59 protein-coding genes and 3 pseudogenes (2 of these 62 cut by a window edge) are annotated in these 57,671 nt (G+C 30.1%); 4 read left to right on the top strand and 58 right to left on the bottom strand.

Annotation, left to right across the window (positions count from 1 at the left end):
• A protein-coding gene (locus B8978_RS07590; protein WP_084115033.1) for a hypothetical protein crosses the window boundary here: on the bottom strand, positions 1–1,060 show its 5' portion. It extends 437 nt beyond the left edge of the window; only the first 1,060 of its 1,497 coding nucleotides appear in the window; the start codon lies at positions 1,058–1,060; the stop codon falls past the left edge of the window.
• A gap of 45 nt (positions 1,061–1,105) precedes the next feature.
• Complete coding sequence (locus tag B8978_RS07585; protein WP_084115032.1) at positions 1,106–1,723, bottom strand: HAD family hydrolase; 618 nt, start codon at positions 1,721–1,723, stop codon at positions 1,106–1,108.
• A 160-nt stretch (positions 1,724–1,883) separates the two neighbouring features.
• Here B8978_RS07585 and fabG point away from each other — a divergent pair, with 160 nt between their 5' ends.
• Both fabG and B8978_RS07575 read left to right on the top strand, forming a co-directional pair.
• Complete coding sequence (gene fabG, locus B8978_RS07580) at positions 1,884–2,639, top strand: 3-oxoacyl-[acyl-carrier-protein] reductase (protein ID WP_084115031.1); 756 nt, start codon at positions 1,884–1,886, stop codon at positions 2,637–2,639.
• Positions 2,640–2,741: 102 nt separating this feature from the next.
• Entirely contained in the window at positions 2,742–3,200 is a 459-nt protein-coding gene (locus tag B8978_RS07575; RefSeq protein ID WP_084115030.1) for a GNAT family N-acetyltransferase, read from the top strand.
• Between the two features lie 18 nt (positions 3,201–3,218).
• On the opposite strand, the gene B8978_RS07570 is transcribed toward B8978_RS07575, so the two are convergent.
• From B8978_RS07570 to B8978_RS07455, 24 genes and pseudogenes are all read right to left on the bottom strand, one after another.
• Positions 3,219–3,923 (bottom strand): 4Fe-4S double cluster binding domain-containing protein, encoded by a 705-nt coding sequence (locus B8978_RS07570; protein WP_084115029.1) that lies wholly within the window; start codon positions 3,921–3,923, stop codon positions 3,219–3,221.
• Positions 3,924–4,089: 166 nt separating this feature from the next.
• Positions 4,090–4,839, bottom strand: a complete 750-nt coding sequence (locus tag B8978_RS07565) for an MBL fold metallo-hydrolase (RefSeq protein WP_084115028.1) — start codon at positions 4,837–4,839, stop codon at positions 4,090–4,092.
• A gap of 104 nt (positions 4,840–4,943) precedes the next feature.
• Positions 4,944–6,026: a HAMP domain-containing sensor histidine kinase gene (locus B8978_RS07560; protein ID WP_084115027.1), complete on the bottom strand. Its 1,083-nt coding sequence runs from the start codon at positions 6,024–6,026 to the stop codon at positions 4,944–4,946.
• A 13-nt stretch (positions 6,027–6,039) separates the two neighbouring features.
• Complete coding sequence (locus B8978_RS07555; protein ID WP_084115026.1) at positions 6,040–6,708, bottom strand: response regulator transcription factor; 669 nt, start codon at positions 6,706–6,708, stop codon at positions 6,040–6,042.
• A 1-nt stretch (position 6,709) separates the two neighbouring features.
• Positions 6,710–7,405 (bottom strand): ABC transporter ATP-binding protein, encoded by a 696-nt coding sequence (locus tag B8978_RS07550; protein ID WP_084115025.1) that lies wholly within the window; start codon positions 7,403–7,405, stop codon positions 6,710–6,712.
• A 1-nt stretch (position 7,406) separates the two neighbouring features.
• Positions 7,407–8,495 carry an ABC transporter permease gene (locus B8978_RS07545; RefSeq protein WP_084115024.1) on the bottom strand — a complete coding sequence of 363 codons (1,089 nt, stop codon included), beginning with the start codon at positions 8,493–8,495 and terminating at the stop codon, positions 7,407–7,409.
• A 130-nt stretch (positions 8,496–8,625) separates the two neighbouring features.
• Complete coding sequence (locus tag B8978_RS07540) at positions 8,626–9,672, bottom strand: serine hydrolase domain-containing protein (RefSeq protein ID WP_341435454.1); 1,047 nt, start codon at positions 9,670–9,672, stop codon at positions 8,626–8,628.
• A 2-nt stretch (positions 9,673–9,674) separates the two neighbouring features.
• A complete protein-coding gene (locus B8978_RS07535; protein ID WP_084115022.1) occupies positions 9,675–9,884 on the bottom strand; it encodes a hypothetical protein in 210 nt (69 codons plus the stop codon).
• A gap of 75 nt (positions 9,885–9,959) precedes the next feature.
• The gene (locus tag B8978_RS07530) at positions 9,960–10,382 is read right to left on the bottom strand and encodes a MarR family winged helix-turn-helix transcriptional regulator (RefSeq protein WP_084115021.1); all 423 of its coding nucleotides are present in this window, start codon (positions 10,380–10,382) and stop codon (positions 9,960–9,962) included.
• Positions 10,383–10,518: 136 nt separating this feature from the next.
• Positions 10,519–11,313 (bottom strand): amidohydrolase family protein, encoded by a 795-nt coding sequence (locus B8978_RS07525; RefSeq protein WP_084115020.1) that lies wholly within the window; start codon positions 11,311–11,313, stop codon positions 10,519–10,521.
• A gap of 150 nt (positions 11,314–11,463) precedes the next feature.
• Positions 11,464–12,522, bottom strand: coding sequence for an ABC transporter permease (locus B8978_RS07520; RefSeq protein WP_084115019.1), 1,059 nt, complete (start codon positions 12,520–12,522; stop codon positions 11,464–11,466).
• Positions 12,522–13,268 carry an ABC transporter permease gene (locus B8978_RS07515; RefSeq protein WP_242950506.1) on the bottom strand — a complete coding sequence of 249 codons (747 nt, stop codon included), beginning with the start codon at positions 13,266–13,268 and terminating at the stop codon, positions 12,522–12,524. Before B8978_RS07515 ends, B8978_RS07520 begins: the two co-directional genes overlap by 1 nt.
• A gap of 80 nt (positions 13,269–13,348) precedes the next feature.
• Positions 13,349–14,017, bottom strand: a pseudogene (locus tag B8978_RS07510) (ABC transporter ATP-binding protein); the annotation flags it as partial.
• Between the two features lie 83 nt (positions 14,018–14,100).
• Entirely contained in the window at positions 14,101–14,817 is a 717-nt protein-coding gene (locus B8978_RS07505; RefSeq protein ID WP_084115017.1) for a PadR family transcriptional regulator, read from the bottom strand.
• A 123-nt stretch (positions 14,818–14,940) separates the two neighbouring features.
• Positions 14,941–15,843, bottom strand: a complete 903-nt coding sequence (locus B8978_RS07500; protein WP_084115016.1) for a 3'-5' exoribonuclease YhaM family protein — start codon at positions 15,841–15,843, stop codon at positions 14,941–14,943.
• Between the two features lie 95 nt (positions 15,844–15,938).
• Positions 15,939–16,949 (bottom strand): hypothetical protein, encoded by a 1,011-nt coding sequence (locus B8978_RS07495; RefSeq protein WP_084115015.1) that lies wholly within the window; start codon positions 16,947–16,949, stop codon positions 15,939–15,941.
• A 107-nt stretch (positions 16,950–17,056) separates the two neighbouring features.
• Entirely contained in the window at positions 17,057–17,248 is a 192-nt protein-coding gene (locus B8978_RS07490; protein ID WP_084115014.1) for a helix-turn-helix transcriptional regulator, read from the bottom strand.
• A complete protein-coding gene (locus B8978_RS07485) occupies positions 17,248–17,466 on the bottom strand; it encodes a hypothetical protein (protein ID WP_084115013.1) in 219 nt (72 codons plus the stop codon). Before B8978_RS07485 ends, B8978_RS07490 begins: the two co-directional genes overlap by 1 nt.
• 155 nt (positions 17,467–17,621) lie before the next feature.
• Complete coding sequence (locus tag B8978_RS07480) at positions 17,622–18,425, bottom strand: Cof-type HAD-IIB family hydrolase (RefSeq protein WP_084115012.1); 804 nt, start codon at positions 18,423–18,425, stop codon at positions 17,622–17,624.
• A 22-nt stretch (positions 18,426–18,447) separates the two neighbouring features.
• Positions 18,448–19,200 carry a DeoR/GlpR family DNA-binding transcription regulator gene (locus tag B8978_RS07475; protein WP_084115011.1) on the bottom strand — a complete coding sequence of 251 codons (753 nt, stop codon included), beginning with the start codon at positions 19,198–19,200 and terminating at the stop codon, positions 18,448–18,450.
• 111 nt (positions 19,201–19,311) lie between these two features.
• Positions 19,312–20,571: a siderophore synthetase gene (locus B8978_RS07470; protein WP_084115010.1), complete on the bottom strand. Its 1,260-nt coding sequence runs from the start codon at positions 20,569–20,571 to the stop codon at positions 19,312–19,314.
• An 18-nt stretch (positions 20,572–20,589) separates the two neighbouring features.
• Positions 20,590–23,013: a histidine kinase N-terminal 7TM domain-containing protein gene (locus tag B8978_RS07465; protein WP_242950505.1), complete on the bottom strand. Its 2,424-nt coding sequence runs from the start codon at positions 23,011–23,013 to the stop codon at positions 20,590–20,592.
• Positions 23,014–23,111: 98 nt separating this feature from the next.
• Complete coding sequence (locus B8978_RS07460) at positions 23,112–25,991, bottom strand: EAL domain-containing protein (protein WP_084115114.1); 2,880 nt, start codon at positions 25,989–25,991, stop codon at positions 23,112–23,114.
• Positions 25,992–26,200: 209 nt separating this feature from the next.
• Positions 26,201–27,106 carry an AraC family transcriptional regulator gene (locus tag B8978_RS07455; protein ID WP_084115009.1) on the bottom strand — a complete coding sequence of 302 codons (906 nt, stop codon included), beginning with the start codon at positions 27,104–27,106 and terminating at the stop codon, positions 26,201–26,203.
• A gap of 182 nt (positions 27,107–27,288) precedes the next feature.
• On the opposite strand from B8978_RS07455, the gene B8978_RS07450 reads away from it, so the two are divergent.
• A complete protein-coding gene (locus B8978_RS07450) occupies positions 27,289–28,029 on the top strand; it encodes an SDR family oxidoreductase (protein WP_084115008.1) in 741 nt (246 codons plus the stop codon).
• 100 nt (positions 28,030–28,129) lie between these two features.
• On the opposite strand, the gene B8978_RS07445 is transcribed toward B8978_RS07450, so the two are convergent.
• From B8978_RS07445 to B8978_RS07390, 12 genes and pseudogenes are all read right to left on the bottom strand, one after another.
• Positions 28,130–28,738, bottom strand: a complete 609-nt coding sequence (locus B8978_RS07445) for a serine O-acetyltransferase (RefSeq protein WP_084115007.1) — start codon at positions 28,736–28,738, stop codon at positions 28,130–28,132.
• Positions 28,739–28,941: 203 nt separating this feature from the next.
• Positions 28,942–29,040, bottom strand: a pseudogene (locus B8978_RS20500) (helix-turn-helix transcriptional regulator); the annotation flags it as partial.
• Between the two features lie 166 nt (positions 29,041–29,206).
• Positions 29,207–31,821, bottom strand: a pseudogene (gene ppsA / locus B8978_RS07440) (phosphoenolpyruvate synthase).
• Positions 31,822–31,978: 157 nt separating this feature from the next.
• On the bottom strand, positions 31,979–32,188 hold the full coding sequence (locus tag B8978_RS07435) for a helix-turn-helix transcriptional regulator (protein ID WP_084115006.1): 210 nt from the start codon (positions 32,186–32,188) through the stop codon (positions 31,979–31,981).
• A 4-nt stretch (positions 32,189–32,192) separates the two neighbouring features.
• Positions 32,193–32,498 (bottom strand): DUF6442 family protein, encoded by a 306-nt coding sequence (locus tag B8978_RS07430; protein ID WP_084115005.1) that lies wholly within the window; start codon positions 32,496–32,498, stop codon positions 32,193–32,195.
• 263 nt (positions 32,499–32,761) lie between these two features.
• On the bottom strand, positions 32,762–33,760 hold the full coding sequence (locus B8978_RS07425) for an NADH:flavin oxidoreductase (RefSeq protein ID WP_084115004.1): 999 nt from the start codon (positions 33,758–33,760) through the stop codon (positions 32,762–32,764).
• A 652-nt stretch (positions 33,761–34,412) separates the two neighbouring features.
• Positions 34,413–35,069 (bottom strand): class I SAM-dependent methyltransferase, encoded by a 657-nt coding sequence (locus B8978_RS07415; protein ID WP_084115002.1) that lies wholly within the window; start codon positions 35,067–35,069, stop codon positions 34,413–34,415.
• Between the two features lie 377 nt (positions 35,070–35,446).
• On the bottom strand, positions 35,447–36,010 hold the full coding sequence (locus B8978_RS07410) for a GNAT family N-acetyltransferase (RefSeq protein WP_084115001.1): 564 nt from the start codon (positions 36,008–36,010) through the stop codon (positions 35,447–35,449).
• 67 nt (positions 36,011–36,077) lie between these two features.
• Positions 36,078–36,917: a class I SAM-dependent methyltransferase gene (locus B8978_RS07405; RefSeq protein ID WP_084115000.1), complete on the bottom strand. Its 840-nt coding sequence runs from the start codon at positions 36,915–36,917 to the stop codon at positions 36,078–36,080.
• A 220-nt stretch (positions 36,918–37,137) separates the two neighbouring features.
• Positions 37,138–39,174, bottom strand: coding sequence for a glycoside hydrolase family 52 protein (locus B8978_RS07400; protein WP_084114999.1), 2,037 nt, complete (start codon positions 39,172–39,174; stop codon positions 37,138–37,140).
• 55 nt (positions 39,175–39,229) lie between these two features.
• On the bottom strand, positions 39,230–40,108 hold the full coding sequence (locus B8978_RS07395; RefSeq protein ID WP_084114998.1) for a carbohydrate ABC transporter permease: 879 nt from the start codon (positions 40,106–40,108) through the stop codon (positions 39,230–39,232).
• Positions 40,109–40,127: 19 nt separating this feature from the next.
• Entirely contained in the window at positions 40,128–41,009 is an 882-nt protein-coding gene (locus B8978_RS07390) for a carbohydrate ABC transporter permease (RefSeq protein ID WP_084114997.1), read from the bottom strand.
• A gap of 258 nt (positions 41,010–41,267) precedes the next feature.
• Here B8978_RS07390 and B8978_RS07385 point away from each other — a divergent pair, with 258 nt between their 5' ends.
• Positions 41,268–42,566 carry an extracellular solute-binding protein gene (locus tag B8978_RS07385; protein WP_084114996.1) on the top strand — a complete coding sequence of 433 codons (1,299 nt, stop codon included), beginning with the start codon at positions 41,268–41,270 and terminating at the stop codon, positions 42,564–42,566.
• A 76-nt stretch (positions 42,567–42,642) separates the two neighbouring features.
• Here B8978_RS07385 and B8978_RS07380 read toward each other — a convergent pair whose 3' ends face one another.
• The 20 genes from B8978_RS07380 to B8978_RS07290 all read right to left on the bottom strand — a co-directional run.
• Entirely contained in the window at positions 42,643–43,935 is a 1,293-nt protein-coding gene (locus B8978_RS07380) for a response regulator (protein ID WP_084114995.1), read from the bottom strand.
• 2 nt (positions 43,936–43,937) lie between these two features.
• Positions 43,938–45,647 (bottom strand): sensor histidine kinase, encoded by a 1,710-nt coding sequence (locus B8978_RS07375; RefSeq protein WP_207651875.1) that lies wholly within the window; start codon positions 45,645–45,647, stop codon positions 43,938–43,940.
• A 5-nt stretch (positions 45,648–45,652) separates the two neighbouring features.
• A complete protein-coding gene (locus B8978_RS07370; protein WP_084114993.1) occupies positions 45,653–46,369 on the bottom strand; it encodes a DUF624 domain-containing protein in 717 nt (238 codons plus the stop codon).
• A 256-nt stretch (positions 46,370–46,625) separates the two neighbouring features.
• The gene (locus B8978_RS07365; protein WP_084114992.1) at positions 46,626–47,255 is read right to left on the bottom strand and encodes an ABC transporter permease family protein; all 630 of its coding nucleotides are present in this window, start codon (positions 47,253–47,255) and stop codon (positions 46,626–46,628) included.
• A gap of 485 nt (positions 47,256–47,740) precedes the next feature.
• Positions 47,741–48,349: a serine O-acetyltransferase gene (locus tag B8978_RS07360; RefSeq protein WP_084114991.1), complete on the bottom strand. Its 609-nt coding sequence runs from the start codon at positions 48,347–48,349 to the stop codon at positions 47,741–47,743.
• Positions 48,350–48,562: 213 nt separating this feature from the next.
• The gene (locus B8978_RS07355; protein WP_084114990.1) at positions 48,563–49,039 is read right to left on the bottom strand and encodes a hypothetical protein; all 477 of its coding nucleotides are present in this window, start codon (positions 49,037–49,039) and stop codon (positions 48,563–48,565) included.
• A gap of 13 nt (positions 49,040–49,052) precedes the next feature.
• Positions 49,053–49,208, bottom strand: coding sequence for a hypothetical protein (locus B8978_RS19785; protein WP_176212636.1), 156 nt, complete (start codon positions 49,206–49,208; stop codon positions 49,053–49,055).
• 80 nt (positions 49,209–49,288) lie between these two features.
• Complete coding sequence (locus tag B8978_RS07350; protein WP_084114989.1) at positions 49,289–49,507, bottom strand: hypothetical protein; 219 nt, start codon at positions 49,505–49,507, stop codon at positions 49,289–49,291.
• A 535-nt stretch (positions 49,508–50,042) separates the two neighbouring features.
• Positions 50,043–50,297 (bottom strand): hypothetical protein, encoded by a 255-nt coding sequence (locus tag B8978_RS07345; RefSeq protein WP_084114988.1) that lies wholly within the window; start codon positions 50,295–50,297, stop codon positions 50,043–50,045.
• Between the two features lie 20 nt (positions 50,298–50,317).
• Entirely contained in the window at positions 50,318–50,674 is a 357-nt protein-coding gene (locus B8978_RS07340; protein ID WP_176212635.1) for a hypothetical protein, read from the bottom strand.
• Positions 50,625–50,849 carry a hypothetical protein gene (locus tag B8978_RS19485; protein ID WP_139795995.1) on the bottom strand — a complete coding sequence of 75 codons (225 nt, stop codon included), beginning with the start codon at positions 50,847–50,849 and terminating at the stop codon, positions 50,625–50,627. Before B8978_RS19485 ends, B8978_RS07340 begins: the two co-directional genes overlap by 50 nt.
• A 63-nt stretch (positions 50,850–50,912) precedes the next feature.
• Positions 50,913–51,422 (bottom strand): glycohydrolase toxin TNT-related protein, encoded by a 510-nt coding sequence (locus B8978_RS07335; protein WP_084114986.1) that lies wholly within the window; start codon positions 51,420–51,422, stop codon positions 50,913–50,915.
• Positions 51,423–51,763: 341 nt separating this feature from the next.
• Positions 51,764–52,111 (bottom strand): hypothetical protein, encoded by a 348-nt coding sequence (locus tag B8978_RS07330; RefSeq protein WP_084114985.1) that lies wholly within the window; start codon positions 52,109–52,111, stop codon positions 51,764–51,766.
• Entirely contained in the window at positions 52,098–54,089 is a 1,992-nt protein-coding gene (locus tag B8978_RS20190; protein ID WP_242950504.1) for a hypothetical protein, read from the bottom strand. Before B8978_RS20190 ends, B8978_RS07330 begins: the two co-directional genes overlap by 14 nt.
• Before the next feature lie 270 nt (positions 54,090–54,359).
• A complete protein-coding gene (locus B8978_RS07320; protein WP_084114984.1) occupies positions 54,360–54,581 on the bottom strand; it encodes a YwbE family protein in 222 nt (73 codons plus the stop codon).
• A gap of 372 nt (positions 54,582–54,953) precedes the next feature.
• Positions 54,954–55,700, bottom strand: coding sequence for a nitroreductase family protein (locus B8978_RS07310; RefSeq protein ID WP_084114982.1), 747 nt, complete (start codon positions 55,698–55,700; stop codon positions 54,954–54,956).
• Between the two features lie 19 nt (positions 55,701–55,719).
• Complete coding sequence (locus B8978_RS07305; protein ID WP_084114981.1) at positions 55,720–56,007, bottom strand: putative quinol monooxygenase; 288 nt, start codon at positions 56,005–56,007, stop codon at positions 55,720–55,722.
• A gap of 40 nt (positions 56,008–56,047) precedes the next feature.
• Positions 56,048–56,641, bottom strand: a complete 594-nt coding sequence (locus B8978_RS07300; RefSeq protein WP_423236708.1) for a TetR/AcrR family transcriptional regulator — start codon at positions 56,639–56,641, stop codon at positions 56,048–56,050.
• 35 nt (positions 56,642–56,676) lie between these two features.
• Entirely contained in the window at positions 56,677–57,195 is a 519-nt protein-coding gene (locus tag B8978_RS07295) for an HD domain-containing protein (RefSeq protein ID WP_084114980.1), read from the bottom strand.
• A protein-coding gene (locus B8978_RS07290) for a putative ABC transporter permease (RefSeq protein WP_084114979.1) crosses the window boundary here: on the bottom strand, positions 57,140–57,671 show its 3' portion. 197 nt of this gene lie beyond the right edge of the window; 532 of the gene's 729 nt are visible here — the last part of the coding sequence; its start codon lies off the right edge, out of view; the stop codon is at positions 57,140–57,142. The genes B8978_RS07295 and B8978_RS07290 overlap by 56 nt, the downstream gene beginning before the upstream one ends.

The following is a 57,671-nucleotide window of genomic DNA, read 5'->3' as shown; positions in this document are numbered from 1 at the left end:
TTTCTAAGCGATACCCAACTTGCTTTGATAAATAAAATTTATTTGAAGTATTATAGGATTGATCAAAAATGTTTTTATTTTCTGTTGATGGCTCTGGTGTTTTAATATTATTTAAATTACTTACTAAATTATATCTAACAGGCGGATATTGATTTTCTTTACCTGGTACATATACAGAAACGATGTATCCTACTATTTCAGAATAAGCATTAGTGGGTGAATTTACCTTCCCCTTTGAATCAATATAAACAATACCTTGTGTGTTGTATCCAAAGCTTCGTTTTCCATAATAAAGAATACCATACTGCTTTTCATTCCAACTGCTTACTGTTTTCTTAAGTGGAATTACCTTCACCGTCTTAATTAATGGTTCTAAAAGCTTATCATTACTATAATTTGCATTTACATAGCCATTTAAAATTATAGTTATATTTTTTGAATTATTACTGTTATAACTTATTAAATAACTTTCCAATTTACCTTTATCGTTTTTCCCGTAAACATATGTATCAAAAGTTGTAATCTTCCCATTGGAATCAAAAGTAAGACTAAAATTACTTGCAACATATAATTTTTCAGGCATATTGATTTTTTTATTAATATCCGTAAGTATCCCTTCTATGCCAGTTTCATATATATTATTATGTTCAAGTTCTACACTTTTTTTATTTTTTAAATCACGTAAGACCCATGACAACTTTCCATTGTAATTTATTGAACTATTATATATTTTCACTCCATAAAAACATGTTATAATCACTATACTTATTACCACTGCACAAATCCGTATTATTTTTGAGCGAGAATGTTCCTCCCATCTATCTTCACCTTGTTGCTCTTTAATCTCTTTCATTTTTATAACTCTAATTATTAGGATTATAAAAAATGCCAAAAAAAACACCATACAACCTAATAATATTGTTACATTATGTTTAACTCTTCCGAATTTACATAAAGTATATAGTTCATAAAATGAAATCCAATATACTAATACAAATACAAAGCAAGTTATTATTGATAAAACTAATCCTTTTGTTGTGTTTTTGTTATGTTTTTCCATCTTCTCCTCCGTCATTCATATTGATTTTATATCCTTGCAATTATATTAAATTTCTTCAATTGATAAATTCTTAAGTTCTTGAATAAGTCTTTCATAATTTCTTTTTTCATGATCAAAATAAATAACATTCATTCCCATACTTTTAGGAATAATAAGATTTTTTTCTTGATTATCAATGAATACGCACTCATCAGGAGTTACATTAAAGCACTTCACAATTTTCTCAAAAATCTCATTACAATCTTTTCCTGATCCAACATCCGCCGAAATAGTGATTGCATCAAATGTTTTATTCCAATCATAATATTTAACAATGTCATCTATGCGATCCTTCTTGTTGTCAGTAACCATGCCAATTTTATAGCTCTGCTTTTTCAGTTTATCTATAAGTGCTATCATTTGACTATCTATAGGAGTATTTATAAAGGATTTATATAATATACTTATATCGATTTTTGTATTTAGTCCTTTACACAATGTTTCCCAAATATTTTCATGATTGATTTTTCCGTACAAAAGGTCATCATTGTATTTACAATACTCTTTCTTAAATACTTCTGTATCTAAGCCAGTTTCCTTACAAATGTAATTACATATCGACTGTGACCCAGTTGAATCAGTCGTTAATACACCATCAAAATCAAATAATATTGCTTTAATCATATTAATTCACTTCCCATTATGTTCATTATGCCATATTTCTTAGCATTTCATCTAGTACCACTATTCTACAAATAGACTTAATTTCCTTTAAATTATACAGAATTTAATGTTATAATTAAACAATACCAAATTGTATTATACATATCAAGGGAGGTAAAATATGTCTGATTTAGGTTTAAGTAATAAAATAGCTTTAATAACTGGAGGTACTCGGGGGCTAGGCAGGGCTATTGCCGAAAAATTAGGGGAAGAGAAGGTTACAGTAGTTATAACTGGTACTAATGAAGATAGAGCAAACCAAGTAGCAAATGAAATATCATTAGCTTATAATATTGAAACTTTAGGATTAAAACATGATGTAAGCTCAGAAGAATCAACAAAAGAAGTTGTAAAATGTATAATTGATAAATTTAAGAGAATAGATATTTTAGTAAACAATGCAGGTATTACAAGTGATGGTATAATGATGACGATGAAAAAAGAAAACTGGGATAAGGTGCTTAATATAAATCTTACAGGAGCATTTAATTGTACTAAATTCGTATCTAAACATATGTTAAAACAAAAATCAGGTAATATAGTAAATATAGCAAGTGTAGTAGGCCTAACAGGTAATGTTGGGCAAGCAAATTACTCTGCCTCTAAAGCTGGACTTATTGGTTTTACAAAAACAGTTGCTAGAGAATTAGCAGACCGAGGCATAACTGTAAATGCCATTGCGCCTGGATATATTTCTACTGATATGACATCTAAACTTTCTGATAAAATAAGTCAAGAAATATTGTCTAAAATTCCAATGAAAACATATGGTAGTTCTGAATCTGTAGCAAATGCAGTTTTGTTTCTAGTTTCAAATATGTCTGAATATATTACAGGTCAAGTTATAAATGTTGACGGTGGAATGGTAATGCATTAGATATAGATATAATCAATTGCCCATTAATATCTAAATTTTTAGTTATTAATGGGCAGTGTATAAATTTTTTAATTTATTCTATACAATTGGGGGAATTTTAATATGAAAATTATAGAAAAAAGTCCAGAAGATTTGGATGCTCTAAAATTAATGGATGAATTGTCACAGACTTTAAAAGTTATAACAGGTGACAGTGGAAAAAATTCCTTTAATACAAATGATGTCTGTGTTCCTCGTGCCACATTTATAATAGCTTACGCTGAAAATGGTGAGGCTATTGGTTGTGGTGCTATACGTCCTATTAGTGATAATATTGCTGAAATGAAGAGAGTTTATTCAAAAGTCAAAGGCATGGGAATTGGAACTAAAATATTAAGTTATTTAGAAGCAAAAGCTAGAATATTAGGGTATTCTTCTATTTGGCTTGAGACAAGATTAATAAATGAAAGAGCAGTTGATTTTTATGAGGGTAGTGGTTATCACCGTATAAATAACTATGGTAAATATGCTAATAACGCTGCTGCCGTTTGTTTTGAAAAGAAATTATATAAAAACCCGTAAACAATGAAATTTTATTAATCACTTTTTACCAAATGGGCAAGCATATTGGCACATACCACATATCTGGAGCTTGCCTTCTTCCTTAATTTTGATAAAATATTCTTCACATTTTTTTACATCAAACCTTACTTCACGTGGTTCATGCTCTACATAATTTCTACCAAGTATTGCTTGAGCAGGACATATTTTAGTACACCTATCGCAATTACCACATCTACTTTCTAATATTTCTTTATTTTCTTCAAATGGAGCATCAGTTAATATCGAAGTCCACCTTATTCTAGGGCCATACTTAGGATTAATTAAAAGACAGTTTTTCCCTATCCATCCAAAACCAGCTAATCTAGCGGTAAGTTTATGTGATATTGAAGCACAAACTCTATTACTATCTATACGCTCTGCTGCTGGCAATGGCATTACTTTATAACCATTACGTTGTATTACAGAACTAACAATGGAAGCAAAATTATCTAGTCGACTATTTATTACATCATAAGCATGTATTTTATATTGAAGTACATTTTCATATGTATCTCTATCTTTTAGAAGATTCACAATACTATCTTGCAATACTATTCCAATAGATAGTGCTCTTGGAAAATCAGATATCAACTGACCACTAATTTGCTTAATTTCATTTTGAACTTGACTGATTCCCGCTACGCCAATAAAATCAATACCGTGAATATCACCTAATTCTTGTATTCTCTCTAAAAGACTCATGTTTCTTCCCTCTCAATCTTATATGTTTTAACATTTCCTATAGTTCAATTATTCTACAAATAGACTTAATTTCCTTTTAATTATATAGAATTTAAAGATGTAGTTCATACTACTATAAAAATAACCTGTAAAGTTAACAATAAAATGTTTACCTTACAGGTTATTTTTACAGACTCATTATTTTAGTTTCTTCTAAATTTACAAGTGCTTTTGGGGTATGAGTAGAAAGATAAACCGTTGGATTATTTTTTATGAACTTTCTAACCTTTTCAAGAGTAACTTTTGCAGCCTCTTTATCTTCAAATACAATAGACAATTTATTTTCTAAAAGTGCTTCATCTGTATAAGTTACATCTCCATGTATCATATAAAATATATCTTCTTTTTCAACTATTACAATACTGTTTCCAGTAGTATGTCCTGGAGCCGGGATTAAGTATATTCCATTTGAAATCTTCTCGCTGCTTTCAAAGTTGTGATACGCACCATCTTTAAAGTTAACTCTTACAATATTTTCTCCATTTAAATTTAATGCATCTGCTTCTGCTGCAGAAAGATAAATCTTAGCATTTGGAAAACTTCTTAATTCACCTGAATGATCTGGATGCTTGTGAGTTAATAGTATTTTTGTTACCTGTTCCTTTTTATATCCAAGTGAATTTAAGGCAGATACATAATCTTCAATCTTATGCCCTTGATAAATCTTTTGATTTTCTTTAGGTTCAGTGTCTGGTACCTCTGCTGGAACACCTGTGTCTACCAAAATAACTTCCTTACCCGTATCAATAAGATAATTTTGAAGGCTGGATGGATAAGTCTTTTTTGAATCTAATTCAGCTTTATCTGAGCTTCCTCCAAAAGCAAAATCCTGTGTCATAAATCCACCTTCATACAATTTAACTGCTTTAATTTCCATAAATAATTACTCCTCTCTAAATGCATTTTATTGGCTTACAATTAAATTGTATACAATTTAATTGAGTGTGTCAATACATTTCTAACTAAAATATTAAAATTTAATTATACTGGGATTCTTACCTCCATATTAGTACCCTTGCCTTCTTCACTTGTGCACGCGATAATTCCACCTAGAAGTTCCACAATCTTTTTCACAATGGCAAGTCCTAACCCATTTCCAGTCTTTTTATGTGACTCATCACCCTGATAAAACTTTCCAAAGATTTTAGGCTGTTTTTTAGGACTTATTCCAAAGCCTTCATCTCTTATGTTAACAATTAAAACGCCATCTTCTATTTTTCCGCTAATCCATATTGTTGTATTTTCAGCTGAGTATTTAATTGCATTATCTATTAGATTTGACCATATTTGCATTAAAAGATCTGCATCGCTCTGTACTGTAAGTTCATCAAAATCAAGCTCATAATTTCTATTTTTATCACTCCACTTTTCAGAAAGCATTATTATACACTTACGAAGTTGTTCATCCACGCGTATCCTATCTTTTTTCACAACAATGCTCTGGTTATCAAGTCTAGACATATTCATCATATTTTTACAAAGCCTGGAAAGTCTTAACGATTCGTTATTCACCAGGGAAAGATACTCCTGCTCTTCTTCTTTAGTAAGTCCACCTGTAAGTAATATTTCTGTAAAACCAGAAATAGCTGCAAGTGGCGTCTGCACTTCATGAGCCACATTACTTACGAAGTCCTTTTTCATGTAGTCCATTCCATTAAGCTCTGATGCCATTTTATTGAAGTTAACTGCAAGTTCATCTATTTCATTTGAAAATTCATACTTACCGCGATACTTCTCGTTTCTTTTTATATAAGCTTTAAAGTCACCTTGTGCTACTTTTTTAACTTCCTTACTCATTACCCCAATAGGCTTTGTAAGATGCTGTGAGCCTTTCCACATCACAAGACTTCCGATTATCATGTTAAGTACACATATTATTAGACATACAATGAATACAACATCCATATTAATTGCTCCATGATAAAGCAGCTTCATTCCAGCAAAAACAAAAATGAAGGAAAAAATACAAACTGTGCTCAATATCATGCTAAAAATCATGGAGAAATATATCCTTAAGGACATTCTGTATTTTCTATTTTCAGTTTTATCAGCTTGCTTTTGCATAATTTTTTCCCTCCTATAAACTTGCCTTGTAGCCTAAGCCCCTTACTGTAGTAATTTTAAAGTCAGAGTAATTTTCAAACTTACGTCTTAATTTCTTTATGTGAGAATCTATAGTGCGGTCATCTACCTCCGAATCCATTCCCCATATTTCATCTAAAAGCTCAAGCCTAGTAAATATTTTATTTGGATTGCTAAGCAATTTAAATAGCAAATAAAATTCCTTAGGCGGAAGCTCAAAGCTTTCCTCGCCTATTTTAACAGTTAGTGCATCGTAGTCTAAAACACCACTTCCCACTACAAGCTTTTTTTCACTTGCAATCTGTGCTCGACGAAGAAGTGCATTAACTCTTAGTACAAGCTCTTTCATATTAATTGGCTTTACCATGTAATCATCTGTTCCAACCTTAAAACCCTTTTCTAGGTCTTCCATCTGACCCTTTGCCGTTACCATTAAAATAGGGATTGTCTTATAAGCCTCTCTAAGCTCACTCGTAAGCTCATACCCATCCATATTAGGCATCATAATATCACATATGACTAAGTCTATATGCTCTTTTTCCATCTCTATGAGTGCCTCTTCACCATCAAAAGCAGAAACAACTTTAAATTGTTCCTGCCTTAACTTTGCCTTCATCATTTTATTTAGTACTTCATCATCTTCTACAATAAGTATTGTAAACACTTTACACCACTGCTTTCATTTCTTGTTTTGTAAGTTTTCCATTTTCAAGACGATATATAGTATCAACAAGGTCTAATATACGCTCATCATGAGTAACCATAATAGCCGCGGTATTTTTCTTTTTAACCTCTTGTCTAATCATCTGTGCAATCTGTCTTCCTCTAGCGCCATCAAGACTTGCAGTAGGTTCATCTGCCAAAATAATATCTGGCTTATTCATAAATGCCCTTGCAATTGCAACTCTCTGCTTTTGGCCTCCTGACATCTGCTTTGGATATTTTTTTCTGCAATCATCTATTCCTAGATCCTTAAGAAATTCCTCTATTTCCTCATTGACATTTACCTTTGAAGAAGTCATGTTTGCAACTAGCTTTAACTGTTCCTCTGTAGTAAGATAAGGTAGCAGCTGATGGTTTTGAAAAATAAAGCCTATGCGTTCTCTCCTTATTTTTGTCCACTCTTTTTGGTTCTTATTCGTCATATTATCGCCATCTATAATTATATCACCTTTATTTTGAGAAAGAAGCATGCCTGCTATTGCAAGCAGAGTGCTTTTTCCAGAACCTGATGGACCTAGTATAGCAACAAACTCTCCTTTTTTTATTTTAACACATATATCGCTTAAAATAGTATTTACTGAATCACCATCTTTATATGATTTTGAAATATTTTTTAATTCTATAGCATATTCACTCATTTTAATTCCCTCCAATTATCGTAATAGGATCAACCTTTGCAATTTCTCTAATTGATACTAGGCTACATACTATTGATATTAATATAAAGGCACCTGAAATTTCTGCTGCACTAGAGGTTTTTAAATAAAATGGCATACTGCTTGGAAGAACTGATGCCATTCCAAATCCAAGTGCATTTCCAATTATTACTCCAAAAATTGCAAGGATTAAAATCTGAGACATTTGAATGCCTGCAATTTCTAGCATATTCATTCCAATAGCCTTTGTAACACCAAACTCCTTATGCTTTTGAAGCGTCATAATGTAGAAAAATACACCTAACACCACTGCTGATACAAAAACAAGTACCCATAAAATCATATTAATAGTCATCTGCTCTGCTGTGTATCCAGGAATATTTTTTATGATTGTTTTTCTGTCAACTACTTCAAGTCCGGTAACCTTTATATTTTTTATGTCCTTTCCATTAATTGCAAGGGCATTATATTTTTGTTCCACTAAAGACATTGGATTTGCTGATTTTTTAAGTTCTGCATAGGTATCTAAACTTATAAAACCTATAGGTGCATGTCCATACATCTGGTTTTTTGCAAAGCCAACCACTGTAAACTGTGTGCCAATTGACGAATCTTTAACTACATCTCCTACTTTGATTCCAGAATCCTTAAGAGATGAGTCAAGAACTATGGTATCCTTTTTATCTGAAAGTTTTTGTCCCTCTACTGCCTTTGGATTTAAAAAATCCTCTGGATTTATTGCAAAATACGTTACACTTATTTTTTTCGAATCACCTTTTTTATTGATGTTAGTCATCTGAAGATCAAGTGGTGTTACCTTGTCACCTGTAACTTCCCTTACCTTGTCTAAATCGGTATTATTAACACTTGAAACCGAAATCAAATCCTGTGCATCTGTACTTAGGACGTAATTTTGTGCAGGTGCATTATCAATTCCAGCACTAACTGCTCTTGCAAGACCATTTGCAAGTCCTGATAAAAATATTACCATGAACATCATCATTATAAGTATAAGTTCTATAAGTATATATTTCTTTTTATTAAATCGAATTTCTTTCCATGCAAGCTTCATAATTTTTCCCCCTATCATATTTGCTTTAAGGTTACTTTATCATGCGAATATGACCTGAATGTGACCTAACATATATTGAAAAAAATAAAAAAGAGCCAATGGCCCTTTTTAAAAGTTATCATATATTTTCTTATCTCTTCCTATTACCCCAAAGATATAATTGTCCTTCATCATCTTTTGTAAAAGTATATTCTTCATCTATCCATGTATGATGTAGAATGTCTTCATTAATTGGATAAACTGGTAAGGTATACTCATCATCCAAAATTAAAAATAGATTATCGTCCTCTTTTTTAAATTCTATTTTATCTCCATCATCTTCGTATACGCCCAGGTAGTTATCAAGTAAGTCTTCGCTTATAGGAAATATTGGAGGTTTAGTTGGCATTTCATATTTTTCTTCAAATGTAATAGATTCAATTACCCTACATAATTTATTGACAGCCGTAAATCCGTAATTACTTAAAATCACAATAGCAAAGTCATCATCCACATATCTATGAATTTCAGTTAAAAATCCCTGTAATCCTCCATTGTGACTAATATCTTTCCTATTATCAGATATATTTATCTCAACGCCATAACCATAGTTATTTTTGTATTGAGTATTCATTTTTTCAATGGACTCTTTACTTACTAACTTATTATTGTTTAGAGCCTCATTCCATATTAATAAATCTTCTATAGTTGAATACATACCCCCAGAGGAAAACATTAAATCCATATTAATGTACTTACAATGAATCAGGTCATTTCCATTTAAGTAGTAACCAGAAGCTTTATTTTCAACAATTCTTTTATCATCTTCCACGCCTGTATTAAACATACCAAGAGGCAGAAAAATATTTTCAGCTAAAAATTCACTGTATGTCTTTCCTGATAATTTTTCAATTATTATGCCCAAAAGATAGTATCCTGTATTGCTGTAATTCCACTGCGTTCCTGGTTCAAAATCCAGTGGTTCAGCTGTAAACAATTTAATTAATTCAGATTTTTCATGATGAACTCTTTGAAAAGTTTTTTGAGAATCGGGTAGGCTTGAGTAGTTAAATATCCCGGAAGTATGAGTTAATAAATGATGAATTGTAATCTTAGGATTTAGATTACTGCAATCTGAAAAATACTTTTTTATGCTATCCTCTACCTTTAATAAACCCCTTTCCTCAAGGATTAAAATAGCTACAGCTGTAAATTGCTTTGTAATAGACCATATTTTATATTTAGTATTAGTATTGTTTTAACCTTATGTTCAATATTAGCGTATCCATAAGCTTTCTTAAACAATATTTCTCCATCCTTAATAGCAGCAATACTACCACTGAACTCCCATAATTTTATATATGACTCCATGTATTTATTAATTTGATTTTTTATTTTTTCATATTTCATTTCATTTTTTCCTCACTAAATTTCACTTCATTTTAAAGTTAATCATGCTAAATTTAAAATTAGAACATCTAACCTTTAAAAGTTATTGTATATTTTTTTTAAAATTTTATTAAAAATATCTTTTTCTTCATCAGTAATTCCCTGATATTCTTTTTCATACAATTTTTCTGATATTTTTTGAAAATTAGGTTCTAACTCCTTTCCTTTTTCAGTGAGATAAATAATAGTGGATCTATTATCCTCTGGATCTTTTTTTGATGAAACATACCCAAACTTAGTTAATTTATTTATCAAAGCTGTTACAGTTGATCTATCTTTATTTATACTATTTGATAGTTCAGTCATTGTACATTCTTTGTACTTAAAAAGAGTGGATAAAATATCTCCGTGTGATGTGGCTATATCTACTATTCCTATTTGCTTAAGTTCATTTAATAAAAAATCATTTGCTTTTTCTCTTACTCGTCCTATTAACTTAATGCTATTATCAATTTTCATGACTTAATTATAGTTTCATATAGCTGCATTGTCAATCTGAGTGGCTAATGCTATACCATCCATTACCACCTACTTTATATAGATGATTAATTATGGAATGCCTCAACTTTCTTGCGTAATTCTATTAAGCTATTTTTTATATTTGTAGCAAATTTAATATATTCTCACCCATAACCTTCTCAAATACTCTTCTATTCGGACTAATCATCTCAATCATGTTTCTTAATATCTTAGGACTACCATAAGGAGCATCTGAACTAAATAATGTACGTTCAGGTAATTCCTTAATTGCCATTGTTGGTGCAAAAGTTGTATATACCGCTGATAAATCTAAATAAACATTACTGTTTTCTTTAGCAAATTTTATTGCATCAATCCAATGTATTCCACCCATATGTCCAAGTATCAATGGAACTTTGGGATATTTCTTAGCTAATTCCACAAGTTCTTTAATATCATAAAGATTTAATGGATGAAAAGTATGAACCCATAAAGGCAAATGTCCTAGCTCATTAGATCCATTAAAAATCACTTCTAAACTTTTTACTTCACCAGATGCAGGTGAAAATTCTCCTAATCCATAAAAATTATTTTTAACTACATTATTATTTATCCAGTCAGCTGTTTCATTATATGTTAACGATAAAGGTACTTGTCCAAACCCTATAAATTTTGTTGGATTTTTATCTATAACTTCTTTTAATTCTTTTGTTGTTCTCTTAATGTTTTTAATTCTTTCATCTATAACATTATTGTTTGCTAATATATTGTTTAATAAACTTAACTCCTTCTCCAATGATTTTAAATCATTGGCTTTTTCAGGATGTGGCGTTGTAGAAAATAATATGGTTTTATCAACACCAGCCTCTTCCATTGTTAATATTTGTTTTTCTATTGGTAACATTACATGAGCATGGCTATCAATTATCATTTAAAACACCCTTTCTTCTTTGTGATACATTTAAAGCATAACACTAACAAATTTACAGTTAAAGTACGCACAAATTTGAAATGTAGTATAGAAAATGATACTATTCCATTATCATCATGATGTTATTCAAAGCTTATGAAAAATAGTTTATCATTTTAATTCTGCCTTTCGCACTCCATTCATAAATGCTGCTGCTATAGAAAATATCACACTAAAGATTATCAAAACTATCATTGGATTTACAGTATTCGCTGTGCCATGTTCCAGGTATTGAACAGATTTTATTATCCATCTATTTGGTGTAATTGTACTTAACATTTGCAAACCCTTTGGCATTTTATCATATACTATAAATGTTCCACCTATTAATGATAAAATTAAACTTATGGCTGCTGCGAACAAATTTGCATAAAGTTCTTTATTAAATATACAAGCTATAAATGTTCCAAAGGTTGTCATTAGAAGTGTTAGAAGTAAACCATAAATAAGTAAAGTTAAAAGTGAAGTTTCAAGTTTCATACCCAAAATACGTGTAACGATAATAGCTATACATAACTGTATATAGCTAAAAACATAATTAAACAATATGTTGCCTAAAATGTATTTGAACTTTTTGTTTGGCGAATACATGAATCTGTAAAAAGTATTTTCTTCCCTATCTCTTATTATTACCGCTGCATTAACAACTGTTGTTATTAGAAGAACTGTTGCCAAAAATGATATTATCCGTTCTTCCTTTGACAGTGTTAAACCTTGAAGCTCACTAACTGTACCTTCCATATTTATGGGCTTATTACTTAACAAATATATTTTTACTAATTTTTTCATAGCATCATTAGTTTTTTTATCCTTTACATTATAAAAACTAAAATACTTATCAATTTGCTTTACTTCATTTTTCTTAAAGCTTTTGTTTAAAGTTATTACTTCATCATATTTTCCTAAAATGGTTTCTGTCTTTATTAGCTTATCATCAGTAATCTTTATATTAATCCCTTTTGTATTTTTTAGTAATGAAATTATTCTGTTACCTTCTTTGAAATTTACATTTTTAACTATACCAATGTTTATAGATGGACTACTAATATAATTTACAAACATGGCCAAGACAATTACAATAATTGGTACAAATAAATTGATAATAAATTTCTTCTTATCACTTAACGCTCTTTTAAAATTTGAAACAAATACAATGAATATAATTCTCATTATAAAAAGGCCTCCTTTTTAAATGAAATTATGGATAAAACCGAAAACATTATTGCTATAATTAAAGTAACCCCTATTGAATATATCAAAATCTTATCATTGTTATCATAAACTACTGATATAAGTCCTCTATTTATCCATGTGAAAGGCGATATATAGGTGATTTTTTCAAATTTATCACCAAGGGAACCTACTGGGAAAAATGAACCTCCTAAAAGTCCAAAAATACTTAAAGGTATATTTAAAATTCCTTTGATGGTTCCAAAGTTTTTTATACATATTCCCAAATATATTCCTATAGCTGATGCCATTAAGGTTTCTGTAAAAAACATTAAAAGTATTATTGGAGTATTACTTCCAAAATTAATACCTAACAAAACTCTTGTAATTAATAAAATTATAATGCTGCAAATCCATATTACAATTGTACACGATAAAACTTTAGATAAAACTATAGCTGCATTATCTATTGGTGCAATTATAAATCTGTAGGAAGTTTTACAAAGACTTTCATCCTTTGCTACGAAAGCTACAGTAATAATACTAGTCAATAGATAAAATGGAATTAATACTAGCGTGTAATAATGATTTGAAGTAATCGAACTATCTCCTTTAAAAAAATTAGTAGCCAAATATCCTAAAAGCAATATTTCCACTATCGGAAATATTACACTATATATTATTATAAAAAAATCTTTCATTCTTCTCTGTAATCCATATACCATAAGTTTAATAAAACCATTCATTTATACCCCTCCTAATCTCTTAATTCTTTTCCTGTTAGCTCTAAAAAAATCTCTTCTAAATTATCTTTTAAATATTTGCTTTTTAGTTGCTCCTTTGTTCCTTCTTCAATAATATGACCTTCATCCATTATTATTAAATTGGTACATATATGCTCAACTTCTTCCATGTAGTGAGAAGTATAGATTATAGTCGTTCCACTCTCATTTAATTTTTTCACGGTGTCTAAAATATTATTTCTTGATTGAGGATCTATTCCAACCGTTGGTTCATCCATAATTAAAAGTCTAGGCCTATGTGCTATAGCACAAGCAATGTTTAATCTTCTCTTCATACCTCCTGAAAACTTCGAAGGTAAATCTTTTCTTCTATCCCATAAGCCAACAAAATTTAATGCTTCCTCTACATTTTCCTTTAGCTCTTTACCTTTAAAATCATATAAACTACAGAAAAATTTTACATTGTTGTATGCAGAAAGATCACTAAAAACTGCTATATCCTGAGGTACCACTCCAAGATTTTTCTTAAGACAGTTTTCATTTGTTTTTACATCTTTATCAAGAAAAAATATGCTTCCTTTATCATAATCCACAACTGTTGATATCATATTTATACTTGTGCTTTTCCCAGCTCCATTAGGCCCTAAAAACCCTAGAATTTCACCAGCCTTAACATTAAAACTTATACCTTTTACTACTTTTCTTTCCCCATAATTTTTTTCAAGTTCTTTTACTTTTAAAATATATTCCATTTTAAATCCTCCTCAACATTATATATATAAAGTTAATTATCCAACATTGGATATTAGCTTTTAAAAAAAGAGAGTTTTCTCTCTTAATTTTCTCTTAACAAATTAATTAACTTTGCTAATTTTTCTTCAAGGTTATTTGGATCTTTTACTATATCATCTGTTATTTGCTGAATCTCTGTAAAATTCTTACAGCCTTCAAGTTTGTATTTTACCTCATCTAAATTTCCAAAATCGATTTTACCTATAAGGTTTTCCACTCCATCCGAAAATTTAAATAAATCATCTACTTCTTTAATTAGCATCTCATGCCACTTAACATGATAATCTAATGTATTAATCACCACGTCAAAATGCAGTACCTCAGATTTTAAAGTTGTATCTAACACTTTAAGCTCTCTACCCTTTTCCCACCATTTTTTCTTTTCTTCTAAGCTTTTTATATGTTCTCTAACACCACTTATTATTTCATCTTTTGTTAGTCTGTTAAACATTAAATATATCATGAATTTATCAGATTCAACACCATCAATTGGTTTTAACAGTTCCTCTTTTAAAGTTCTTCTTAATTCTTCCTTGCCGTTATCATTAATAGCATAAATTTTTCTAATTCTTGCTCCATTTCTTTCTTCTCTTAAAGTATAAATAAAACCTTGTTTCTCCAGTTTATTTAACGCATAATAAATAGAGCCTGACTGTATCCTCGCCCATTGGTCCATTCCATTTATTTCAATAAATCTTTGTATATCATAGCCATGTGTAGGCTTTATACTTAAAAAATATAATATTAGCGCTCTTACCATAAATATTCTCCTTTGTATCCAACGTTGGTTATGTTTTAAATATATACCTAACGTTGTATATTGTCAACAGATTAATTTTTTATAATAAAAAACAGTTAACCTGTTTGGTTAGCTGCCTTCTTATTATAAATATAATTTCCTTTCGATTCTCCTATCAAATTCTGACCAATTTCCTGGTTCTGTTTTATCCTTTATTTGAGAAATCTTATTCATAGTAGCATCTATAGAATCAGCATAATTAACTATGAATGACTCTTCCATATTCATTTCTCTTGGAGAACCGTGTTCTAGCTTACCATGATGTTGAACAATGCAACCCTTTATTCTAGTAATAAAATCCTCTGAATAAATTGTAGGATTTTTTCTAACGGCTTCATCTATTAGCTCTACTCCAATAACAATATGTCCTTCCATTTCTCCTCTAAGTGTATATCTAAAAGGACCATCATAACTATATTCATAAACTTTTCCTATATCATGAAATTTTGCTGCTAGTACTGCTGTTTCAGTTCTTCTGCATTTATATTTTTCACAAAGCATTGCAGTTAAATTCATTACGTTTAGGGTATGCTCTGCAAGTCCACCTATATAATTATGATGCATAGAGACTCCACCAATTCCTCTTTTAAATTTATCTAAAAATATTTCATCCTTAAAAAAATAATCATTCAAAGTCCTACCTTCTCTTGAAATAATATATTCATCTGTATATAATTGAATCTCTTTCATAATGTCTTCAATAGGTCTCTTTACAGTTGGAAGATAGTCTGAGATATTATAATCTGAAATAGATTTATATTTTTTCACGTCTAGATTTCCACCTTTAAAGCCATCAATCTCTATAACTCTACCAGCTTTAATATCACTGCCCTTACCTGGTATGCTAGCTTTTATTTCTCCACTCTTATCTGCTAATATACATATAATTTTATCAGACTCTCTAAATATTATTTTCATTACCATCAATGATGTTTTTATATTATTTCCACCTTTTATATCGCATAAAAAATTCACTTTTGTACTCATATTTTCCTCCAAATTAAATCCACTTTTTAAATATGATGTGCATAAAAGAATTATTTATACTTATAGTAAAGCTGCACTCAAATAGTTTTTATTCCCTATTTAGCTGTATTTCCTGTTTGTGATGCATTTGTACCTGTGTTTCCGGTTGTACTGCCTGATGCTGCATTGGTGCTTGTATTTTGATTTGTCCCATCAGGTGTTGTATTTGTATCTGTATTTTTAGTTGAACTTCCAGGTGTTGTATTTGTATCTGTACTTTTAGTTGTACTATTTGTAGGTGTATTTGTACCCGTGTTTGTAGTTGTACTAGCCGGCAGTGTATTTGTGCCTGTACCTTTAGTTGTACTTTTCGGTGCTGTATTTGCACCTGTGTTTGTAGTTGTTACACCTGGCGTTATACTTGTACTTTTATTTGTCACCTCTGGGGTTGTATTGCTATATGTATTCCCCGTTTCATTATCTGTTGACTGTTTTACATCGTTAGTTTTAGCACTATTAGCAGAAGTCTGATTTAAATAAAGTTTTCCTAAAACTACAACAATCAAAACTAGAACAATCGATACAGCAATCACTATTATCTTTTTATTAGGAACCACTTTTTTGTTTCCATTTTGTACATTTGGAGTCGTGGCCTTCTTATTAAGTAATGATGCCAGCATTCCATTTTTCTCTGCAGAGTCTATCTGCTTAAAATTCTCCGGTGATCTCATTACAATAACAGGCTTATTATGAGCTTCATATTCATTTTCTAAATATACTATAATTAAAAATTTATCACCTTTACTTAAATAAGGTATATCGATATCTATAATGTTGTCCTCTATTGAAGACTCGTATTTTAAACCCTTTGTTATTTTGGAATTTGCAATTTTTAAATTCCCTTGTGGATTTTGTATATTTACAGTTAGATCATGAATTATTTTATTTGATATATTACTTACAGTAATACTGTATGAATATACTTTTTTGTTATTTATTTTTATAGGTTTAAGATCTCCTGTCTTGCATAATATTCTAGGTGCTAAACTTTTAAAATGTTCTAACAATAAGCCAGATATAATTGATATTATTATGGTTATAATTGCAGTTTTAATGATATTTATCATATTGATTTTCGCTTCCTTACTTTTTCAATTACGTATAAATTATAGTGTAGATATAGATGCATGTCAAACTTATGTGCAAGGATATAATTGGTAGTCTTGTTACATTACTAATCAATATAAAATATTTTTTCTACAGGCATTTCTAAAAATTTTGCAATTTTAAGTGCCAATTCAAGAGTAGGATTATATTTATTATTTTCTATTGCATTAATTGTTTGTCTTGTAACAGAAAGATTTTGTGCCAATTCCTCTTGTGTTAATCCCTTTTCTTTTCTTAATAATTTAACTATGTTTCGCATTATTTATCGCCTAACTTTTTTTTAAAATAAAATTGAGAAAATATAAGGATAAGGTTTTGTACTACTAATAGAAATAAAGCAGTACTATTTACCTTGTTATTTTTCATGTCTATTACAGCCAATATAACCAAAAAGATAATAGTAAAAACATAGGCAATCTTTAAGCTTTTTAGTGCAATATACTGCTCCATTTCGTCCATTTTTTTAAATCCCTTCATTTTGAAGACCTCCTTTATAAATGTAAAAAGTTCTTTACATTTATTATATAATTATATTACTAAACTATTCTTCAAAATGTCAAGGTGTTTTTACATTTTCACCAATAATTCTTTGACTCCCTTTTAATTTCAGTTATATTAAGCTGTTCAATTTATTATAACACGTATTTTTTTAATGCCTCTGCTACACCATCCTCATCATTTGTTAGGGTTACATCCTTTGCATGTTTTTTCACATCTTCTGGAGCATTCCCCATAGCTATGCCAAGTCCAGCATATTCTAACATATCTATGTCATTATAATTATCACCCATAGTTATGATTTCAGCTCTGCTTACATCAAATTTCTTTTGCAAACAGCTAATAGCAGATGTTTTAGTTGTATTAGCTGGCATAATTTCTAAGTATGTTGGTTTTGATGGATATATATTTAAATCATTAACTTTAATATTTTCTTTTAAGAAAGTTATTTTATCAGCATTCCCCATACACAAAATCTTATTTGGTCCTGTGCCTTCCTTTTTCCATAACTCTATTAAACCTTTAAAATCTGCGATTTTAGGAATAATATTTGTTATTTCACTTTCCTGCATAGCCCAATAATCCATTTTCTCTATATACCATTCATCATTTTTATATAAGCTAATATGAATATTATACTTAAGCACTAATTTATATATTTCTTCTAAGTCTAAAACATTTATATATTTCTTTGATATAGTTTTTCCATCCTTATCTAAAACCAAGGCACCACTATAACAAACAATTGGTTGATTTATTTCAAGTTCTTTTTGTAAAAATATTATTCCTTTTGGCATTCTAGCTGAAACCAATATCACAAGCATCTTCTTTTGATTTGCAACTATATTAATTGTATCTTTTACTTCTTTAGAAATTTTGTGATTAGAATTTAATAAAGTTCCATCAATATCTAGGCATATCATTTTAAAATTTCCCATAAACTCATCCTCCTAAAATATACTAAGTAATGATTAATTTAATATCATTTGATTGTATAATATTTGCAAAGACAGCTGGCGGCATTTTATCAGTAATAATAACATCGATTTGTTCCCAATCTACACCTTTATAATAACTTAAACGTTTAAACTTCTCATATTCAGCAAGAATAATTACTACATCAGATTTTTTAGCAGCTGCTTGTTTAATGAAAACATCCTCTTCATCTACATAATAAATGCCATCTTCTGTTATGGCAGCTGCTCCTAAAAATGCAATGTCAAACCTTATACCGTCAAAATAACTTATACAATTGGGTGTATAAAAAAATCTATTTTTCTTATTAAGACATCCTCCAATAGAATGTACAGAAACATCTTCTTTTTCAGAAAGCATTTCAATATTATCCAGAGAATGTGTCAATACCCAAATAGGTTTATTTACTTCTTTTGCCAAAAAACTTATTATGGTGGAAACATCAAAAAAATAGTGTTTGTTTTCCTCAATAAATTCTATAGCTTTCTTTGAAATATTTTTTTTCTCTTCAGAATAAGCTTTAATTCTTTCTCTATATTCTTTAATCGTATTTTTTAAAACTGGTAAGCTAATTCCTCCATGAGTTCGAATTGCCGTTTCTTGACCTATAAGTTTTAAAATATCACGGCGTGCAGTATCTCTTGATATATTAAACATTTCACAAATATCATGAATGGACATTGCATTATGTTCATTTAAGTATTCTAATATTTTTAAAAGTCTTTCTTCTTGATACATTAAATCACCTTCTATACTTATTATAAGTATTTGTAAGTAATAAATCAACATTTTTAAGTGATTATAAGTATATGCAATTTCTCAATCATGAAAAATCATCAGCTGAAACTGCTATTGTGGGAGTTCTTTATCAAGTAAAGTAAAAAAATTTTCAATGTTTTCTTTATCTTTTGAACTTCCATATAAGTTAACACTGAAAGTTATACTGTCCTTAAAGCTTGACAAAGCTAGCTGAAAATGTGGTTTATATTTAATTGAGCCACTCATAAATGCTTGGTCTATTTCTGTACCTTCAAATATAAGCCTTTGAGAGTCCAATATTCCTATGTTAGTCATACAAATTAAAGGATTTTTAAGATTTTTCTCCACCAAATAACTACTGAGTTTATAATTGAAGATTCCAAAAGTCACCAAAAGCTTCACAACGCCATTTAAGCCGATAGCTTTGCTTTTTTTTAAATTCATATCTTTATTAACTTTTACTACTGTATCATAAAAATTATCATTAATATTATGATCAATGTGGGTTATGGCAGTAGACGAAAGATTATACAATGCGTCAAACTTTTTATCTTTAAGGTTTCTACGCATATCAACCATTATAGGAATATTAAGTTCACTTTTAGAATCTAAATCTAGCATATTATAAAGAACTCTATAATATGCTGCTAAAACCACATCGTTTAATGTAACGTTATGTTTTTTATAATATTCTTTGATTAATAAATATCTATCTTTAGGTATTTTATGAGTCAAAATAAAAGGATTAGTTTCTTTTTCTTCACTCATTGGAAATTTATACGAACTATTTTTATTACTTTCTTTATTTTGTAATACTAATGCCTTTACCTTATCTTTTAATGTAAATTGCTTATTAATTCTTTTTAAGCTTCTATCTCCGTTAATTATATAATCCGGTGAATAATTAGAATTCCTAATAAGCTTTGAATACAAATCACTTAACATATACAAATACTCCTTAAAGCCAGCAGCATCACAAATCATATGATTCATAATAATGGATAATGAATCTTTGCGCGAGGTTAATACACAGGCTTTCATTTGAGGAGCAGTAAATTTATTTGTTTTAGATGTTATAAAGCTATTAAATTCAACTTCATTATCCGTAAAAATTATCACATCTTTATATCTTGAAGCATCTACCTTTTCCCAATAAGGACGGCCTTTATAAGTCACATAGCTGCTTCCAAGAATAGGTACTACCTCTAACATTAAAACTATTGATTTTTTCATAATATCCTTATTAATCTTACCCTCAAAGTTTATTACACAATGAAGTTGATGGTCATTAAATTTAGTGACCTTAAATAAAGATTCAACTTGATCAAAAATTTCAGCATCAAATCTCACTACCTTTGCCCCCTAAAGCTACTTTGCTTTATTAGTTTTATTTTTTAGTATGCGTTTATATTCATACATACGTTCATCGGCAATTTTTAATAACTTCTGTAACTCTCTTGCTTCTGCTGGAAATTTAACAATACCATAACTATAGCTACAAATTATTTTGCTTTCCTCAAAAATTATTGGATTATTATTAAAGTGTTCAATTAAGCTATCAAATTTATTGACTAAGCTTTGTAAATCTACATTGAAGAAAACTCCAACGAATTCGTCTCCTCCAAACCTTCCTATAATATCGGAAGCTCCCTTTAAACTACTTATTCCATTTGAAAATGTTTTAATCAATTCATCACCAACTAAATGACCATAATTATCATTAACCAATTTCAGTCCATTTAAGTCAAAAATCGCTATAAAAAACTCTTGTTTTTCTGCATTATCATTATAAATAACAGAATTAAGTGATTGTTCAAGATAACTTCTATTATATACATTGGTCAATTTATCATATCTAGATAAATATACAGTTTGTTCATAAAGTTTATGCTTAGAAATTGCAATGGATACCTGATTTCTCATGTATTCCATTAGTTCTATATCCCCAGCATTAAAAATATTGTTATAGCTACTATCAATGTTTAAAAAACCATATAATTGATCATCAACAATAATAGGTGAACTAATAGCAGATTTTATTTTTTCCCTTCCTTTTGTATCTAATATCTTTATATTTGGGTTTTTGTCAATATCATTACAAACTACTGTTTCATTAATATTTTTACCGTTATTAAACCACGTAAGGTGGTCATCAAGCATAACTTCAAATTTCTTAACCTCCTCTGAGGCATAACCTTTAGCTACAGCTATTTTTAAATTTTTATCATCATCTAAAAGTAATATAGAACCACAACTTCTTTCATCAATACAACTAATAACCTCATCTAATATTAGTTGAAGTAAATTATTAATATTAGCTGCTCCATTGATGGAATATCCTATTTTCAGCATTGATTCCTTTAACTTTAATAACTTATTTATTTTTTCCTTATCCTTTTTCTGTTCTGTAATATCTATTGCAATACAAAACAATCCATTAGCATCTCCAGCTTCGTTTGCAACAACTGATTTGCTAAAAATCATATCATGATATGTGTTATCATGATATTTAAGTTTTGATTCATAAACTTGAGTTCCCTTTTTCTCTATTAACTTCTTATTTTCATTTTCATTAATTTCTGCTAATTCCTTTTCATATATTTCATAAACAGTTTTTCCTATGATTTCTTCTTTATTTTTACCTAAAAATTCTGCAAAGGCAACATTGCAATGGTTATATACTATATGTTCATCCATATAACATATAGGGTTAGGAATAGCATCTATAAGTGTTTCAATAAAATTCAAATTATCAGATACCTTTTTCTTCTGCAGCTCGATTTCAGTAATGTCATGAAACATTAGTATTTTCCCAATTACTTTACGAGATTTTTCATATACATTGTTAATATTCATCTTATAATACCTTAATGAGCCTCCATTTTTTATGTTCACTAAACATTCATTGTAAGTATCACTATCTAAAGCTTTTAGTACTGTTTTATAATCCTTAAGCACCTCATGAATTTTTTTGTCTCCTGGCTCTATATCCTTCAATTCTGAAATAATATTTTTTGATGAGTTGTTAAGATTAACTATGTTATTATCAAGATCTAGTATTATAACCCCATCTGAAATACTAGAAAATACCTTCTCCATTGCTATTGGGGTAAGTTTTAAAAGTTTAAGTTTTAATATTGCAAAACTACTTATTATTGCTGAAAAAGAAAGTGCAAGTGGACATAAGTCCATATGAAACTGAAATAATCTAAACGTATAAATAACATCTGAAATCCATGGAATTATCCAAGCAATTATTAGAAATAATATCTGTTTTCTTATAATTGTTACTGCTTTAAAATAAGCCTTTATAAAAATCACTAGGCCTATAACCATTAATACATATGTGTACACAGTATGCACCCAATAAAAGGGACCATGTATTACTTCTAAAATAGGAAAGACTCCTTGATTATTCATGTACATTTTTTTATAAAACAGATGATGAAAATCATTTGTAAAATTCATTACTAATGTAGTTAAAGGTACAATATATAATGCTATTAGGATTCTTTTTTTAATCTTTTCTATATGACCGGTAAAACTAAGTACAAACATTAACCATATCACACCTAGAAAAGAAGCACCTAAATATTCTACTTTAACCCAAAACTTTACCCACTCAATGTTTGTGCATAGTATTTCAAAAGCATATCCAAGTGCATAAATAGCTACAGGGAGTATATATATAGAAATATATACTTTGTCTTTTTTCCATGAAAAATATCCTATGTAGAGTAACTCTAATACTGATGCTAATAGCATTAAACTAATTAAATCGTTTATTTTCAAGAGAGTATCACCTCATAATTTTTATATTAAAAACATAAACGCCTGTAATCAGCTATGAAAGCTACTCACAAGCGATGGTGAATATGTATACTAATAACTTAAAAAGGATTGTCAAACCCTTTTTCCAACAGATTCTCTAGATCATCGCTTAAAAGCGGCTTACTATAAACATAACCTTGAATTATATCACATTTTTTTTCTTTCATCACTTTTAGTTGATCCATAGTTTCAATACCTTCTGCTACAACTTCCATGCCTAACTTATGTGCCATTTCTATAATTCCATCAACTATAGCTCCCAGTTTATCATTTACACAAATGTCATCAATAAAAGATTTATCAATTTTTAAAGTATCAATTGGTATAGTCCTCAAATAATTTAGGGAAGAATATCCTGTCCCAAAATCATCTAGTGCAGTTCTTATTCCAATGTCCATCAATTCCTGCAAAATCCTTACGTTATTGTCCAATGACTCCATTAAAACACTTTCTGTTATTTCCAATTCCATGAAATTAGGATTTATTTTATATTTTTCAACAAGTGCTTTAACCTTTTCAACAAAATCATGCTGCTGAATTTGCAGTGAAGATACATTTATAGACATACGCACATCTCCATACCCTTTATAAAACCACTCTGCCTTTTTAGCAATTGCAGTTTCCATAATCCAATCACCTATTGGTATAATAAGACCAGTCTTCTCTGCTAGCGGAATAAACTCACCTGGAGATACAAATCCAAGTTCTTCATTTTTTAGTCTAACAAGGGATTCAACACCTATTATTTTACCAGTTTCAATATCAACTTGAGGTTGATACTGAAGGTAAAAATCATTTTTTTCTATTCCACTTCTTAATGCCTTTTCAATTACCATATCCTTCAAGATTTTTTCTGACATTTCTTCACTATAAAATTCAAAAGTATTTTTACCTTTTTCTTTAGCTTTATACATAGCCGTATCCGCATTCTTTAAAATGACATTTTTATCTTTACCGTCTAAAGGAAAAATACAAATACCAATACTGCAGGTTATATACACCTGTCTATTATCTAAAACAAAATATTTATTAAATATGTTTAGTACTGCATGAGTTAAATCTATTACTTGTTTTCTAACTTTAACATCACTCATAATAATTAAGAATTCGTCTCCACCTAATCTGTAAAGAGCTTCATTTTTATTTAAAAGAGCCTTTATTTCAATGCAAATTGCCTTTAAAAGTTTATCACCAATATCATGTCCTAACGAGTCATTAATCTTTTTAAAATCATCAAGATCTATAAATAATACTGCACCTAATTTATTATCTTTTACGCTTTCATTTATTGCATCTTTAAGCTTGCTCATAAGTGTAGTTCTATTTGGAATTCCTGTTAAAGAATCAAAATAGGCAAGTTTGCTTATTTTATCATTTGCTTCCCTAATACTAGTTGTATCAGAAATAATACCTGTAAGTTTAATAGGATTTCCTTCATTATCTCTAATTATCCTAGCTCTTATTAACGCCCACTTTTTCTCACTACCTTTAGTTGTAAGCTTAAGTTCTTCTCTATAATATTGTGACCCAGCAATACACTTTTTATAATTGTTTATAATTGTTTCAAGTTTATCATCTAAAACAATTATTTTCAAAAGTTCACTGATATCTATATTTTTATTGCTGTATCCCGTTAATTCTTCCCATTTGTCAGACGCAAAAAAAGTATTTGTTTTTATTTCCCACTCCCAAATTACATCATTTATTCCATCTAAAGCTTGTTTAAATCTATCTTCGCTTATAGCTAATGCATTCTGATTTTCCAAAAGTTCCTCATATTGAGACCTCAATTCTTCCTCAGTTGCAGACAGCTCTTCATATACGGCAGATAACTCTTCATAACTATTGCTAAGCTTTTTTATCATCTTATTGAAATTGTTTGATAACACTCCTAATTCATTATTTGAATTATAATCACAAGTTTCTGACAAATTACCATTTTCCGCTTTATTCATTACAGTTATTAATTTGTTAACTGGATTAGTTATTGATTTTGAAAAAAGTATACTAATAATTGAGGCTATTATTAGCATTAATATAGTTATACCTATTATAAAGTAAAATTCCAATTCTGCTGTAGAATTTACTTCACTTATATTTTGTGAAACAGCTAAAATCCAATTTATTTTTGGTATTACAGTATATCCAAAATATTTTTGCTTTCCATTGTATGTATATGTATCAAATTTAGTATCGATTTGGTTTAAATATGACTTTGTAGCTACCACTTTTTTTAAGACTAAATTATCGACTTTTTTCCCTAATTTAGCCTTATCAGGATGTGCTATCATAATGCCATTGTCATCCACTAAATAAGCATATCCTGTATTACCAATTTTAATATTTGCTATAAATTTATCAAAAGCTGAAATTTCTATTGCATTACAATATAAACCAATTATATTTTTCTGTTCATCAACAACTGGACTAGCAATAACAATTATATTTTTATTGCTGATTTTAGACTTTATTTCGTCACTTATTACAGTTTGTCCACTTATTGCTTGTTTAAAATACTCCCTATCTGTTACATTTAGCATTAATCCTTCTGAACTACTATCAGCTATAATATTACCATTTAAATCACAAACAAAAGAATGCTGAACATCATTAAGCTCTTCAACTCTTGAAGCAAGCAGTTTATCAACACCTAAAGAGTCTGCATTATATACAAATTGTTTTAAATCCTCAGATTTTTTTGTTTCTTTTAATAGTCTTGCAACACTTTCTATCCTTGCTGAAAGTTCCACTTCTTTTACCTGTGAATTTATAAAGGTATTTAATGCATTACCCTCTACTGAAGTCACCTGAACTATATGCTCCTTACTATCTTTAGTCGCAGTCATATATGTATAATTATAAATTATATAACATAATAACAGCATTGGAATTGAAATTAGTGTAATCATTGTTATTGGTAACTTCTTCTTTATATACATAACTTCCTCCATACATACTTCCTATATTTCGGCTTAATATTTTTAAAGTATTAATAATAAATAGCCAACATGTACAACTTATACTTTAGTAAATTAGTTAAAATATCTCCAATAAATCGGCAATCATATTTTTAGTTATTATATCATATTGAGGGCAAAATTGTAATATCCGGGTTTATAATTCATCGTATATCGCTGAAAGGTATATTTTAAGAAGATAACGAATCTCGGAGGCGCTTTATATCGCTTATAGGAGGCAATCCAAACATCCGTGCATATTCCCTGCTAAATTGAGATGGGCTTTCATACCCAACTTGAAAACCAACGTCCGCAGCTTCAGCTGATTCAGAAAATAACAAACGTCTAGCTTCTTGCAATCTTATGAGTTTTTGATATTGTAAGGGACTCATTGCCGTTACTTTTTTAAACTGATTATGTAATGATGATGTACTCATGTTAACTTTTCTTGCTAAATCTTCAATTCTCATTGATTTTGAAAAATTACTATTTATAAACTGAATAACTTTTGCAATGCAGTGTGCATGACTTCCAATCATTGCAAATTGTTTAATAAGATCTCCTTGTCTATCCTGTAAAATTCTATACAAAATTTCACGAATTATCAAAGGCGAAAGGATTGGAATATCCTTAGGTGTATATAAAAGCTTAACAAGTCTTAACACAGCATCAAGTAAATCTGAATTGATTTCATTTACAACTATTCCACGTCCTGAATCCTTCTTGCCACTCCATACCTCATCAGATTCCTTAACAATATCAAGTATTTGCTCAGTATTAAAATTTATTTGAACGCATAAATATGGTCTTTCAGGACTCGCTTGAATTATTTGACCAGTAATAGGAAGATGAACAGATGCAACTAAATATGATGCTGGATCATACTTATAATTTTCATCAGCCAATGTTACAATTTTTGATCCCTGCACAATTACTAATAGCGATGGTTTATAAATAGTATGTAAAGGTTCAGAAACATTAGATGCTCTAAATAACTCCAAAGCAGGTATTGTGGTGGCATATAACCCATCCTCCCTAACAATTTCATTAATCATTGAAACCAGTTTTTCTTGATAAATCGCAATTTTGTTATCCATTTCTAACTCCTATACTAAATATTAATTTATATATAAATTATATTATAGTTTGTAGGATTAGGCAATAATCTTATGTTAATAGGCTATCTTATAATGCACTGTCTGACATATAATAAATTTATATTCCAGAAGGTATATACTGTGTTTTCATTATTTTAAAGAGAAATTAGGAGGATTTTATTATGAATACAACTAAAAAAGAAAGAATTGCAATTGTTACAGGAGGATCACGTGGAATTGGACGTGCAATTTCAAAACGTCTCGCATCTGACGGACAAACAGTAGTTATCGCATATGCAAACAATGCTATTGAAGCTGATAAAACTGTAGAATCTATAATAGAAGAAGGTGGAAATGCTATTGCTGTTAAAGCAGATATTAGTGATGAAGCTGCTGTCAGTAAACTTTTTGACATTACAGAAAAAGATTTTGGCGGTGTAGACATTGTAGTTAACTCGGCTGGTATTATGGAGCTTAATACAATTGTTAATTTCAATCTTGATAAACTTGATAGAATAATTCATACAAACATCCGTGGTACATTTGTTGTTGACCAACAAGCTGCCCGTCGCGTAAGATCTGGAGGTGCTATTATTAATATTTCAACTTCAGTAAAGAAACTCGCATTGCCTACTTATGCTGCTTATGCTGCTAGTAAGGGGGCTGTTGATGCAATCAGTCTTATACTTGCAAAGGAGCTTCGTGGTAAAGATATTACTGTAAATGCGGTAGCTCCTGGACCAACAGCAACAGAACTATTCTTTGAAGGTAAAAATGCAGAGACAATTGACCACCTGGCTAAGATGAACCCTATTGAGCGTCTAGGGGCACCTGAAGATATTGCAGAAGTAGTTTCATTTTTAGCCGGTCCTGCTAGATGGATCAATGGTCAAACCATTTATGTTAATGGAGGAATGATATAAAACTTCGATATTTCGTAAACGCTGAAAGTCCTTGGAATGAACCAAGGACTTTCGATTGTGTAAATATAGAATTTTGATGAATTCATTACATATAGTGTCGCTATAACTTTTCGTGCACTTTAATGCCATTTCTTTTTATGATATAAGCAGGACTGCCTACTACAGTGCAGTTTTGGGGAACATTTTTTACAATGGTAGTATTAGCACCAATAATTGAGTTATCTCCAATGTTTATATTACCTATCACAACAGCTCCAGCATAAATATATACATTGTTACCTATAGTAGGGCACCCCTCGCCTTCTACCCATCCTATTGTTACTTGTTGATTTATCCAACAGTTTTCTCCTATAGTATTTGCAGTTATTACAGTAGAAAAGCCATGCTGAATATATAGTCCACCTCCAATATTGTTATCGGTAATATATAAAGATTTTAATCTAGGATATATTATTTTATTAATACTGTTTAAAAAATATCTGTCTCTACATCTAAAAAATAATAAATTTCGAAATTCCGGTATAGTTAATACTAATAAATGTAAATACATAAATTGTGAATAATTAAGATGTTCAAGTTTATGTATTTTAATCCATCTAGCTATATCTTTATTTATTATACTTTTTTGACTAGTAATATTGAATAAAAGTAATAATGGCAGCGAACGTATCAAACTTACATATAAATAAGCTTTTTTAACCTTATGCATTTATTGTCTCACCTCTTCATGTCATATTATAACATGTTTAGATCCCAAAAGTAATCTTTTATCACCTACATCCCTTTGTAACATAAATGCTAAAGGAATATAAAACCATATACGGATTAAATCGTACTTTTTTATCCATTTGGGTACATTTATCATAAGTATGTGAATCTATAGTTTCATCTATGTATTATTATTTCTTAATCTTAATCAAAATAAAACAGTTCTTGAAATTTCTTATCTAATGCTATGGAAAGTATTAATGCTAGCTTTGCTGTGGGACAAAATTGACCTGTTTCAATAGAACGAGAAAGTACATGGTTCTGTGTAAATTAGAATAAAAAGGAACATCTCCTGTATATTTTTCATTGGGAAGAATATCTCTTACAGAAGGCATAATCGGTATTTCGTAAATGCTGAAAGTCCTTGGAATAAACCAAGGACTTTCGATTGTGTAAATATAGCTAAAAATTATAGAATTTCTACATACCCTTCTGTTCCATGCACACGAATTTGATGTCCATCTTTTATAAGTTTGGTAGAATTTTCTACTCCGACAACTGCCGGTAAGCCATATTCACGTGCTACAACAGCTCCATGGGTCATAAGTCCACCAACTTCAGTAACTAAGCCTTTTATGGATACAAATAATGGTGTCCAGCTAGGATCAGTAAAAGTGGTTACTAATATGTCTCCAACTTCCAAATCAGCATCTTCCATATTTAAAATAACACGTGCTCTACCTTCTATAAATCCAGAAGAAACAGCCAATCCTGCAATAGCTCCATCTGGCAGATTTTCTCGTTTGTATCTACCTGTAATGATTTCACCTTCAGAGGTTATAACACGTGGTGGTGTTAATTTCTCATTTAATTTATGTTCTCCTTTCCGTTTCCCTATAATATCATAATCAAGTTTATTGGTGTGTACCACTTCGCGAAGTTCTTCAAAAGTAAGGTAGTAAATATCTTTTTTTTCATGAATAACACCGTCTTGTACGAGTCGTTCCGCTTCTTTCATTAAAGCTTGCTTATAAACAAAGTAGCGACTAACCACGCCGTATTTTGGGTATTCACGGTAACCGATAAAATTGCGAATTAGGTCAATCATTTGTTTTGTCTCTTTGGCTTTTTCTTTACCATAAGGTAACTGTATCAATCTATCCAATAGTTCTTGTTCTTTCTTCAAAGATTCCTGTCGCCCTTGCTCAAATTTCTTTTTACCAGCATTAGACTCAAAGTTTTTGATATTGTTGAGAATCATAGGAACAAGTGTAATTGGTTTTTCGCTGAAGCGGGTTCTAGTTATATCGATTTCTCCACTGCATCGCATTCCGTATTTGCTCAGAAAAGACAAGATTGCATCCCTAGTTTCCTGTCCACCATGAAGCTTAACCAGTTCCTCCAAAAAATCATCATCTTTTACATGTTGCAAATACTCAATTACTTCTGGATAAGGACGAATCACATCTGCCACATCCATTAATTCAAGTCCCATTTCCGAAGTAATATTATTTGGTACAGATTGTGAAACAATGTCTGCTGCATTTTTCTCACCTAACCACTGGCTCATTTTTTCATTTACCCACAATGAGGCATTTATAGCAGCCATAAATACAGCTGAACTTTTTGGGTCAAATAAAATCTTCTTTAACTCATTTATGTCTTCCAAAATAAAATTGATTAAATCTGTTCCAGCTTTACTTTGGATTTTTTGTTTCAACTCTTCTATGGAAACTTCACACTTCTTAATCAAGTCAGAAACAATTGCCGGGTTGCTTTCGATTTGCAACTCTGAATTCGCAGGCGACACACTTTTATTTTGTTTTTGCTATCATTCTGTTCCTCTTTATCATCTGGCAAACATTTTATAAAATCTTTCTCTATTATTTTCATCATTGCATCTTTTGTGAGCGGATCATGTTGTTCCATACTATTTAACAACATTTCCCTTCTATCTGGTGAAGCCAGCATTTGTGCCACATCAACAAACAACCTTCCACCGGCTTTAAATCTGTGACCAAAAGATACTAACTCCATTAAAGACATTCCCAATGGTTTCAATGGGTCTGTCATCATTTGTTGATGTCCCACAGATAAATATACATGTTTTTCTTCATCATTCGCTTCAGGAATTGGATATAAATTTGTGATTGGACGACTCTGGACAATATAAAATGTATCATCATACAAACACCATTCCATGTCCTGTGGGCATCCGAAATGTTTTTCAACATTTCTACCTATTTGTGAGAGGTTCAAAATCTGTTCATCCGTAAGTGCTTGCCTATACTGCATCTTTGGCTCAATCTCCTGCTCTTTTGTGCCTCCATTTTTCAAGGCATAAATAGCCAGTTTCTTGCTAGATATCTGCTTATCAATAACTTTGCCACTCTGTACTTTATAGTTATCAGGGTTCACTAGCCCTAATACTAAAGCCTCGCCAAGTCCGAAGCTGGCATCAATAGATAACGCCTTCCTATTAGAGGTGACGGGATCTGCAGTAAACAAAATTCCTGATGCCTCAGAAAACACCATCTTCTGAACTAACACAGATATGTTTTCTTTAAGGTGATCAAAACCATTTTGAAGCCGATAAGTTATTGCTCTCTCGGTAAACAGCGATGCCCAGCACTTGCTTATATGCTTTAGGACTTCTTCTAATCCAATGATGTTCAAATACGTATCCTGCTGACCGGCAAAAGAAGCTGTTGGTAAATCCTCTGCAGTTGCACTTGAACGCACGGCATAGGCATCTTTTTCACCAAGCCTTGTAAGACAAATTGCAATCTCTTCTTGAATATCCTTAGGAATAGATAAGCTTTCGATGACCATGCGAATTTTCTTGCTAACTTTACTAATTTTCTCCTTATCTTCTACTCTAAGATGCGATAATTCCTCTAACAAACCGTTTAGTTCCTTGCTCTCTCCAGTTATCCTTTTATAGGCTTCTGTGATAACACAAAAACATTTTGGAACTTTTACCCCAGGAACCTTTGATAGTTCCCACAGGTTGGCACCCTTGCCCCCTATCACGGAAAGCCTTGTTTTGTCAATTTCTTGAAAGTTAAGCACATATGAATTCATAGTATCTCCTCCATCTTTTCAAGGTTTGAGTGAAACAATTCTCTACGAAGTGACGTCAGTTCATATAATACACACAATATGTAAAAATTATAAGCCTGTTATTTAAAAATTTTGTATGATATAATAAGGATGAGGATTACTATGATTTTTCTTAATATTAATCAAAATAAAACAGTTCCTCAAATTTCTTATCTAATGCTATGCAAAGTATTAATGCTAGCTTTGCTGTGGGACAAAATTGACCTGTTTCAATAGAACTAATTGTTTGACGAGATACACCAACAAGTTCCGCCAATTCACCTTGAGACAATTCTTTTTCTGCACGAGCAACTTTTAATCGATTTTTAAGCACTAATTCATTTTTCATAACATTAACCCCTAGCAAAGAACATTGTAATTAATGCAATAGTTAAAATACCAGAAAAAATCCCAATTATCAAATATCGTTTATTTTTTATGTTTTTATACATATAAAAATCAGTAGCACACAAATATACAAAAACAAATGCACTGAATTGAAAAAATGTTTTCCCATGAATTACTTCCCAAACGCTAAACACTACAGCCAAAATGCATACAACAATACCACCTATGCCAAACGAACGTAGAAATATATTTGCTTCTCTTTCATCTAATCCGCCATATTGCGTTTTCAATAGAATATCTTCTTTTTTCATAATATCTACCTCCAATTTCTTTTATATTTATTGTATTTTATATAGATGTTTATGTCAATTATACTTGTCAATTAATCAAGTATACTTATCAAAAAAAAAATCAATTTTCTTTATATTCCCAGCTTAAAGATTTTTAGACAAACTAAAACACCAGCTAATAAAACTGGTGTGGAGAATGTATATGCTTATGTGTAAATATATAATATGACAACATCACGTCATATTATATATGCTATTTTTCACGTATCTTTACCTTGCTTGTTTTATAGGCAGCTTTCTATTGCATTTCTTGCCCACATTGAATCTCTAAATACAGCTCTTCCCACACCTATAAGATCAGCTTTACCAGAAGAAAGTAAATTTTCAGCAGCCTGAGCATCTATTATTCCACCAGTTAATATAACAGGTATTGAGACAACTTCCTTAATAGCCTCTGTAATTTCCGAAAAATATCCTTGCTCTTTAGATCTACCTGGAACAGTATAACCGCATAATCCACCAGATATATCTAATATGTCTACTCCTGCTTTTTGGAATTCTAAGGCTGCTATTTTACTATCTTCTATTTTTGTTCCTCCTTTCATGTAATCACAAGCTCCAAGTCTAAGAAGAACTGGAAATTCATTGCCTACCGCTTCCTTTACAGCTTTTATGACTTCTAGATGAATTTTTATTCTTCCTAATACATCTCCTCCATATTCGTCAGTTCTCTTATTTGTTATTGGTGAATAAAATTGATTTAAAAGATATGAATGAGCAGAATGGATTTCTACACCATCAAAACCTGCATCTTTTACGCGTTTTGCTGCTGTTTTAAAGGTTTCCACTATTTCTTTTATTTCTTCTTTATTAAGTTCTTTTGGAACATCAGACTTTGTTCGTGGATTAATTATAGCTGAAGGACCTACATTCTCATATCCTCCTGTTGCATCTATATTAGTTGCACTTCCTGCATGATTAATTTGCATTATTGCTTTTGAATTATTTTTATGAATAACCTCAGCTAATTTTTTCAAGCCTTCCATATTGCAATCTTCTGCTATAGAAAGCTGCCCTTCACTGGCTCTACCTTGAGGTGTTATATAGCTATGTTCTATAATAATTAAAGATATATAACCACCTTTAGATTTTTCATTATAATAATCTAGCATTTCCTGACTTACCATCCCATTATCTGATTTTCCAGTTGCCATTGGTGGAAAAATCAATCTATTATTTAAGGAAAGTTTACAGTTATCTAAAGCTTTAATCAAATATGACATTTTCATCACTTCTTCTTTCTTTATTTTAATACTAATTATACAATTCCATAGTTAATAAACACAGTAGGCACTTAAAAGTGATCGGCTATCAAAAAAGTAAGTGTCCCATAGATTTCCTGATAAAGTTCTGTCCCTAGATCTACAGATAAGCTTGTGATAATCATAATACAGCTTGAAGTTCACCTTTAATCATATCATTGTAAAATAATAGGAAGATTTATCTCCAACAGAGCGGATTGTAGCTGCCTTTGAACCCATGTGATATATTTTGCCGCCAATGCTAACCTGGCATTTTCAGGAACTGATCCTGTTAATTTTTGATTATTCTTACCTTTTTCTAAAAATTTACTTGCAAATACGTATAAATTTGATTTTACATCAGTATGATGGATGAGATTGGTAAAATCTTTCTGTTCACTTGCATGTATGTAGGAACATATTAATTTATGCAAAAGAAAAGAACCCTAATTTTATCAAGGTTCTAACTATCTTTCCTTTTCAGCCTTATTATAGTCTCCACGTGCGTAGGGTGCTGATGGTAGACAATCCAAAATATAAAAGATATTCCGAAGTTTACTCAATATTATTCATAAAATTAGGCTTACCTTTAAAAGTAAGCCTTTAAAATATAAATTTTTTAATTATAGCTATCTCATTTCTTGGCCAATAAAATAACCGTACATTCATGTTGCCAAACTTTTTCTACAGACTTAAATCCTGCTTTATAAAGCATTTGTATTTGATTTTCCACAGTACAAGGCGTATCATAATGATAAAATCCATCAGTTATTTCTAATTCTAGACGTATTCTTTCATTTTCCCTAAAATGATAATCTTCATACTCTTGATTTGGAGCTATATAGTCCGTTTCAATATAAAAACCATTTTCTTTTAAACTTTTAAAAATTTTCTTATATAATCCAACTTTTTCTTCATGGGTAAAATGATGAAGTGTTTCTACAGATACAACACCATCAAACACACATACCCCTATATCATAATCAAAGTAATTATCGACAATAAGATTAATTTGATTCAATTTATCACTGTGCTTTTCTTTTATTTTTTCTAACATATCCTTAGATAAATCAATTCCTGTAACTTTAACTGTTGGATTAATTTTAAAAATTTCATCTAACTCTAAACCTGTACCACAGCCTAAGTCAAGCAAATTTAATTCATCAACTTTGGGTATTAATTTCGCAGTCTCAATATAAAATCTATTTGCTCCCTCTACATTATCCATCATGTGTTGCTCATAATCCTCAGCACGATTATTAAAAAAACTACTCATTTCTTCTAATTTCATTTAATCATTCCCTCCAAATGACTTGCTATTTTTTTAAATATTACATTTAAATTATATTATTACCATTTATGAACAACAACCTCAAAAATAATTCTGAAATAAAAATGTGTCATAAAACATAATTGCATTATGACACATTAAATCGCTACTCTTTCTTTTACATTTCTAATTAGAATATATTCTCATTTAACCATATAATATTAGTGTTAAGAGGTCTCTCTTTTAATATGGGATGAAAGTTAGCTAATACCTCTCTTAACATCAAACTAAAAAAGGTTTAATCCTAAGTATTCATTTGATATTTTGCATGCATCAACACTAATATAGTAATTTAGCATAAAAGCCTCTCAATCTGTAGAAACTGCCTAAAGACAATATTAATCTTCATATTCGCAACATAAAATTCCATAATCTATAAAATTTCTGTATTCACTAATTTCATTAACAAAGACATGTTCTCTTCGTTCTCCCTCTTTAATCATTCCGATCTTCTCCAGAACTTTTACCGAACCAATATTACCTGAGATTGTATCAGAATAAACTCTATGTAACTTTAAATTTTTAAACGCCACTTCAACAAGTTTTTTAGCTGATTCTGTACAATAGCCTTTATTCCAATAATCAAAATCAAATATATAAGATAATTCTGCATTATTACATGACTCATTTATATCAAAATTCAGGAAACCTATAGGCTCACTTGATGTTTTTAATACAACTGTTAACATTCCAATAATCCCTTGGTCAAATTTGTCAATTTTTTTCTGCATAAATTTTTCTCTTTCAGAAAATGTTGCATTTTTTATTCCACCCAGAAACTTTTGTACCTCCTCATTCTTGTCCATTTTAATTAATAAATAAGTATCAGAAAGTATAGTCTTTCTGATTATTAAATTATTAGTTTCAAATGGAAGTAATTTAATAAATTTTTCATTCTTCATAAGCAAGCCTTCTCTATCAGTTTTAATCACTTTTCATATTTATTTTATTAAGTAATACTTAGTTTGTTTAATTATTTTTTTCTAGCACATAAATGATATTCATTCCACAATCAAGTGTTCCTTGCATTTTAGTAAAAGCAATTTCTTTTTCTATAATGAATTGCCAAAATTCTTTATCCTGTCTAGCATTTTCTAACGCAGAATCGCCAGCTTGTGTAAATAATCCAGCAGAACTTCTCTCTTTTATAGTGACAGGAAAATGGGCAAATAGTTCATCCATTTCTGAACTTCTCATCATATGGACATAGTGCTTGCTTGGAACAGGATAGTGTTCTTCGTCTTGAATTCCTGTATTAAATACCCACTTTGTAGCTTCAATTCCAAATTGGTCTTTTTCATACCTAATGCCATCTAAGTAATATAGTGATGCACCGATAAAACTCATAGCACCTACAATCAATGTTCCGCCGGGCTTTAGAACTCTTAGCATTTCATTTATGCCATCTTTTTCTTTATCTAATAGATAGTTTATTACTCCACCAATGCAAACAATACAATCAAAAGATGAATCTTCAAAAATCTCCATATGTAGCACATCTAATAAACAAAACTTCTTAATTTTCTCAAACAATGAAAGTTCTTTCATTTTAGATTTATTAAATTCTATCTGATGTGCTGATATATCTCCTACAGTTATTTCTTTGCACATTTGTACAATATCTTTTGTGTATCGTCCAGAACCAGCACCAATTTCTAAAACCTTGTCATTTTCACTGATATAACGCTTTAATATATCAAAATGCACATGGTAAAGAAGTTCTCCATGTCCGTCTTTTTCAAGACGAGTCCATTCACGGTCTTCATAATTATCATATCTGTTTTTCGGGATTTCGGGGTTGTAACTCATAAAAGCATCTCCTTATAATTTTTAAATTTATAATCGGTATAATGTCACTAATATCGCTTTCACTCATATAACCACCACCCCTCAAAATATAATCAATAATTCTCATTTTTTACTATTATACTCCAAAATATTTGCATTAACTACTCCATTTAATTCAAAAAACACTGACAGCCCCTAAAATCAATGGCTCTCAGTGTATGAATATTTAAGTTTATTACCTTTATTTCATCCAAAGAATACTTGTAACTAACCTTGGGTACAGTCTACTTCCCCTTGAAGTTCCAGTATCACTATTCACTTGATCCGTTGCACAATCTTCACTGCAGCTTACTTGTTGCCAACTAGCATGAACTCTATCCCAAGCTTCCTCACTTGGAAAATTCATATTAAGTATTTCTTTAACTACATATTGGCAAAGGAATATCTTACTATTCCATGTATTTTTGCTTGTAGAAGAAAGTTTCCATCCACCAGAAACCTCATCAATGCAAATGCCAGGTTTCATTATTGTAAGTATGTGCCTTTTAAGTTTCTTTATTAAAGCTCCATACATTCCATCTTCACTAACTGATGAAGTATCTCCTACTATATATGGATATACAAGTGCTTCTACAGCTGGGATTATCCTTGAAGTGTTTCCGTTTTCAAAAACTGCTGGTATATACTGTTCTTCATCATTAAATTCACTTGCTATTTTACTTGCTGCTGCCTTTGCTTTTTCTAAGGATTTGTCTGAAAGATCTTTAAAACCATATTCTTTAAATATCTTTTCAAGTAATACATATGAAGACCAGCTTTTTAATCCAAGGTAAAGATTGTTTCTAGCTTGACCAAGACTTACATCAAGGCTGTCATAAGTTGTTATTTCAGAACCCTCTTGACATCTTGTACTATCTATATCCATTATTCCATCGTTATTTTTATCTCTTGCACTTAATGACTCAAAGCATTCCACAAAAATCTTTACATTATTATTAAGCCATTCTTTATCATTCATCTTTAATGCATAAACTGCTCCAGTTAATATCCAGTTTAACAATTCTTCATGTGTCATATAACTGAAGCAACCATCTAGATTTGGAAGTTCATATGAAGAATATTCCTTTGGAGAAAAACCATTAGAAACTCCCATATCATGGGTAAAGGCTAACCCAGCTTGGTCGTGATAACTATATCTTTCTACAAATAAGTCTAAAGAATTTTTTATTGTCCATGGATGGAATTTCATTTCGTAAAAAATATGGTCTACCGTTAGATCAAAGGTATTCATCATTATATATTCACCTTCATTAACAACCCATAGTGCTGAGCCATCCTTCTTTTTCATTAGCTGACTGCTAGCATGATAACTATGCGTTGCATGAGCTATTAGAAATTGTCTATACTCGTTTAATTTGCTTTCCTGAAGTTCTTTGTCCCTTTGTTTTGCCATATCTAAATAATAATGGACATTTTCTAAAGCAAAATCAATTACATCTTCTAGCGATTTAAACAATCCGCTGTAGTAAAAATCGGTATCAATGCCTGTAGTGATAGTACCTTCCTTATATGTTGCCAGTGCAATTGTATACGTCTTTACAGTACCTGCAGGAACTTTGAAAATTAAAGCTGGAGCTGTGCCCAAATCATGATTCTGATAATTGTCATTTGCCCAAGAAGTTAATATATCAAGCCTTGATAACTCCTTTATATCACCAGAATTAACAGTTGCAAATCCATAGCTTCTTTCACATGCTGCACCAAGGTACTTTCCTTGTGTAGTTATTGACAATCTCCTCTTAGGCCCTTCTATCCCAAATATCATTTCTGCATCCGTAGTTTTGTCACTATTATCAAAAGTAAGTTGCGCAAATATTACTGGAGCAAAAGCATACTTTTTTTCTTTTTCTGTCATAACTGTAGGCTCCTTAACATATCCAAAAGGAGTTATTATAGAAAACTTAAGTCTTTCTGCAGTCCAGGTATCTGAAGCCCATCCCATTTTCCTATTTATTTCAGCTTCAGAAAAAATTTTTATAGGTTTATTTTTTTTCGTATTGTTCACTTCTCCCGTAAACTCTTCCTCAGCATTATTATTTATAGTACAAAATGGGAGAAGCCTAATCATTTCTTCTTGCTTATAACCTATATAAACATTATTTTGTGGTGGCCTTACATCATTTAATACAAAACCTCCTCCTATACCTATTTTTCCTAGCATAAAGCTTGAAAATGCTCCAAAAGCACTGTGGTGAGCATAAAATGATTTATTTTCCATGTTCTATCATCCTTTCAATAGTGTATTTTTAATTTCCCATCTGAAACCTCAGTTATCAACCTTTTATAGCTCCTGCAACCAAGCTCTGCTGAACCTGTTCACTTAGTAACGCGTATATAATAATGGTTGGGACTGTTGCAATAACAAGTCCTGCGCCAATAGGCCCCCAGTTAGTTAAATATTGTCCCGAAAGTGACATTATTCCTACAGTTAATGTTTTTTTAACATCATCATTGATAAAGGTGTTTGCAAACATCAGCTCATTCCACGAAGAAAGATAGGTAAAAATAGCAATGGTAGCAAGCGCCGGCCTTACAATAGGAACTATTATTTTCATAAATATCTGATATACATTGCAGCCATCAATGCAAGCTGCTTCCTCAAGTTCACTAGGTATATTGATCATGAAACTCGTTAAAATGAATATGCCCATAGGTAAGGCAAATGCAACATACGGTAGTATAAGCGCAAAATAAGTATTTAAAAGTTTAACTTTTTGAAGAATTATAAAGATTGGGAGTAACGTTGCATTTATTGGTATCATCATACCCATTAAGAATATAAACAACACAGGTTTCCTTAATTTCCATTTCATACGTGCAATAGCATATGATGCAGATGCTATTAAAATACTTGATACAATAATAGTTACTCCAGTAACTATAACACTATTTAAGAAATACCTAAATACATTGCCGCTTGTTAAGGCAGTAGTGTAATTTGATATTAGCCATTTGTGTGGCAGTCCCATTATGTTGCCTCCGAAAATCTCATCGTTGCTTTTAAACGAGAAAAGTAGCAGCCAAAAAAGAGGATATATTTGTATAAAAGCCCATACACTTAAAAATATGAAGAGTATAGTTTTTCCCAAAGAAAAGTTTCGAAATTTGGAGACTTTTTCTGATTTTCTTCTATTATTTAAAATGTTTTTCATATAGTCCACGCTCCTTAACCTAGTTATTTTCTTTTCCGAAAAGTCTATTAATCAAGATTGTACATATAAAACATTCCACTACAATAAATATTGCCATTGCACTTCCATAACCATATTGATATTTACTAAATATATCGGTATACATAAGTGTTGTTGGAACTTCACTAGCATGCATTGGACCTCCATTAGTAAGTACATATATTAGATCAAAAGATTTGAATGATCCTATTACAGCAAAGACGACACACACCTTAAGTATTGGCTTTATAAGTGGTATAGTTATTTTGAAGGCTATAGTTGACTCGCTTGCACCGTCAATCCTTGCAGCTTCATATATATCTGGAGAAATTGACTTAGCAGATGCATACATAAGAAGCATATGATAACCTATGTATTGCCACAAAATAGGTATAAATACGGCACCTAAAACCGTATGGGTACTGGCAAGCCATTGGTTTTCTAGAAATTTTAAACCCATTTTTGAAAGTACGAAATTTAAAAGACCATAATCTGGGTTATATATTTTCATCCAAAGCTGTCCTACAATAACAGTTGCTAAAATTACAGGTATAAAATACACTGTCCTAAAAAACTTTTCGCCGCGTATTCCTCTTGCTAAAACAAGCGCGAAGAAAAGTGAAATTGGAAGTTGAATGCAAACAGATAATACAGCCAGTAATACCGAATTCTCTACAGATTTTAAAAAGCCATCACTATTATTTACAAACAGGTCTTTATAATTTTGCAGCCCTATATAAACTCCTTTGCTTATGCCATCCCACTTAAGTAAACTATACTGAAAAGAGAAGAAAATCGGGAGCAAAACGATTACAAAAAAGATAAGAAATGCTGGAAAAACAAATAAGAATATTGCCTTTTTGTTCCTCAACATATTTTCCATATACCTATCAACTCCTTATAGTAAATTAATTGCCTTATATTAATGATAACTGTTTTATTTAAATTTTTAATATAATTTTTTTACCAGAATCTTTAATTTTTTTACCAGAAATGTTGTATATTATTTAGATTTAAAAATTGCGAATAGTAAAAAAATTAAAGAAGTCTGTAAAAATATTTTATGTTAATTTACCAGTTTATGAATTATTATATTTATGGAAACATTTACAAATTTAATTATTTAAAAGGTGGGAGAAGAATGAACAGATTCGGAAAAAATTTAGCAATTCCTCTTTTGGTTGGTTCTATGTTATTCGGTCTTGCAGGATGTCAATCGTCAAGCACTAGTGGTAGTTCCTCAGATAGCTCTTCAAAAAAAGTAACCTTAACTTTCTGGAACATTGCAACTACTGATCCTGGAAAAACAGCAGTAAATACTGTTGTAAGTCAATGGAATAAGGAGAATCCAAACGTTCAGATTGTTACAAGTGTATCAGAAAACAACGCATATAAGACAAAAATTAAAGCAGCTGTTGCAGCAGGTGATGCCCCTGACATAATTTATTCATGGGCAGGCGGTTTTACTAAACCTTTTGTAACCGCTGGCAAGATACTTCCTTTGGACAGTTACCTCAATGACGGTACAAAGGACAAGATGCTCCCTGGAGCATTAACAAATGTAACTTACAATGATAAGGTTTATGGATTGACATATAATCAGCAAGCTGGAGCATTGTATGTTAACAAGGATATGTTTGATAAGAATGATATAAAAGTGCCAACTACCTTTGATGAATTGTTGACTGCAGTTAAAGCCTTCAGGTCAAAAGGAATTACACCAATGGCTGTTGGTGAAAAGGATGAATGGCCTGGAATGTGGTACTATGATATGATAGCCCTTCGTACAGCAGGTTCCAAGCTTAGCCTAGATGCTCTAAATAAAAAGACATCTTTTGATAATCCGGCATTTGCAAGTGCTGCAGAGAAACTCCAAGAACTTGTTAAGGCACAAGCCTTTGACCAAGGTGCATTGAGTATTACAAGAGATGATTCCGTAGAACAATTAACTCAAGGAAAGATTCCGATGTACTTTGGAGGAAACTTTGACGCTGGAACTATCGATGCTTCACCAATGAAAGGCAAAATAATTCCAGTAAAATTCCCATCAATCAGCGGTGGAAGCAGTGAGACTTCTGATTATCTTGGCGGTGGTGCGGATTGCCTTCTTGTAAACGCTGCCACTAAGGATAAAACAGATGCTGTAAAAGCAGTTAAATTCCTAGCTCAAAATCTTTCTTCACAGTTCTATTTATCGGGTGCAGGTCTTCCTGAATGGAAATATGATAATGTTGATCAATCAAAGATCGATCCAATTTCAAAACAGATTATGGCTGATATAGTAACTGGAGCAAATGCAAGTGTTCCAGCTTGGGACCTTTATCTTGAAGGTGCAGATGCACAAAATCATCAAGATCTTGTTGCTAAAATCTTTGGTAAACAGATTACACCTGAAGATTTTACTAAACAAATGCAAGCACAGGTTGGCGCAAACAAATAATACTGGACATTAGTAAAAAAACTACCAGACTGATTTATCAGTCCGGTAGTTTTTTTAATTATTAGATATAGAAATTCTAATTTACTGATTTCATTTTATAAGGCCCATTATCTATAAATTTATTAATAATATATTTCTTGTATTCACTTATAGATAGACCTGTATATTTTTTAAAACAAGTAGAAAAATAATTGGAGTCTGAAATGCCAACGCTATCAGCAATTTCAAAGGCTTTCATATCTCCTTGTTTCAAAAGCTCTATAGCCCTTTCCATACGTATTTTTGTAAGATATTCTACAAAACTTATACCAATCTCCTTTTTAAACATGCGGCTTAAATAACTTGGGTTTAGATACAAGTGTTTTGCCATCAAAGAAAGTGACAGTTTATTGTTTTCAAGATTGTCATCAATATATTTTTTTGCTTTTATTATTATACAGTCACTTTTACATGTTTGCTTAACGTTAATTATTTTAATGGATTTTAATGCCTCTAAGGCTTCTTTATATGAAGCAGGGATTTCACACACATGTTTTTTTATTTCTCCAAGTCCAATACTCACGGGATATTCTATATTTTCACCTATTTTGGTTTTTAAGATTTCACATTTTTCAAAAAGATCTATATTTTCATTATTATTCAAGATAATAATTCTGTTTAGTGTATCATAAAAAACATAGATAAATTCATTTTCCTGAAATACATCCTTTATCATGTTCGTTATTTTTATCTTCTGTATAAAATATGTTCCAGTGTTTACATTATCATCATATGTACTTGAACTGTTAATTTCTACTGCGGCAACTTGAACACCTTGATACTTAAAACGTAGCCCTAAAAACAAAGCCCTGTTTATGATTTTTTCATTTTCCAAATTTCCGCTTATAAGCTCAATAAGAAACTTTTCTTTAATGTAAGGAAGGTTATCGCTTAATTGTTTTTTTAGTAAATTATATTCATTAGAGCTCTCCCTTTCATAATCAATAATATTTTTAAGTTTGGATGCAGCCTTAAAAACCTCATCATTATTTATTGGTTTTAGCAAAAAATCTGAAACTCCAATTTTTATGCTTTTTTGGGCATATCTAAAATCGTCATATCCTGATAATATTACAATTTTAGTTTTAAACCGTCTTTGGATTACCATCTCACTAAATTTAATACCGTCAATTATTGGCATATTTATATCTGTAAATAAAATATCCGGTGACAATCCTTCAACAAGTTCCATTCCTGAAATAGCATTTTGTGCTTCCCCTACTATTTCCATATTAAAAATTTTCCAGTTTATACACTTTTTGATTAAATTTATTTCAAGGGGTTCATCATCAACTACAACTACCTTAATTTGTTTTGATTCTGTTGACATTATTAAGACTCCTTTGCTCGTGGAATATTGATTGTTATTCTTGTACCAGTACCTTTCTCACTTAAGATATCGATTACATTTTCTGAATCATAATAGATATTTAACCTCTCTATTGTTGCTCTAAGACCAACACCAGTAAATATACCATTTTTAATATTTTTGATTTTTTCCTCATCAATGCCTATACCATCATCCTCCACTGACAATATAATGTAATCCTCATAATACATAGTGTAAATTGAAATTTTACCAGGTCCTAACTTTCCCCTTATTCCATGCTTTATTGCATTTTCAACAAGTGGCTGTAAAGTAAGACGTGGAATTTTAAAATCAAGCACTCTATTGTCAATCTTGATATCTATTGTAAATTTTCCACCTAATCTTATTTTTTGAACTATAAGATAATGTTTTACCATATCTATTTCTTCCTTAATAGTAATCTCCTCATTACCACTACTTAAAAATAATCTGTAGAATTGTCCCAATGCCTTAACAAATTCAAGAGCTTGATCATTTTCTTTGGACAAAACTAATGAACTTATAGCATCAAGTGAATTATAAAGAAAGTGGGGCTTAATCTGAGTTTGAAGCACCTCAAGTTCAGCTTTCCTCTTTGTCTTATGTTCTTCAACAATATCTATAAAAAGTTTCTTGATTTGACGAATCATTATATTATAAATGTCCTTCAGGTCACCTATTTCATCATTACCAGTATTTATATTTACTTCTTTAAATTCACCAAATTTTACTTCCTTCATTGCTTGAGTAAGTTTTCTTATAGGCTTAGTTATAATTAGTGAAGTAAATAAAAGGCCTACAATCAGTAAGATACCATTTATCACCATTGCAATTAATAAGACCACATTATAACTTTGTTTCCCTGCCGATAATTCGTTAAATAAATTAATACTTATAATTTTCCAACCATATTTATTTTGCAATTCAGTTATTATATATTGTTTTGAATTTATATTTTGTATTGCTGAATACCCATTACTGTCGTAATTAAAACTCTTCAATAACTTTTTATTTGCAGGTAAATTTCCATTAATAATGTTGTTATTTTTTTCATCCAACAAAATAATATTTTGTGTAGCTGCACTTTCATCATATAATTTATTTTTAATGTATTCCTCAGAAACATTTATCACCATAATTCCAATAGGTTTTTGGGTGTTTAAATCATTTATTATTCTTATCATTGAAACATAATTTTTTGAACCACTTTGAAAGGTGTTTTCTCCATTTGACTTCAATAAATATCTTCCGTCTAAATCAATTAGCCTATTGTACCAGCTAGAAGTTTTTATAGCCTCCAAGCTTATATTTTTTACTGGTGACGTATAATCAATAAAATATTTATTTCCGTAATTGTCGAAAATATATATTGAAGAGATATTGTCATTAAAATTCATAAAGTCTGCAATATAATTATCCATTTCCTGCTGATAGATAAATTCATTTTTCGCGTTTCCGTCTCTTAAAATGTTTTGGATTGTCTGACTTGAGATTAACATCTTAGACTGATTATCTGTGATATCAATTATGTAATCCATCTTTGAACTTATTGATTTTACTGCATCCACAGACATCTGTTTTACTTTGTCAGATATAGTTTTCTTGTCTGTCTCTATAAAGAATAAAATTATAAATGACATTGAAAGTATAAATATCAATAAATAATATAATATAATTTTAGTAGATATTTTCATATCCTTCAACCACCTAATAAACTTTGACATTTCTCTTCTAAATCCTTAAAAATCGACTTCTCATTAAATATAATTAAATAGCAAAGTATACTCCAAAAGAAAAATAGTAAAATCGAACTAAAAATCTTCATTGATAAATATAATAGTCCTATGAGGCAAATCCAATTTAATATTGTAATATGAATCTTTTTTAAAGCGTAATAAAACGAAATTTTGATTATATCTTTTTTAGTAAAATAAAATCTAGATACAATAGGTAAAACATAAAACATTACAGAAATCAAAATAAATGCCACAGCTATTAAGATAATTTTAGCTGCCATTAAAATAAATTTAGCCGCCATAAGTTGATTATTTGAATTTAAATAAACAATATCAACATAAATTAAGCTTAAAATCCCTATAAATAGTACCCAATAAAATAATGCTTCAGAAAAATTTTTTTTATAGGCTTTAAAAAAATCCTTAGTCATATTAACATCATTTTCCCTTACAATCTTGCCCATAACACTAAAGAGTGCTAATAAAGCTGGACCTGTTGGAATCAAGGATATAACTGTTATCAGATTGAAAAGAGAAGTTCCTGCAGCATTTGTTATGAAACATGCAAAAATAAATAATATGTTGGTTAGTACAAAATAAAAACTTCCAAGCAAGAACCACCAAATATAATTTGTTATTGTATAAATAATCCCTTCACCAAATTCCTTTTTCCTATACATGATGAGATATCCTCTCCTTTATACTTATTTATTAGCCATCTTAGGACTAAATTCACCTTGTCTTCTTGGCTTATCTAATTTATTGTAAATATTTACTTTTATTACCATAATTTAATTGTACAACCTTCCTTGTACCTTTTCAACAATTTTTCAAATAATTTTTAAAATGGGTTTAAAAAGTTATGTATTATAAAAGGCCATATCAGATTTCTCCAATATGGCCTGTAAGTGTTAGTGTTTTATAGTGGTGTTTTTATTATTCACTAACAATCTTCATATAGGTCTTCAGTGTTGCAAAATAATATATACAATATATTGCTGCATATATTATAAGAATTATTATATATATATTCATAAGTTTAAGAGCTAGCATGTGACCTAATGCTATGGTTGCAGGATAAGTGTTTATAGCAGCTACTAAAAAAGGGGCTCCAAATAATATTAATAATTCTTTGGACACAGCAGTTCGTATTTCATCTCTGCTTACTCCTATTTTGCTTAGAGTCATAAATTTACTTTTGTCCTCTCTTGCTTCCATAGTTAATTTGAAATATATTATGCTTCCTGTTGCTGTTATAAAAAGCAGTCCTATAAATAATCCTATGAAAGCCATCATTCCAAGGAGTTTAAGACCGTCTTTGTAATGTTCATAAAATGTTAGTACGTTGCTTTCTTTAGTCATATTTTTTTGCAAATCACTTACGAATTTTTCTGCTTTAAAATCATTTTTAAGAATGTAACCTGTAATATTTACTATGTTTGTTTTATCTTTATTTTGTTTAATATCATTGTATACTGCATCCTTTACCACAAGAGTTTCACTGAAATGATCTAATGCAATAAATGGTTTTATATCTGTACCTGCTACATTAAGCTTGTAATTCACTTTGCCAATTTTTACAGCTATTTTTTTATTTAGAGCTTTTTCATTTGTGGCAAAACTTTGGATTTGTATAAAATAACAATCATCATCATTTTTTAAATTAACTTTCCTATCAATATTTTCATCATGATTTATTTTATTAAATTTGCTTTGGCTTATAATATAAAAATTTAGTTAAAATTAAGCCTAATATAATTCAAGTAATTAAATACAATAGTTTAAATAAAATTTATAAAATTGGTTTTTCCTCAGAAACGTAGCAGCCGTTATCTCCCACTTTGAAGAAGATGGGAGTGTTCCGGATGGTAATCATCGGATAAAACCTCGGTATTTCTTAAACGCTGAAAGTCCTTGGAATAAACCAAGGACTTTCGATTGTATAAATATAGAATTTTTCATAAATTCGTTACATCTACATTAAATATTGTTGTAGCACCACTATCCCTTTAGTTTAAGAAATATAATCTACACCCTTAACTACTATTTGTTTATAACTTTTCATGCACTTTAATGCCATTTCTTTTTATGATATAGGCAGGATTGCCTACTACAGTGCAATTTTGTGGAACATCTTTTACAATGGTAGCATTAGCACCAATAATTGAATTATCTCCAATATTTATATTACCTATCACAACAGCTCCAGCATAGATATGTACATTGTTACCTATAGTAGGGCACCCCTCTCCTTCTACCCATCCAATTGTTACTTGCTGATTTATCCAACAGTTTTCTCCTATAGTATTTGCAGTTATTACAGTAGAAAATCCATGCTGAATATATAGGCCACCTCCAATATTGTTATCGGTAATATATAAAGATTTTAATCGAGGATATATTATCTTATTAATACTATTTAAAAAATATCTGTCTCTACATCTAAAAAATAATAAATTCCGAAATTCCGGTATAGTCAATACCAATAAATGTAAATACATAAATAGTGAATAATTTAGATGTTCAAGTTTATGTATTTTAATCCATCTAGCTATATCTTTATTTATGATACTTTTTTGACTGGTAGTATTGAATAAAAGTAATAATGGCAGCGAACGTATCAAACTTACATATAAGTAAGCTTTTTTAACTTTATGCATTTATTGTCTCACCTCTTCATGTCATATTATAACATATTTAAATCCGAAGGATAATGTTTTATCACCTACATACATATGAATAGAAAGAATGACCTGTTTTAGGACTCTTTCCATCCTCAATTAAGCTTATCTTGAACTCCTCCATTACTTGACACATCACCTTTACTCCCTTCAATTTTTTTACATTATAAAAGAATTGATATTCCCTTGCTATTAAACTATCAATCTAAACCCATATTCCATATTACAAACACTATCAAAGCGTTCAATGTTATTCCAAACCCCTTTTTTTATAAAGCCATCAGATAATTTAATATCTTCCGATAATAATTTTTTGTTTTCAGCAATTTTATTTTGCAACTTTGCAATTATAAAATTTTTATTTATTTTAAATGGCGCAATATCATTCATTTCTTTGAATAGCTGACTTGTAACATATAATACAACTAAATAAATATCCATTGCATCACCATTTAACATATTAATCAATGCATCTTCAAATATTTCCTTTATTTCTGGACTTTCTTTATAACTTTTATAAATTGCTTTTGACAACACCTTTCCTGCATCTGTCGGTTCAACTCCAGGCATATATTGCGACGTTTCTATCCTATATTGTTTTTCACCTCTTAAAAAAGCTAATATTTCTCCATGCTTTATAGCTTCATCTAATAATATTTTATAATCCATATTTTTCTCCTTATTATTTCAATTCTATAATACTTACTTTTGAATCAACATTAGGGATTAAATATAAAATAGCTTCTGGTATTCCATCATCAGTAAAACCTCCTGGTAACCAATGTGATTTTGCATCAGCCTCATTTCCAGATGGTATTCTTAAATTTAAATTACTCACATCATTTATATTTATTCGTACTAAACCTCCACCATCTTCAAAATGTCCAATATCAAATCCTAATGATTTCTCATAATAAGCTATGTTATTGCTATCTTATCACATACATTTTTAGGTAAGACAAACTGTGTTCCATCATCTGGTATTCCTATGTAGGGGTTTCCCTTAACATAATTTATATATTGCTCTTTTGTCATAATAATTGAAGCACCATCATCAAACTGTGATAAATGCTTTTCAATATATTCTTGATTCAAATATGTTGATTGGTCAGATCTTTCACCTTTAGCAGTTGACAATATTTCATCTATTTTAGACTGCGTTAATCCTGAATCTATTTTTTCTCCTGTTTCACTAGCCTCAGCAAGCTTTCCTTAGATCCCCTATTCTCCTACCTTGGTTGCATTTGGGGTTGCTCTTAAATTATATAAAACTATTGGTACGTCTAGCCTTGGTTACAATATCGTAGTTTCAAGCAACTTTTTTATTATCAGTATTTTTCTCTATAGCTTATTTTCATTGAAAACTTAGCCATATACGACCAAGTTATGTCTTGTTGCATCCAAATTAGACCTTAAAAAGAAAAACTCCAACAGACACTATTTAGCATCCATTAAAGTTATGCCATTATCACGTATCATACGTTAAAGGAAGTTTTTAATCAATGTACTATTTTTACCCATAAAAGACAGCATTACTTCTCCTTGGTAGATGTTTGTGGTTTTTAGGGTGTATTTTGGCCCTTGTTGTTGACAACTTCACTACAGAATTATTATTATGCATCTAAATATTTTTGATTATACTAATTATAATTTTTATGCATTCTCATTCATATTATGAATTTAATAATGTTTCCTTTTTCTTTTCTAACTTTAAAAAATATAGTATTAAATCACATGCTTCATCCTCGTTATCAAATGTTTTAATAGTATTATATCCTCCTTTCTCATATGATTGATAGACTGTCCACTTATTATTTTCTCTTATTAAACCTAATTCTAACTCTCTCATAGGCATATTTCCAAGATTGTATTTATATTTATCCAATCCCATCTTATGTATTTTATTTTCTAATTCATTTATATTCATTTTAATCTTCTCCTAACCTTTTATTTAATTTCCTTTAAGAAACCTAATTTTTTTAGATACTGTATCGATAATGGTAATTGCCATTGTGTTCCTTCTCCAATTGCATTAAATGCTTTAGCAATTTCACCGCCGTAAGTTTTTAGGTTATTTAAATCAATTCCATATCTTAAAGCATCTGCATTAATTAATTCAATTAAATCTTTATCCTTACAATTTTTAATTGCATCACTTAATTGGCTAAAATCTCTAGTAACTTCATATTTATGATATGCATTCATATTATCTAAATATGGTAATGCCCTCTGTTCATAAGAAATATTATTAAATCTAATTCCTATGCAAAATGTTCCAGAAATATCTGCATGCTTTATCTTCATCTGACATTTTAAGCAATTCAATATTTCCAGTCCTTTCAACATTTTCAGTTATAACATATTTACCATTTTGTATATAAAACTTGAAAGGTGCTGCTAATATTTTATTTCCATCATCCTTTAAGATTACTCTCCCATATTCATCTTTCATTTTATTTATTAATTGTTCTTTGTTCATAAAATTCACTACCTCTCTGTTAGCGTTCCAATTTCGCATAATACTTTAATAGATAATGGTGTTTCAACTTGTTTTGCTCCACTTATTTGGTAATATGTTCCTTTTTGCCTCACCAATATATGTTTTATTATCACCTAATTTATTTAACAATTCTTGCTTTCGTGAATCGGATAAACTTGAATTAATTATGTCATTACGAATATTACTTAAATCTCCTGTTTCTTCATAAACATGGTGAGTAGTTGCATCTTCAACATAAGGCAATGCACGTTTCTCAAAAGCATAACTATTTCCTTCTGAGTCAACTGGCGACAAATAATTACCATATTCATTTCCATATCTATCAAACATCCTATTATTTCCACTCGGTTTAGACGTCAAAATGTTTTTAATTGCATTTCCTTTATCATCAAGAACATAGCCTTTCTCTGGTGCCAATTCCCAATTAATAAATCCATCTTCATCAAGGTATTTTGTACTACGTGGTATTAAAACGTTATTGCCAGACTTAATTATTCCTTCATTTCTAAAGTCATCCCCAACTTCTGGATTTCTATAATAGTTTATATCCAAATAATCTTGTACCTGTTCTCTTGTTAAATCAGTATGTTCTAATATATAACTAGTACGCTCTATTTCAGATATTTTTCTAGTATCTAAGCTTACCTTTGCTAGATTTTCAGATTCACTAACCCCCTTGGGGCTAAGTCTGTCTTATTATCTTTTAATGCTAGGTTCAATATTTTCAATGATTAACACTATTTTATCATTATAAAAAGCAATAAACCAGCTTACTTAAATTTCAGCTGGTTCATTTTGTCTCTTTCTAACTGCATAATTTGAATTATGTAGCGAAAATTTATATTAAAATTATTGATTCTATCACATTTTTTACTAAACCTTAATTATGCAGTCTATTTCCAACTATTAGCTTCTAAAAATTTATCTGGTATTCTTAATTCTAATTGCTGTTGAAGTTCTTTGCAGAAAACATCAAAATCTGCTTTTTCATACCACTTCTGGCTATTTTTAAGACCAATAAAATTATTATCTCCATATTGAATACTACATCCAATTAAACCTCTATCATAATTAAATAATACAATAAAATAATCATATGCTTCAAACCTAATACTAAAAGCCCTATAATTTTTATCGTCTACAACATTAAAAATATTACATGATCCAATTTTATCTCCTAAATTTTTCTCTAAATAATCTACAATAATCATTGCCATTTTATCTGTATCATTTAATTGCATACCAAAAATCTCCTTTTTGAATTAATCTTCTATATCCATAACTACTCTCTAAATATTCCCATTCCTTTTTTAATGCACAATCTCCATACGCGGTTGGATCATGTGAAAAACGTATTTCTTTTCCTGCTTTTGCAGCATCGTCTAATGCTGGCACATTAAATAAATCAAACATATCATCATCAGTTATATTATACTTACCTTTTATTACATCCCAATCATTCCCCAAGCTAAAATACGTGGTATCTCCAGCCATTACTGTATATGAATCATTTGCTGGAATTGTCCAATCTAAGCTTCCATCTGGCTTTACTGTTGGTTTATATTTACCTAATGTTATTGCATCTGAATCCACATTTTGTATAGATTCAGTTCTTATATTTTTGAACTCATCTACAGGTATTTTACCACCAACCTTACCATCTATTATTTTTATACCATCAATTGAATCATCAACAGCATTACTTCCCCCCTCTAAACTACTACCACTAACATTTTCTATTTTACTTATCTTTTCTATATTATTATCTATTACTGACATATTGGGTACTCTTAACCCTGTTCCTGTATCTAATACTTCTATTGTTATTATCTTTTCTCCTGTTATTATATCTTTTATCGTCTTTGCACTATTACTTATATTATTGCCTACATCCCTTAAGCTTGCAAATGCTTTTTCTCCTTCTGCTAGTAAACTTCCTGACTCTACTCCACTTATTCCATCACTTATTTTACTTACTTTAGATATTTCATCTATTTTTTCTCCTGTTTCACTAACCTCAGCAAGTTTTCCTAAATCTCCTATTTCTCCTACTTTACTTGCTGCTTTTATCTCTGCTCCTCCTAAAAATAATGATACTATATTTTCTCCCACATCTGTTATTGCTCTACTTCTTGTATATGTATCTCCATTTATTAATTTATCATTTATTTCTTTACTTATAATTCCCTCTAGTCCTTTTTCAAATCTCTCATCATCTTCTGTTTTCGGCATTGCTGGATTTACCAATGCTGCTATATCTATCCCTACTCTTGCCAAGTTTTTTATGGTGCCTTCTGGATTTTCTCTAAGGTCATAATATTCATTCCCTATTCCCTTTCCAACACCTACTAATCCCTCTATTGTCCCTTTTCCAAAATCATAAGTTCCTGCTATTATCCCCGCTCCTATTGGATTAATTTTTTTATACTCTTCCCATCCTGTATCTGCTACAGAACCTACTTTGTTTTCTATGTTTACTGCATCCTTGTACAAATTTTTAATTAGTCCTGATCCCACTTCATCTTCTTTACTATATGTACTCCATATGTTATTCTCATCAACTAGTAATTTGTTTTCATAAACTTTAACAAGTTCTGGAGCTTTTTTTAGAAAGTTTTTATCCGTGGATGTTGCTTCAAGGTACATTAAACTTGCCATCACTCCTGCATCACTTGCTATTTCTTTTATTCTACCATTTTTTATTATATCTTGTATTCCACTACATATATTGCCTGCTTCTTTCTTCATTCCATTAAATGCTTTTTCTTCATCATTTCTTACACTGCTAAATATTTTTTCTCCTTCCTTAATTAATGAACTTGCTGTTGCTTCTATTCTTTCTCCAATTGCTGTAAATTCTCCTTCTAACTCTTCCAGGAAACTTTTCTTTTCACTTTCGTCTCCACCTATAGCTCTTATTCTGGCTGCACAAGCACTATCTACTTCTTTGAATCTTCTTATTGCCTTGTCCACTTTATTTATGGTTCTATCCATATCTCCTTGCATTCTTGTTACTTGTCTTGAATAATCTCTTAGTTGATCCGTTGCCATTTTTATTCTTGAGGAGTTTTTATCTACTTGCAGTTTTGTTATTACTGCATTTATTCTCCTATTTAATTCTGTGCTTTTATCTCTTGCTCTTTTTAAGTTACTTTTTACTCGATTCATTTCTGCATAGTCTATTCCTATTATTCCATTTCCAGAATTTATTAAACTCAATAAATCACCACCAGTGTTAATCATTTTTAACCTTTTAATTATATATTATCGTTATGTATTGTTATAAATAAATGGTTATTTTTCAATATAATAAAAATATACTTTTTTTACCTTTTACAAACAACTTTCGAGCAATTCTATGTTTTCCTTAATACAAATAAAAAATCACACTTTTACTAACTCTAATAAAAATGTGATTTAACTTTGTTTTGATATACAACCTGTTTTTATTTCTTTTAAAAATTTGACCATAATAAAAAGCACTCAACCTCAAAAGAATGAATGCTGTTTATCATATTTTAATTTTATTTTCCGAACTCTTCCTACAATTCCACCCTCTAGCATAACTTTAATGCCACGAGGATGAACCTCTGAGTTTGTAAGAATCATTTGAACTACACCCTCAGTTAACTTTCTTGAACGCTGGTCTTGTTTTTGTACAACTAATACCTTTGTTCCTACTTTTACATTTTTCCGGATTGTTCCATCCATATTGTTAATCTTCTTTCTTATTTTTTTCTTTAAATAATATTTTCATATCTTTAAAATGTGTTTTAACTTCTTCGATATTATAATAAGTATAGTGTTATATAAGTAAATATAAATGATTAGTTCATCTTCAAAAGGAATTATTATAATATCTCCTTTTGAACTATTAAGTTCAACATTATGTTCTTTAGAAAAGGTTTCCCCATCTTCATTTACGATCTGAAAACAATACGAATGGTGGGAAGTTTCCTCTTGCATCACAATAAAATAGATACCTTTTACAAGAACTAGCTCTCCATATAATACCATAAGTTATATTATTTTGTACATTGCTATCTCCTAAAAATCAAGATTTTTTTGCAGCATACTTTCACTTTATTTCGTTCTAAATTTTTTCAAATACTCACCTGCAGACCTGTTCATTTCAAGGGAAAAAGCTGACATGTATTTTCGCTTGCAGAATGCTTTGATTTCTTCACTAATATCTTTATCTTTTATTCCCCTATTTTCATTTTTTGTAGTATGCATTTTTACATGCTCTTCCTTAGATAGGCTATGATATTTATTTTCATAAACTATATACTTTTTTTCAAAACGTGCTGGTTTTGTTCTGTTCTTTTGAGCTTCTGTAGGATATCCGTATACTACCATAGCTGCAGGAACAACATATTTGGGAAGTCCCAATAATTCTTTAACCTCTTCACAGTTCTCAATTATATCACCAATATAACATGAACCAATTCCGAAAGATTCTGCTGCCACTACAGTATTTTGAGCTGCTATAATTGCATCACTGTATGCAAGAAGAATATCACCTTCGCCTGGCTCTCTTGGATTACACTCTTCAAATTTAAAAGAATCGTACCACCTCTCGTAATCTGCAATAAATATCATGACTAAAGGAGCTTTCGCAATAAATGGCTGATTATCGCAAAGTACTGATAGTTTTTTCTTTAATGACTCATCCGTAATATCAATTATGCTATAAAGCATCATTGCCCCTGCCGTTGGTGCTTCTAATGCAGAATTAATTATTTCCTCTTTTATATGAGCTTCAATTGGTTTATCTTCAAATACCCTCATAGATTTTCTATTTTTTATTTGCTTTAAGACTTCATTCATAATGTTTCCCCTTTCATTTTTAAGATACTGGAATATATGTTACCCTATCTCTTGGACTTGAAAACCACTTTTCAACTGTATTTATCCAATTTATGAAATAATCTGTTTCTAAGTGCTTGTTTATGTCTTCTTCAGAGTTATAACCTTCATAAAGTAAAAACTTGTTTGGATCATCTTTACATTGAAAGAAATCAAAACATACAATTCCTTTTTCCTTTATAGAATTTCTCTGATTTTCTCTAGTTGCTTCAATAAATTCCTTTGTATTCTCAGGTTTTATATAAAAAGTCACACTTTTTATTATCATGTTTACCCACTCCTCTAAATTCTTGGTTTAGAATTTAAGCTTAGCTAAATACTGCTCGTAATACACCTAATGATTCCGCAATATCTTTTTTTTCGCTATCAGCTAAAATCACCTGTACAGACGTCCCAAATAAAGTGCCTAATATCATTCTGGAAAGTGCCGATGAAGAATATTCTTTAAATTTTTCTTTATAATGATCAGTATTTATAACATATTTTTCTATTAAAAAGGTTAGCTTATTAAAAAGATCATTAAGAAGATCTTTTAAATATGTTGACCAAAGAGCCATGCTGGTCATATCATAAAAAATTTTGAACAATTCAGGATTTTTATTTAACATTTGCTGAAAATACTTTATTAAACTTGAAATTTTTTCACTTTTTGATTTTCCATTCTTTAAAGTATCCTCAATTTCATTCAAATATTTTAGTGATAACATTTTTACTACTTCTGTAAATAAACCTTCTTTATTTTTATAATAATAATTTAATTGACTTAACACTACCCCAGCCTCATCTGCGATATCTCTTAGAGAAACATTAGCATAACCTTTTGTTGCTATACATTTAAATGCTGAATTGAGTATCTTTTCAGATTGGCTCATATTTATTGATTGATTGTTCACGTGTTTCACCTTTCTCTCCCATCCGATTTTATATATATTTGCACTTAAAAGATATTACTCATGAGCTCATAAATATTAGCTTTATTTGCAAGCCTAACACTCTCTAAAAAAGCACAATATTTATCTACAAATACAATTATAAAAGTTTCTTTATATTTAGGCAATTTTATAGTTAGTGGCCACATATGCTTAACTATAATATCTTTTTCCACATCATTTAGTTTAAAAAGTTTATTCGCATTTTTTAATGCAACATAAGGATGTGTAAACCCATGTAATCCGTCATTAGTTTTTGTTGTATGCCAGTCGTATAAAAAAAAATCATGGAGCAAACCTCCTCGTGCCGCTGAACGATAGTCAAAATTTAGTCGTCTACAAATTGAATAACTAATATATGATACGTAAATGCTATGTTCCATACAAGTTATATTATTATGTTGTATAAATCTGTCCATAGAACGTACGGTTTCATTTTTAGTCAAATCACTAATACACTTTTTATATTCGTCATAAGTTTTGGAATCTATTTTTAAGTTCAGTTTTGATTTTGTAAAACCTCTCATTTAAAATTCTCCTTACATCACGATTAATAATACCACTATTCAAAATTAACAGCCGTGGAAATGCATAAAAAAAGCGATTATATTTAATTATCTTTTCACAATATTTATTTACTGAGAAGTTTGAGTAATTCATAATAACTTTCCTTAAATCTAAAGTACTAATTACGGATTTTGCTGTATCCCCTATAAAATACAATAAAATAAATATTTCCATATAAGTTTTTATTGATGTAGGTATTGAGAAAATAACCTGTGAAATTACTGGATGTATAGTATGTACTAGCATAAATGCCAGGATCCCCCAAAGCAATGAATATTTGATACAGATATATCCATTGCAATTCCACATATTATCGCTGTAATCCCACCATTTGCAATTAAAAATTTTTTCTAAAAAAAATCCTGTTATATATTCCAATATGGTAACCAAGAAAATTGAAAAAAGTACGCTTATTGTTAAATACATAAAATAGTTT

It is taken from the genome of Clostridium acidisoli DSM 12555, assembly GCF_900176305.1.
Taxonomy (GTDB): Bacteria; Bacillota; Clostridia; order Clostridiales; family Clostridiaceae; genus Clostridium_I; species Clostridium_I acidisoli.
Note: the sequence above shows the minus strand (reverse complement) of the source record. Positions and strands in the feature narration are given on the sequence as shown.

Coding starts and splice junctions, on each gene's coding strand:
- B8978_RS07435 (WP_084115006.1), bottom strand. CDS start 32,188: ATGAAAAATGAATTAGTGCTTAAAAATCGATTAAAAGTTGCTCGTGCA.
- B8978_RS07390 (WP_084114997.1), bottom strand. CDS start 41,009: ATGGAAAATATGTTGAGGAACAAAAAGGCAATATTCTTATTTGTTTTT.
- B8978_RS07550 (WP_084115025.1), bottom strand. CDS start 7,405: ATGAGTGAATATGCTATAGAATTAAAAAATATTTCAAAATCATATAAA.
- B8978_RS19485 (WP_139795995.1), bottom strand. CDS start 50,849: ATGAACAAAGAACAATTAATAAATAAAATGAAAGATGAATATGGGAGA.
- B8978_RS07545 (WP_084115024.1), bottom strand. CDS start 8,495: ATGAAGCTTGCATGGAAAGAAATTCGATTTAATAAAAAGAAATATATA.
- B8978_RS07355 (WP_084114990.1), bottom strand. CDS start 49,039: ATGGATTATAAAATATTATTAGATGAAGCTATAAAGCATGGAGAAATA.
- B8978_RS07535 (WP_084115022.1), bottom strand. CDS start 9,884: ATGAAATATGAAAAAATAAAAAATCAAATTAATAAATACATGGAGTCA.
- B8978_RS07525 (WP_084115020.1), bottom strand. CDS start 11,313: ATGATAATTGATAGCCATGCTCATGTAATGTTACCAATAGAAAAACAA.
- B8978_RS07515 (WP_242950506.1), bottom strand. CDS start 13,268: ATGAATGGTTTTATTAAACTTATGGTATATGGATTACAGAGAAGAATG.
- B8978_RS07385 (WP_084114996.1), top strand. CDS start 41,268: ATGAACAGATTCGGAAAAAATTTAGCAATTCCTCTTTTGGTTGGTTCT.
- B8978_RS07310 (WP_084114982.1), bottom strand. CDS start 55,700: ATGAATGAAGTCTTAAAGCAAATAAAAAATAGAAAATCTATGAGGGTA.
- B8978_RS07560 (WP_084115027.1), bottom strand. CDS start 6,026: ATGCAAAAGCAAGCTGATAAAACTGAAAATAGAAAATACAGAATGTCC.
- B8978_RS07480 (WP_084115012.1), bottom strand. CDS start 18,425: ATGGGAAATTTTAAAATGATATGCCTAGATATTGATGGAACTTTATTA.
- fabG (WP_084115031.1), top strand. CDS start 1,884: ATGTCTGATTTAGGTTTAAGTAATAAAATAGCTTTAATAACTGGAGGT.
- B8978_RS07520 (WP_084115019.1), bottom strand. CDS start 12,522: ATGAGAATTATATTCATTGTATTTGTTTCAAATTTTAAAAGAGCGTTA.
- B8978_RS07475 (WP_084115011.1), bottom strand. CDS start 19,200: ATGTATCAAGAAGAAAGACTTTTAAAAATATTAGAATACTTAAATGAA.
- B8978_RS07570 (WP_084115029.1), bottom strand. CDS start 3,923: ATGAGTCTTTTAGAGAGAATACAAGAATTAGGTGATATTCACGGTATT.
- B8978_RS07430 (WP_084115005.1), bottom strand. CDS start 32,498: ATGAAAAAAGAAGATATTCTATTGAAAACGCAATATGGCGGATTAGAT.
- B8978_RS07380 (WP_084114995.1), bottom strand. CDS start 43,935: ATGTCAACAGAATCAAAACAAATTAAGGTAGTTGTAGTTGATGATGAA.
- B8978_RS07490 (WP_084115014.1), bottom strand. CDS start 17,248: ATGCGAAACATAGTTAAATTATTAAGAAAAGAAAAGGGATTAACACAA.
- B8978_RS07405 (WP_084115000.1), bottom strand. CDS start 36,917: ATGAGTTACAACCCCGAAATCCCGAAAAACAGATATGATAATTATGAA.
- B8978_RS07415 (WP_084115002.1), bottom strand. CDS start 35,069: ATGAAATTAGAAGAAATGAGTAGTTTTTTTAATAATCGTGCTGAGGAT.
- B8978_RS07370 (WP_084114993.1), bottom strand. CDS start 46,369: ATGTATAGGAAAAAGGAATTTGGTGAAGGGATTATTTATACAATAACA.
- B8978_RS07445 (WP_084115007.1), bottom strand. CDS start 28,738: ATGCATAAGGTTAAAAAAGCTTATTTATATGTAAGTTTGATACGTTCG.
- B8978_RS07585 (WP_084115032.1), bottom strand. CDS start 1,723: ATGATTAAAGCAATATTATTTGATTTTGATGGTGTATTAACGACTGAT.
- B8978_RS07495 (WP_084115015.1), bottom strand. CDS start 16,949: ATGATAAATATCATTAAAACTGCAATTATAACCATAATAATATCAATT.
- B8978_RS07375 (WP_207651875.1), bottom strand. CDS start 45,647: ATGAAAATATCTACTAAAATTATATTATATTATTTATTGATATTTATA.
- B8978_RS07575 (WP_084115030.1), top strand. CDS start 2,742: ATGAAAATTATAGAAAAAAGTCCAGAAGATTTGGATGCTCTAAAATTA.
- B8978_RS07410 (WP_084115001.1), bottom strand. CDS start 36,010: ATGAAGAATGAAAAATTTATTAAATTACTTCCATTTGAAACTAATAAT.
- B8978_RS07425 (WP_084115004.1), bottom strand. CDS start 33,760: ATGTCATATTTGATTAAAGCTTTAGATAACTGTAAACTTTCCTTAAAT.
- B8978_RS07340 (WP_176212635.1), bottom strand. CDS start 50,674: ATGAAGATAAAGCATGCAGATATTTCTGGAACATTTTGCATAGGAATT.
- B8978_RS07500 (WP_084115016.1), bottom strand. CDS start 15,843: ATGAGTACAAAAGTGAATTTTTTATGCGATATAAAAGGTGGAAATAAT.
- B8978_RS07455 (WP_084115009.1), bottom strand. CDS start 27,106: ATGGATAACAAAATTGCGATTTATCAAGAAAAACTGGTTTCAATGATT.
- B8978_RS07460 (WP_084115114.1), bottom strand. CDS start 25,991: ATGTATATAAAGAAGAAGTTACCAATAACAATGATTACACTAATTTCA.
- B8978_RS07295 (WP_084114980.1), bottom strand. CDS start 57,195: ATGAGAGGTTTTACAAAATCAAAACTGAACTTAAAAATAGATTCCAAA.
- B8978_RS07400 (WP_084114999.1), bottom strand. CDS start 39,174: ATGGAAAATAAATCATTTTATGCTCACCACAGTGCTTTTGGAGCATTT.
- B8978_RS07360 (WP_084114991.1), bottom strand. CDS start 48,349: ATGCATAAAGTTAAAAAAGCTTACTTATATGTAAGTTTGATACGTTCG.
- B8978_RS07345 (WP_084114988.1), bottom strand. CDS start 50,297: ATGAATATAAATGAATTAGAAAATAAAATACATAAGATGGGATTGGAT.
- B8978_RS07305 (WP_084114981.1), bottom strand. CDS start 56,007: ATGATAATAAAAAGTGTGACTTTTTATATAAAACCTGAGAATACAAAG.
- B8978_RS07485 (WP_084115013.1), bottom strand. CDS start 17,466: ATGAAGGGATTTAAAAAAATGGACGAAATGGAGCAGTATATTGCACTA.
- B8978_RS07450 (WP_084115008.1), top strand. CDS start 27,289: ATGAATACAACTAAAAAAGAAAGAATTGCAATTGTTACAGGAGGATCA.
- B8978_RS07530 (WP_084115021.1), bottom strand. CDS start 10,382: ATGAAAATTGATAATAGCATTAAGTTAATAGGACGAGTAAGAGAAAAA.
- B8978_RS07505 (WP_084115017.1), bottom strand. CDS start 14,817: ATGGTAAGAGCGCTAATATTATATTTTTTAAGTATAAAGCCTACACAT.
- B8978_RS07320 (WP_084114984.1), bottom strand. CDS start 54,581: ATGGATGGAACAATCCGGAAAAATGTAAAAGTAGGAACAAAGGTATTA.
- B8978_RS07330 (WP_084114985.1), bottom strand. CDS start 52,111: ATGCAATTAAATGATACAGATAAAATGGCAATGATTATTGTAGATTAT.
- B8978_RS07395 (WP_084114998.1), bottom strand. CDS start 40,108: ATGAAAAACATTTTAAATAATAGAAGAAAATCAGAAAAAGTCTCCAAA.
- B8978_RS07565 (WP_084115028.1), bottom strand. CDS start 4,839: ATGGAAATTAAAGCAGTTAAATTGTATGAAGGTGGATTTATGACACAG.